A 56,924-nucleotide genomic window follows, 5' to 3' on the forward strand; every position below is an offset into this window, starting at 1 on the left:
GATGGGAGGGAGTTTTTGATTTGAGCGTGCAGCCTGCTCTTGCTTGAAGCGTTTAGCCTCGGCCTGCAGCGCAAACGGCATACCAAACCAGCCGCCTACGCTACGTGACTGGGCAATCATGGTCGCCCCCAGACGGTAAGAAAGTTGCTGCCTGACCCGATCAGCAGCGCCATAATATGCTTTGGATTGAGGTTTTTCGCTGGCTTTGAGCTGTCGATTCTCCAGGTAGTAGCGTTCTAGTTCTTCCTGGACTTTATGAAGCTGTGTTAGCAGTAGCTCATTTTCACTCTGCAGATCAGTAACCGATGTCTCGGCCCTATCAAGCTGCAAGTTTTTCTTCAAATATGTTTCACTTTGCTGCCACTGCTGAATTCTGCTATGGGCAGTTTGAAGTTCTGCTTTTAGTTCACCAACCAAAGCTTCTGTTTGCTCAAGCTTTATTACCTTTTCCTGCGCAGCTTTCAAATGAGTGACACCTTGCTGCAACTGCTGAATTCTGCCTTGAGATATTTGAAGCTCTGCTTTTAGCTCGCCAACCAAAGCCTCCGTTTGCGCGAGCTTGCTGACTTTTTCTTGCGCAGCTTTCAAATCAGCCTGGACTCTTGGCAACTCCACCAAGGCTTTTCCTTGCAGCTTGCTTTGCAAATAACGATTTTCCAATTCTTCCTGCACTTTGTGCAGTTGCTCCAGCAGCATGTGATTTTCCTGCGCACTGGCCTGCAATGTGCTAGCGTTATTAGCCAATTGCTGCTGCTGCTGAGCCAGCAGCAATTGCGCTGCGGTATCAGTTTGGCGCAAGGCCTCTATTTGCTGCTCCTGCTCATTCAGCGTCTTATCCTGTTGCTCCAGACGCTGAGCATGCTCCTGCATTAGCACTTGCTGCGCCACAAAGCTGTACCAAGCTTGGTAACGACGACTAGCCTGTACATCAGTAGCCAGAAGTTGCCTGCCCGCCTCTCCATGGGCATGCTGTGGCAACGATGCAGCTGCCTGCAGTTGCTCATACAACTCGGTAGCCTGCGGATATTCCTCCAATAACTGCCGCGCCAGCCATTGGGCTAGGACATTGCTCTCAAGGCCTTGCCTTGACTGGCCATTTTGCGGCACTGGTTGCGGGTTCTCGCTAGCTTCCTGCAATTCTGCTTCGCCGGGCAACTGAAGCTGGGTATTGATGCGCGAGCTGACTTGCTGTAAATAGCTCTTCGCCGATGTCTGCACCTGCGCTGCATGAACAAGCAGGCTGCGGTCAGGATTGCACAGATGAAAATGAAGCACAGCAGAGTTGTATGCCATCCAGGCATTGACTTTGGCTTCAAGTTCTTCTGGCCCAGCATCCACCTGCTCTAGTGTCTGACGGGTTAAAACGCTCAGCGGCTCGTCAAAAACTAGCACAAATACTATTTGCGGGTCTTGAGATTTCCAGTAATCCAGCAAATATACTGCCTGGGTATCGGCCCATCCCCACAGCGGCAATTCCATATTAGCTAGCATCAAGTCCAACGCCAGCCCCTGCCAAACAGGAGCCACATTGATTTGCTCAAGCTGTTCTGCCACGCGCACATACTGCACAGGTACGGCGCCATGCACTTTGGCTAAGGTTTCGCTTATCTGCACGGGCGTAAAGCCCTCACGCCGCGAAGGCTGGGCCTCAGCCATTCCACAGGCAAGCAGTAGCTCCTCCACACCTTCGTATCCCGATTGGGGGTGCCCCACCACAATGATTTTTTTCATGACTTTTGACTTTAGAGAGCGTTACAGACCAAGAACGACCTTCGCACTAATGGCAATTTGGTACATGATTTGCGTCATGTCCTTCCAGAATTGACGCTTTTTCTCATCCACCTTGGGCAACACCAGTACCTGGTCGCCGGCTTTGATACGAGCATCGGCAAACATCTTGCTGGTATCAACCTGCTCAAATGCCCCATCGCGGTGGGCTACCACCACGCGCGCGTTATCAGCAGACTGTGTAAAGCCACCGGCGCGATCGATATAGTCCTTGAGGCTCAAAGAGCCATCGAATGCCACTGCATTAGGAAATAGCACCTCGCCGCTAACCAGCACCAAAGCATCCTTACGCGGTATACGAATGACGTCACCGTTTTCCAGCAACATATTGTCGCGCTGTGCCGCCTGTGCAATCTGCACCTGGCCCGTTGGTTCGACTTTCTTGGCGCGCTCCACCCACTGCAATGTCAGGTTTGCTTCTTCTTGGCGAAGGCGAGCTTCGTCAGCACTGCCGCTGCGGGCTGTAAGCAACGCCGTTTCGAGGCTACGCAAGCTGGTAGCCAGCATCTCCTTCTGGCGCTGCTTCACGCTCTGGCGGAAGAGCTGGATGCTTTCAGGCTCGGCATCAGGCAGGGTCTGAATGCTCTGCATCAGCGCGCCCAAACGGGTGCCATAGGGCAGAACATATTCCTGCGAATTCATATGCTCGCCTTCGACGCGCACACTAATAGTCCCGGGCTTTTTGTCTGCAGTGAATTCCAGCTCATCGCCGTTTTGCAGCACCAAAGCATTGGCCTCTTGCAGCGGGTAATACTCCGTGTTCTTGACCGTTCCAGTATTGCGAGCAATACGCACATGGGTGGCCTGGGCCTGCGGCTTGGCCAGCTGCATCAACTGAGCCACGGTTTCCGAGCCCTGGGCAAACTCAAAACGCTTGGCATTGTTCACAAGACCCGATACGCGCACCCGGTTGGCAATGGGGGGGACAAAAATCACGTCCCCATCATTGAGTTGCAGCAACGGTAACTGGCCTTTGAGCAAAAAATCATAGAGATTGAAAGTGGCACGCACGGAGCTGCCGCGCTTGACCTGCACAGTCAAAAAGCTGCCGCGCTCAGGGTCAATGCCACCCGCCTGATCCAGATAATTAAGCAGGCTGTCCATGCTGGTGCCGTTGTACAGGCCCGGACGCATGACATTGCCACCCACAAAGATGCGCACCGGCTGGGCTGCAGCCAGGCTGGCATAGCTATAGACATTGGCGCGGAATACACGGCGTACTGCGGCCTCTACTTGTTGCTGAAGATTTTTGTTGGCAATGCCCAGCACCTTGATCGGCCCGACCTGGGGCAGAAAGATATTGCCTTGCGGGTCAACAGCGGCCACGCTGTCAAAGGTAAAGCCACCCCACAACCGCAAATGAATACGGTCGCCTACCGTAACCAGATAATCGGGGTTGAACTGCGTCGCACCGGCACGCGCAAAGTTGCCAGTAAACAGGTTGGCGCCAAATACATCGCTATTGAGATTGGCCGTGTAATCGGCTGTCTGGGGGGCTTGCGGCAATACGGGAGCCTGCATGGGGACAGCAGCGCCAGAACGGCTTGCCGAAGCGTCGCTGGAAGCTCCGCTAGAAGGGGTCAATCCCAGCGCCTGATTGATCTGAAAAGGATCAGTACCGGATGCTGATGCATCCTTGCTTGAGCCAACTTTAGAGACCTGTGCCTGAGCCGGTACCAAACCAGTCAGCAGCACCGCGACTGCCGAACTGATACAGGTACGCGCGATAAAACGTTGCATGATAAAACTCGAAAAATTCAAAAATCAATCGCGGTGGTCGCGCACGATAGAAGCCAGCAATTGCACCAACCCGGCCAGCAGCAAGGCACCAAGAATAAAGGTGGCAATGTTGTAGAGTCGGCGGGGACGTAGAGGGTATTCAGGCATCGATGGGCTTTGCAGTACCAGCACTTTTTTCAAGGTACGTGTTGCTTCCACGCGGCCTTTTTCCAGTGCCACTAACGCGCTCTTATAGGCATCCTGCTGAAACTGAGCCTCCAGTTCCAGGCGCTGATACTCTTCCACCGTCTTGTTCAGCGACTGCCCCTTAGCGCTGGTCAACCGGGCCTTTTCCGTCTTGATCTGCTTTTCCACGGCCTGAATCTGAAGATCAACTTCCACAACCGCAGGGGCTGTAGGAGCAAGATAGCCCAGCAACGCTGTCTTGCGCGCGCTAAGCTCGGTCAACTGCTCATCCAGTTTGTTGACTACGCCGGCCAGATTTTCGGCCGCGGACTGGGGAGAAATTAGCCCCTTGGCATTCTGAAAGGCCAGCACACGTTGGCGCGCGTTCAGCGCATGCTCACCGCGCTCCTTGACCTGCTTTTCCAGAAAGTTCACCTGCTCCTGCGCCAGTTGGTGGCCCAACGTATTCATATAACGCTCGCCCTCATGCACCAGTGCGCTGGTGATCTTCCGGGCCATTTCAGCGTCATAAGCCTGAGCCTGAATGACCAGTACACCTGCATATTCGTCATATTCCACACTGATGCGCGAGAGAAAATGCCTATGAAAAAATTCCAGAGACGCATCATGGAAAAACATGCGCGAAAGCACGTCGTGATCGTGGCTGCTGTAGTGTTCGCGCAGATTCAGGTCTTTATCCAGTTGCAGCAACATATCGACGGACAGTAATCTGTCGCGCAGCAACATCTGGTCCGCACGCGAGATTCCATCGCCGCCAGCCAAGAGCGAGCTGAAATCCATAGCCTGCGAAGCCGCCATGTCGGTTCGTTGAATCAGCACACGGGCCTCTGAAACATAGCGATCAGAGGCAATTACCCCCCAGTAAAATGCCGCCAATAAAGATGCGCATAGCGCAATAGCCAAGGCCTTCATACGCCAAATGACTCGAAGCATTCCCGTAAAACGTTCTTTTTTCAATAACTCAGTCATTTTGTAATACTATCTTTATAATTTTTCAGGGCATCTTCAATATCATCAAACCAATGCGCTTGACCTTCGTGTAGCCAAATCCCAGCCTGACAAAACTGGCGTAAAGTGCCATCGCTATGCGAGACCATAATTAAACCCGATCGATCGGCAATTCTCTGAAATGCATCGGAGGCTTTCTTTTTGAATGAAGCATCCCCGGCTGATGTTGCCTCATCCGATATATACACATCAAAATCAAATGCCAGCGACAATCCAAACTGCAGGCGTGACTTCATACCGGAAGAATAAGTGCGAACGGGCTCATCAAAGGATGAGCCCAATTCGGCAAAATCTTGTATATAGGCAATTTTCTCAGCCATGGCATGCGGTGAATCAAATCCATGCAGACGTGAAACAAACTTGGCGTTCTGGCGGCCTGTCAAAGAGCCTTGTAGGCCGCCACCATACCCCATGGGCCATGAAACCCGACAGCGCCTCTCCACTGTCCCTTGCGTGGGTGTATCAATACCGCCAATCAGATTCAGCAAGGTAGATTTACCTGCACCATTACGTCCAACCAAACCCACACTGACCTTATTTGGAATGGTAAGATTTACTCCCTTGAGAATCCAGCGCCCCGCGCCATGAGGTGTCTGGTAGCGTTTCTGAACATTATCGACAATAATCATTGTGCTCTCAAGCTCCGAGCAAACCGAACCTGTAATGCCAGGCCAAAGAAAATGGAAACCACCGCAAACCAGAAAATATACTTAAAATTTGCTTCTTGGGCTGCGTGATAAACAGGAAAGAAACTTGCTCTCAGTAGCTCTAGCCCATGCGCAAATGGATTATAAAAGGCCCATCCCCTATATTGAACTGGAATTGCAGACAATGGAAATATAGCACCCGATAAGAAATACAATGGTCGAAATAGGAAAACCATCAAATTCCCTGCCTCGGGAATCAGATCACTGAGAACGGATAGAGTAAGTCCGACACCCAAAGCACAAAGCATCAGCCCAATAAAGGCAAGCACAGCCTCCATTGGCGAATCCGGAATAACGGAGTGTCCCAAAAAAGCCAAAATACCGAGAAGCACGATCAATATCAGTAAGCCCAAAAGTGCTTCAAGTCCCGCTCGAACAATCACGGTATCAATGGGACGAACCTGACGATAGGCAAACAAGGCTTTGTTAGCATCAACCGCCCCCATTGCACGCTGAAAGACGTTCTGCACTGTGAAGTAGCCAGTTAAACCCAAGACCAGCCAGACGGCAACATCCGCGCCAGCAACAGAACGCGTACGCAGAACGGTGTACAGCAGCAACATGAAGCAGGTATGCAACACCGGCTCCAGCACGATGAGCACCCAGGCTCCGCGCGTAGCGCTCAGGCGCGCAACGGCTTCGCGCAGGAAAAGTGCGTTCCAGACCGCAAAAGTAACGGAAAGTGAACTACGTGGTGCTGTAATTCCACCAGAAGACGGGGTTGAGTCCAAAATAAATCCTCGTTCCTTTGGACTCAAGACGCACTGAAATCCAATCGACTGATTGTAAATGAAAACATAAGCAAAACCTTATTACAGCTTACAACCACGTCCATAACACACTCAATTACATTATAAATAATCTATCGATATCATGAAGTCAATTAATTTTATCTAATTTATTATTTTAATGCAAAAGATAGTCAACTGAAATTTTTTCAATCTGCGGAGTACGTTAGCGCATGAATATGCTATTCATCTCTCGCACCGATTTCCAAAAATATCAGTCTAGAATAAAAAACCTAGCTTCCTGGCATTTGACCATTAAAAACTTTATTTATTGAATTATCAAAAATAATATTCCACAGCACCAGGTACACCGCGGAGCCATCTTGATGCCTCTCCAAGCACTCCCCCAAGAGAATCGACAATAGACTGCAGGCCAACACCCCAGACAGTCAATAATGAGAGCCTACCGTGCAATCAGGATGAACTTCCGGCAGAGCACAAGCATCGCTATCGTCACCGCAGCAACATCAGAGCTGCTTGCCGTCTGGATTGATATGAACACTACTCAACAAACTGCCTCCCCCACGCCCCCCCGCCTGACCTCTCTGTCGCACGGCGGCGGCTGCGGCTGCAAGATTGCACCCGGCGTGCTGTCGGAGTTGCTGGCCAAAAGCAATCTGCCCAAGCAGTTTTTTCCCGACCTGCTGGTAGGCACAGAGACCGCGGACGACGCGGCCGTCTACAAGATCAATGACGAGCAGGCCATCGTGGCGACGACGGACTTTTTCATGCCCATCGTTGACGATCCCTATGACTTTGGCCGCATTGCCGCCACCAACGCACTGTCCGATATCTACGCCATGGGCGGCACGCCGCTGATGGCGCTGGCCATTGTGGGCATGCCCATCAATGTGCTGCCGCACGATGTGATTGCCAAGATTCTGGAAGGCGGTGAATCGGTCTGCCGCGATGCAGGCATTCCACTGGCGGGTGGGCACTCGATTGATTCGGTGGAGCCCATCTACGGCCTGGTCGGCATCGGCATCGTCAACCCCAAGCAGATGAAGCGCAATGCCGATGCCAAGGACGGCGATGTGCTGATTCTGGGCAAGCCCCTGGGCGTGGGTGTTCTCTCGGCGGCGCTCAAGAAGAATCTGCTGGACGATGCAGGCTACCGTGCCATGGTGGATGCAACCACCAAGCTCAACCGCCCCGGCGCCGAGCTTGCCAAGCTTGACGGCGTGCACGCGCTGACCGACGTGACCGGTTTTGGCCTGCTGGGCCACGGCCTGGAGCTGGCCCGTGGCGCCCAGCTCAGCGCACGCATTGAAAGCGCCAAGCTGCCCGTGCTGCCCGGTGTCCAGGCGCTTGCAGAGCAAGGCATTTTCACGGGCGCATCGGGGCGCAACTGGGCATCCTATGGCGAGCACATGCAGTTGGCATCGACCGTGACAGACGCCCAGAAAGCGCTGCTGACCGACCCTCAGACCTCTGGCGGCCTGCTTGTTTCCTGTGCGGCGGATGCTGTCCAGCAGGTGCTCAAGGTCTTTGCCGACAGCGGCTTTGGCGATGCTGCAGTGATTGGCCGCATGGAGGCAGGTGCATCCAAGGTCTTTGTGGACTGAGTGCACCAGGCAGTCGAGAAGGAGCGCGGCCCTGCTCTCCTTTCACCACAGAATGCAAAACGCCCGGCTCAAACCGGGCGTTTTGCATATGAGCGTCAGACTGTGACTTGCGTCTAAGCCTCTCCCACAACCTCGGCCGTGGTGCGGCGGTCGATCTTGCGGCTCAGCACCACCGAGGTATAGGTCTGCTGGATGCCGTCGATCAGGCCGATACGGTCGAGCAGCGCATCCAGTTTCTCATTGCTCTCGCAGCGCACAAACACCATGTAGTCGTACTGTCCGCTGACGGCCGACACCTCTTCCACCTCGGTGAAGCGGTTGAGCGCCTGCATCACCGAAGTTGCTGTCTTGGGCTGAACACGGATACCGCAATAGGCGCGCACGGCAGACTGCTCCATGCGCGAGCCAAGGCGAACGCCATAGCCGGCGATCACGCCCTCCTGCTCCAACTTGGCAATGCGAGCAACCACCGTGGTCCGAGCCAGATTCATCTGCCGAGCCAAATGCGCGGTCGAGGCACGCGCGTTGGTCTGCAGCAGGCGCAGCAGCTGGCGGTCCGTTTCATCCAGTCGATATTCCATACCTTGTCTATCCAAATCTTGCCGTGCACTTACGCAAACGCTGCGTGAAACACAAACCCCAAGAACTCTCTGCCACCACCTGCAGCCATGCCTTGCGCCGAGCGGCTTCTGTTGCTGTTCGCCCTCAGCCAAACGCGTGGAGCGAACCTCAGCGACACCCAACAGCCAATCATTGTGTCAGCTAACCCAGCCTGGTAGTGAGCTTGTCTTTTCAGATGGCAAATCTGTATACATTTGTTTCAATCAGGCAAGATATATCAACATATCTGCACTTGCCTGCGCTTGTGACCATGGCAAGGGCGCACTGCGGTACGTCAGAGTGACTCCGGCCGAAACCAGGCCTCTGTCGTGGGCGAGCGGTCAAACTCGCTCACAAGGACCCAAGTGCGCTCACCGAGTAACAGCGACACAAAAGAGCGAAGAGTCTAATGGTTGTTTTCCCGCACTCATCAATGCCACTGACGATACGGCGAAAACACTCGGTAAGTTTGGCTGGTTTGCCACAAATATCTGCAAAATGTAAGTACTTACCCTATGCCACCCCTTGGCCTGGTGCGTCGCTTTCGGCAATGCCTGAGCCCACCAGACTGCAAACAGCCTCCAATCACCGACAGCTGCGCCTTGTGCTGCCCAGCAAGACTGAATGCGCGACAGTGCAACCTGAGTGCCCCAACCGCGCATGACTGAAAGCTTTGGGCTCGCTTGCATGCGCCCCAAGCTCATAAACAAAAAACCCTGCTCATTGCAATGAGCAGGGTTTGGGATTTTGGCAGGGGAGGAAGGATTCGAACCTTCGCATGCTGGAATCAAAATCCAGTGCCTTAACCAGCTTGGCGACTCCCCTACGATGGAACGAATTCTACAACGACTTTTCGCTATAAATTTCGAAGTAGTCCAAAAATGTGCAATTGCACATGGAATAGGTTTGCAGCCTTCCTTGCGTCAAGCCAGCTCAGTCGCTGGCTGCCTATTCCACGACGACAGCCGTGCCGCTGGCCGAGACCATGAGCATGCCATTGCCCTGACCCAACACCTCGAAATCAAGGTCCACGCCAACCACCGCATTGGCTCCCGCTTCGGCAGCGCGCTGCTCCAGTTCCTTGAGGGCAATTTCACGCGCTTTTTGCAGCTCGCGCTCATAGGTTCCAGAACGCCCGCCCACGATGTCGCGAATTCCGGCAAAGAAGTCCTTGAACACATTGGCGCCCAGAATGGCCTCGCCCGCCACCACGCCGCAATAACGGGTGATGCGCTTGCCTTCGATGGAGGGAGTGGTTGTGACGATCATGCTTTGCTTTCTTAAAAATCAGCGCAAGGAGACTGGCAGCCATACGCTCTGATCATAGCGCTGCGCGTGGCAAAGGCAGAGGCAAAGGCAGATACAGGCCTGGCCTTGCCGCAGGCGCCGAGTCATCCGGTCGGATCAGTATATGCGTGCAATCCGCGCTGTTATCAAGGCGATGGCGGCGGCATCCATCGGCGCTCAGGGCTTCTCATGACTAACTCCCAACGACTTACTCCCAACTGCTCTGGCAGCGCAGACCAGCCTCCATGCAGCGCAGGATGCAGGGTCAAATCAGAAGTCAGGCCGCCCCATCAAGGGCAAGACGCCATCAAAAATCATGCATCCGGCAATAGCAGCTTCTGCATGCCTTGCACGGCATCGCGCAGAAAGCTCCAGGTCGTGGCTATGCGCGGAATCTGGCGCGACTCCACGGGCATGCTCATCCAGAAGGTGCGTGTGAAACAAGCCTGCTCGGGTAGCACGCGGCTCAGTATCGGGTCCTTGTCGGCCACAAATGCCGGCAGCACGGCCAGACCGGCACCGGCACGCACGGCCTCGTATTGAGCGGTGATGCTGGTGCTGCGCAGCGCAAAACGCTCGGGCCGGTGCAAGGTATCCAGCAATTGCAGCTCGCGCGTGAACAGCAGATCGTCCACATAGTGCACAAAGCTGTGATGGCGCAGATCCTCAGTTCTGGCCACCAATGGCTTGCGCGCCAGATATTCACGCTGGCCGTAAAGATAGAGCCGGTAATCGGTCAGCTTGGTGACCACGACCGAGCCGCGCTTGGGCCGCTCCAGCGAGATGACGATATCGGCCTCGCGGCTGGACAGATGCAGCATGCGCGGCAGTGCCAGCAGGTCAACGCTGAGCAGCGGATAGCGCAACGTGAGCCTGGCGAGCTCGGAGGCCAGCATCTGCGTGCCAAAGCCTTCGGTGGCCCCCACTCGCACCAGCCCCGCCAGCCCCTCGGCGGTCGCTGCATGCGCCAGGGGGCCTCGCTCCAGCCCGTCGACCGCGCTTTGCATGGTGTTGGTCACTTCCTGCAACTGCCGTCCGGCCTCGGTCAGCCGCCACTGCCCGCCTTCGCGCGCGAACAGTACGGCACCGAGCTGCTTTTCCAGCGCTTGAATGCGCCGCGACACCGTGGTGTGCTCGACTCCCATGCGCCGCGCAGCCGCCGCCATGCTGCCGCTGCGCGCCAGTTCGCCAAAAAAACGCAGATGGTCCCAGTCCAATGTCTTTCCTTGCGATCCGTGGTTCAGTCGTTCACGCTGCCCTGCATCTTGCCCGTAAGGCCCTTGACCGCCTTGACGGCAGCACTGCGCTTGCGCTCGGCACTGCGCTGGGCCACCGCGCTCGGGGCGCGCGCGAACTCGTCGTTCTCGTGAATCAGCAGCGACAGCATTTCCATGAACTGCGCCCGTTTGTCGTCAGGAAGAGGCTCCAGCATGCGACGCTGAGCGCGCAGCACCGAAGGCTCGGCGGCCACCAGCAGGCCGCGCCCCTCTTCGGTCAGGCTCAGCAAACGCACACGCCGATCTGCAGGGCTGGCGTTGCGCGCCATCAGGCCGCGTGCTTCCAGGCGGTCGATCACGCTGCCTATGGTGGAGGTGTCGAAGCCGATATTGCGTGCCAGCGTGCGCTGGTCGATGCCCGGCTGACGCAGCACGGCCGACAGGGCCGCGTATTGCACGGGCGTCACGCCGAATTCCTCGGTTTCTTCCATGAACACGGCTACGGCGATCTGCTGCAGCCTGCGGATGTGGTAGCCGGGATAGTTTTCTAATTCTGCGGGTTGGTATTGCATGTCTTGAGGGCCGAAGCCGAGCCCGCCCTGCCGTGCGGCAGTTGAAGGGCCATGACTGAAAGACCCCGATATTCGCACGACTGCCGCCCCGATTCGAGCCAGGCCTGCTACCGGGTTTAACCCAATCATCGCTGACGCAGATCAACATTATGCTAATCATCAGTGTGCTGTTTATTTGATTAACAGCCTCTCTTTGACCCCATTTCAGGCCACAAGCCACCAGACCAGGCAGCAACGCACTGCCAAGCAGATACCAAAGAAAGAGACAAACCATGAGCCTTGCGCAAGCCCAGCCCTCACCGGTCAAGCTCACGGCCCGCGACGCCCCCGGCCAACCCGAGCCCACAGCTGCGCTTGCGCAGCTGTACCGAGGTTTCGAGCAGGAAATGCTGGTGCCGCTGTGGACGGAAATCGGCGGCCTGATGCCTGCCCACCCCAAAAGCCAGGCAGCCGCCCATTTGTGGCGTTGGGAGAATCTGCTCAAGCTGGCTGATGAAGCCGGTCGCATCGTCCCCGTGGGCCGGGGCGGCGAGCGCCGCGCGATTGCCCTGGCCAATCCGGCGCTGGGCGGCCGCCCGTTTGCCACGCCCACGCTGTGGGCTGCCATCCAGTACCTGATGCCCGGCGAAGATGCGCCCGAGCACCGCCACACCCAGCATGCCTTCCGCTTTGTGGTCGAAGGCGAAGGCGTGTGGACCGTGGTCAACGGCGACTCGATCCGCATGTCGCGCGGCGACTTTCTGCCCCAGGGCGGCTGGAACTGGCACGCCCACCACAATGCGGCCAGCCAGCCCATGGCCTGGATAGACGGGCTGGATATTCCGTTTGCCTATTACACCGAGTCCCAGTTCTTCGAGCATGGCCGCCTGCATCTGGACCCCGAGGAGCGTGCCACGCCCGAGTTCTCGCGCTCCGAGCGCCTCTGGGGCCACCCTGGGCTGAGCCCTGTGGCCCATCTGCAGAACAGCCCGAGCACGCCTTTGCTGGCCTACCGCTGGGTGGATACCGACCGCGCGCTGAGCGAGCAACTGGCACTCGAAGCCGAAGGTCATGCTGCCACCGTCAGCCCAGGCCATGCCGCCGTGCGCTACACCAACCCTAGCAATGGCCGCGACGTGCTACCCACCATTCGCTGCGAAATGCACCGCGTGGCTTGCGGCGCCAGCACCCGGCAAAAGCGTGAAGTGGGCTCTGCCGTCTTCCAGGTCTTTGACGGCCAGGGCACGGTGACCGTGGGCGAGCGCCAATGGCAGGTGCGGCGCGGCGACATGTTTGTCGTGCCCTCCTGGCAGTTGTTCAGCGCGCAATGCGATGCCGACCAGGCGCAGCTGGATCTGTTCCGTTTTGCCGATACGCCGATTTTCGAGGCCGTCCACGCGTACAGGGCAGATACCCCCTGAGCCGCTTCGCGTCTTCCCCCTCAAGGGGGAGACAGCCTTTGCTGCGGGGCCGCCCAGGCCCTTGCTGGCTGTCTCACACATGGAACGCGTTTTTTTCAAGTACCTAGTCGCCGATACCCATCAGGAATCACACATGACCCAAGCCAACTACAACGACAACTATCTCTGGGCGCCATCCCCCGTGCAATCCCTGCCCGTGCGCGGCAGCGAGCAGCGCCTGCCCGTCAACCGCCTGTTCTTTGTGGGCCGCAACTACCACGCCCATGCGCTGGAGATGGGCCGCCCCGTGGACAAAAGCACAGAGCGCCCCTTCTACTTCACCAAGGCCCCGCAGACGCTGACCGAATCGGGCGCCACCGTGGCCTATCCACCCGAGACCCAGAACTACCACTTCGAGATGGAGCTGGTCGTGGCCATCGGCAAAGCGGGCTTTCGCATTCCTGCCGACCAGGCCCATGAGTACATCTACGGCTATGCCTGCGGCCTCGATATGACGCGCCGCGATCTGCAGCTGGTCGCACGCGACAAGGGTCGCCCCTGGGATCTGGGCAAGGATGTGGAGCAGTCCTCCATCGCCAGCGAAATCGTGCCCATGGCCGGCAAGGTGATCGAGTCCGGCCTCATCGAGCTGAGCGTCAACGGTCAGGTCAAGCAGCAGTCCGATGTGAACAAGCTGATCTGGAACATCCGCGAAATCATTGCCGATCTGTCGCTGTTCTATCACCTGCAAGCCGGTGATCTGATCTACACGGGCACGCCCGAAGGCGTGGGTGCCGTGCTGCCCGGCGACCGGATCACAGGCCGTGTGGAAGGCGTGGGCGAGATTGCCCTGAACGTGGGCCAGCCCGAGTAAGGCGCGCAGACCATGAAGCTCTACAGCTTTTTTCGCAGCGGCACCTCGCACCGCCTGCGCATCGCCCTCAATCTCAAGGGCCTCACGCACGACTACCTCCCTGTCGATCTGCGTGTGGACGAGCAGGCCGAAGCGCCGTTCAAGCGCATCAACCCTCAAGGCCTGGTGCCCGCGCTGACGCTGGACAACGGCGAGACGCTGATCCAGTCGCCCGCCATCATCGAATGGCTGGAAGAACGCTACCCCACGCCAGCGCTGCTGCCTGCCGACCCCGAGGCCCGCGCCCATGTGCGCGCCCTGGCGGCCATCGTGGGCTGTGATGTGCACCCCATCAACAACCGCCGCATCCTGCAGACCCTGCGCCAGCAGTTCGGTGCCGACGAGTCCTCCATCAACGCCTGGTGCGCCACCTGGATCACGGCCGGCTTTGACGCCATCGAAGCCTTGCTGGCAAAGGACGACACACGCGGCAGCTTCTGCTTCGGCAAGGCTCCCGGCCTGGCCGATGTCTACCTGATTCCGCAGGTCGAGAGCGCACGCCGCTTTGGCGTGAATCTGGCCCGCTGGCCGCTGATCAGCGCTGTCGATGCGGCTTGCAGCGCCCTGCCCGCCTTTGCCCAGGCAGCGCCTCTGGCCCAGCCCGACGCTCCGCAATAGACCCGTCCCCTGCGGCCGCGCCCGGACGCGGCTGCCCAGCAACGCTTTGCAGTCCCTAAAAACACCCACCGGAGACAAACTGTGAAATACGAGAAAAATCAGCACCAAAGCCAATCCACACATACGCCAGAAGCTATCAAAACAATAGTTTCCGCAGCGGCGCTGCTGGTCGCAGCCGGCCAGGCTCTGGCCCAGGGTGATGCCTCCAGCTATCCCAACCGCCCGGTAACCGTGGTCACGGCCTTTGCCGTGGGCAGCGGCCCCGATGCCGTGCTACGCATCGTTGGCGAAAAGCTGGCCCAGCGCTGGAAGCAAGGCGTGACCGTGGACAACCGCCCCGGTGGCGGCGGCTTTGTCGCCATCGAGTACGCGCGCCGCGCCAAGCCCGACGGCTATACCCTGCTGCAACTGGACAGCGAACATATCTCGGCCCTGCCCTATCTCTACAAGAACAAGAACTTCAACACGCTGAGCCACTTCGACCCCGTGGCCCCGCTGTTCCTGACCCCTTTCTTTGTGGCCGTCCCCACGAATTCGCCGTGGAAGAACATGGGCGACCTGATCAAGTCCGCCAAGGCCGAGCCCGGCAAGGTCAGCTACGGCTCCTGGGGCGTGGGCAGCCCCGGCCATCTGGGCGGCGAATGGCTGGACTATCTGACGGGCAGCAAGATGACCCATGTGCCTTACCGCGAGGTCAGCCAGCTGTTCACCTCGGTCGCCAACGGCGACCCGAGCTGGAGCTTTGCCAGCCTGCCCTCCAGCCAGGGCATCTACAAAAGCGGCAAGATCCGCTATCTGGCCGTGGCCGCGCCCAAGCGCATCGCGCAAATGCCGGACGTGCCGACGGTCGCCGAAGCCGGCGGCCCAGCCGAGCTGGATGTGAACTCCTTTGTCTCCCTGCTCAGCCCCAAGGGCGTGGACGCCGCCGTGCGCGACAAGATCCGCAGCGATGTGGTGGCCGTGCTGCAGGACCCGCAGGTCAAAGAGAAGTTCTCCACCTTCGCCTTCCAGCCCATGAGCTTCACCGTGCCCGAGATGCAGCAATTTGCCAAGAAGAAGTCCGAGCAATACAAGCTGCTGATTGAAAAAGCCCAGATCAGCCTGGATTGAGAGCCGCTTGCTGCCATCAAATAGATCACGGCGCAGGCCTACGCCTGCAGCCGGCAAAGCCCCGTCAGCACAGGCTGCACGGGGCTTTTTTCATTGACGCGACGACCCGCCTCGCTCCGGATCAAGAAGGCCGCACATAGACAGCAGAGCTCCAAAGGCGTGCAGAAAACGACCTCGACCCGGGGTTACACTTGTTGCAAGGCGTTCCTCCGGACTTCCATCCCACCTCTAGAGCGCCCGTATGCCATGAGCCCCCGTTGATAAGCGTCAGGGCTGTTCGGCAGCTTCCCGCCCAAGCCGCAGCGCCGCCTGTCTGCCAGGGCCCCCATGCTGTTTTCACGTGACCCCACGTGATTCAGCCCCTTTAAATCGTTATAAAAAGATGAACAATTCCATCAAGACTGCCATCGCTTTTTTGCTGCTGCCCCTGGCCGCAGCTTCGCAGGCGGCCGAGCCGCCTTCGCCCATTGCTGCCGCCGAGCTGTATATTCGCACCCTGGTCAATCACGACGAGCAGGCCATCAGCCAGCTCAATGACTATCTGCGTCCGGACCGCCTGCGCTCGGGCCGCAGCGCGGACTACGCCAACGCCGCCGAGCTCAAGCAAGCCGACAAGGACTTCCCGCGCGAAGTCACCGACATGGCCCTGCCCCTGTTCCCCGAGGCGCAGCGCAACGCCCTGCGTGCGCCCGTGGAAAGCCTGATGAGCACGGTGCAAAAGGCGCGTCAGCAATCGCAGTGCAAGACCGTATCGGCCACCAAGCCCAAGCTCGACAAGCATGGCGTGCTCAATACCGAGGTGAAGTTCAGCTGCCAGCTGGTCAAGACCCCCGAGACCTGGGCCGAGGGCATTCAGCGCATGGTGCGCAACAAGCTCAGCCTGGACCAGGTACAGGGCGAACTCAAGAAGCTGCAAGCTGCATACTCAGTCCCCGCCAGCTACAACTACGAGGGCGTACTTTCCCTGGGCATGGTGCCCAAGGACAAGGACAAGGCCTGGCGCAACGACTTCGCTAGCGAAGCCTTTGACGAGATGTTCAGCGAGCTCTAAGAGCACCTGAGAACGGCAAAAGGGCCCGAGTGGGCCCTTTTGCATTTTGCCGCCGCAAGTACTGCAGCCATGCCCGCACGACAAGCTCCATAGCGCTGGCAGACATAGCATCCACTTGTGCACATTTGCACACCCTATGTGCAGTGTTTGCTATTGCTACGGCAAATCCGCACACATACCATGAGGAACGAATTCACCAACGGAGACACCTCATGAACGCACCGACTTCCGCCAAGGTTCTGGCGCCCACGGTCAAGCTGCTCATCAACGGGCAGATGGTCGAATCCAAAACCACCCAGTGGCGCGATGTGGTCAACCCCGCGACGCAGGAAGTGCTGGCGCGCGTACCGTTCGCCACGCCCGACGAGGTCAACGCCGCCGTGGCCAATGCCAAGCAAGCGTTCAAGACCTGGAAAAAGACGCCCATCGGCGCACGCGCCCGCATCTTTCTGAAGCTGCAGCAGCTGATCCGCGAAAACATGAAGGAGCTGGCCGCCCTGCTGACGGCCGAACAGGGCAAGACCCTGCCCGACGCCGAAGGCGATGTCTTCCGCGGCCTGGAAGTCGTGGAGCACGCGGCCAGCATCGGCAATCTGCAGCTGGGCGAGCTGGCCAACAATGTGGCCAACGGTGTCGATACCTATACGCTGAACCAGCCGCTGGGCGTGTGTGCAGGCATCACGCCCTTCAACTTCCCGGCCATGATTCCGCTGTGGATGTTCCCCATGGCGATCGCTACGGGCAATACCTTCATTCTCAAGCCTTCCGAGCAGGACCCCATTGTCACCATGCGTCTGGCCGAGCTGGCACTGGAAGCCGGCGTGCCTCCTGGCGTGCTCAACGTCATCCACGGCGGCGAGGACGTAGTCAACGCCATCTGCGACCACCCCGATATCAAGGCCATCAGCTTTGTGGGCTCGACCAAGGTCGGCACCCATGTCTACAACCGCGCCAGCCTCAACGGCAAGCGCGTGCAATGCATGATGGGCGCCAAGAATCACGCCATCGTCATGCCCGACGCCAACAAGGAGCAGTCGCTCAATGCCCTGCTGGGCGCTGCCTTCGGTGCGGCCGGCCAGCGTTGCATGGCGGTCTCCGTGGCCGTTCTGGTGGGAGAGGCACGCAACTGGATTCCCGATCTGGTGGCCAAGTCCAAGACCCTCAAGGTCAATGGCGGCACCGAGCCCGGCACCGATGTCGGTCCTCTGGTGAGCTGCGCGGCCCTGTCGCGTGTCGAAGGCCTGATCGAACGCGGTCTGGCCGACGGCGCCACGCTGGAGCTGGATGGCCGTAAACCCGAGGTGGCCGCCTATGCCAAGGGCAATTTTGTCGGCCCCACCATCTTCAGCGGCGTCAAGCCCGGCATGAGCATCTACGAGCAGGAAATCTTCGGCCCCGTGCTGTGTCTGGTCGCTGCCGAGGACATCGATCAGGCCATCGAGTTCATCAACGCCAACCCCAATGGCAACGGCACAGCCATCTTCACCCAATCGGGTGCGGCCGCGCGCAAGTTCCAGGAAGAGATCGATGTGGGCCAGGTCGGCATCAATGTGCCCATCCCCGTGCCCGTGCCGCTGTTCTCGTTCACGGGCAGCCGTGCATCCAAGCTGGGCGACCTGGGCCCTTACGGCAAGCAGGTGGTCATGTTCTACACCCAGACCAAGACCATCACGGCGCGCTGGTTCGACGACAGCACCACCAGCCACGGCGTGAACACCACCATCAGCCTGAAGTAAGCCGGCCATGAAACCCGACAGTGCAGCCCTGCCTCTTGCCAGGCCCGGGCTGCGCTGTGTGGCTTTGCCGATGATGGCTGGCATGTACGTTCAAGAATTGTCACGCTCCTCCCCCCTGCGCCCAGCCGCAAACACATCTCACAGCCCCGCACGGCGGCTGGCCCGTCTGTGCGCCCTGGCAGCCGGCAGCCTGCTGATTGCCCATCTGCCTGTGGCATCGGCCCAGGACAGCGAGCCGGCCCCGCTGCACTGCCCCTCAGATCAGCCACTGTCTCTTGCCTGCCTTGAGCAACAGGCCCAGATTCTGGAACGGAGCATGCAGGTGCTCTACCTGTACCTGCAGCGCCAGCTGCCGCAGGCCAACGCCCAGGCCCTGCAAACCGAACAGGACGACTGGACGCAGGAGCGCGACCGGCGCTGCCAGCCCAATGGCTATGTCCATGAGGCTGAGGACATGGCTGCTTGCCGCATCGGCATGGCCCTGAGCCGGGTCAAGGCCTTCAAGAACCAGTGGTATCCGCTGGCAAAGAACGCACAGGGTGAAAAGCAGCCATGAACCGGGCAAACTCATATCACTTGCGCCAGCAGGCCAGCCCGGGCTGCGATGATGCGGGCATGACGATCCGCATTCAGAAATTCAGGCAACCGCGGCCTGCAACCATTGACACCAAATCGCTTGCCGCTCTTCTTATTGCAGCAAGCTTGAGCCAGCACGCCCTGGCCCAGGCCGGAGCCGACTGCGTGCCCGGCGGCACCACGGCCCAGACCAATGCCTGTGCCATCAAGGACTTCCAGCAAGCCGACACCGACCACCAGATTCTCTATGGCGATGTGATGCGCGCGCTATCGGCCCATGAGCGCCCCGCCCTGCGCAAGGAGCAAGGCGAATGGAGCCGCCATCGCATCACCCATTGCAAGCAGGCCACAAAGGCCTTTGAAGCGCAGCCCGATTGGCCCAGCCGTTACCACGGCTGTCTGGTGCAGCAGATCACGGCCCGAGATGCGGTGCTCAAACGCTGGCTGCACCAGGGGCCGCCGGACTGAGCTGCAAAGCCGTCAGGGGCCAGAAGACGAGTAGAACAAAAAAGGAGACATGAAATGGACTTTGAACTCAGCGAAGATCAACGCGCTTTTGCCGATACTGCCCGTGCTTTTGCGCAGGCCGAGCTGGCACCGCATGCGGCCGAGTGGGACCGCGAGCACATCTTCCCGCGCGAGGCGATTGCCAAGGCCGGCGAGCTGGGCTTCTGCGGCCTCTATGCACCGGAAAGCATTGGCGGCCTGGCCCTGCCACGACTTGATGCAACGCTGGTATTCGAAGAAATGGCGGCCGTCGATCCATCGACCACGGCCTTCATCACCATCCACAATATGGCGACCTGGATGCTGGGCACCTGGGCCACCGATGCCGTGCGCGCCCAGTGGGGCGAGCAGCTCACCAGCGGCAGCAAGCTGGCCAGCTACTGCCTGACCGAACCCGGCGCAGGCTCGGATGCGGCCTCGCTCAAGACCCGGGCCGAACTGGTCGGCAACGAGTACATCGTCAACGGCAGCAAGGCCTTCATCAGCGGCGCTGGCAGCACCGATGTGCTGGTGCTGATGGCAAGAACCGGCGATGCCGGCTCCGGGGCTTCGGGCATCTCGGCCTTTGCCGTGCCTGCCGATGCGGCCGGCGTGAGCTATGGCAAAAAGGAAGAAAAGATGGGCTGGAACAGCCAGCCCACGCGCGTCATCAGCTTCGACAATGTGCGCATTCCCGCTCACAACCTGCTGGGCCGCGAGGGCGAAGGCTTCAAGATCGCCATGAAGGGCCTGGACGGCGGCCGCATCAATATCGCCACCTGCTCGGTAGGTGCAGCCCAGGGGGCACTGACCCAGGCACAAAGCTATATGCAGGAGCGCAAGCAGTTCGGCAAGGCCATTGCGAGCTTTCAGGCCCTGCAGTTCAAGCTGGCCGATATGGCGACCGAGCTGGTCGCAGCGCGGCAGATGGTGCGCCTGGCTGCATCCAAGCTGGATGCCGGCGCGCGCGACGCATCGACCTACTGCGCCATGGCCAAGCGCTTTGCCACCGATGCCGGCTTCATGGTCTGCAACGAGGCTCTGCAGCTGCATGGCGGCTATGGCTATATCCGCGAGTACCCGCTGGAGCGCCTGATGCGCGATGCCCGCGTGCACCAGATTCTGGAAGGCACGAACGAAATCATGCGCGTCATCATTGCCAGGCGCATGCTGGAGGGCGATGCTCCGGAGGTCATTCGCTAAGCTGCTGCCATCACGCAACGCAAGGATCGTCATGCCCGCCAAGCCCATCGCCCCTGAAACCCTGCAGCTCATAGATGCCGTGCGCGATGCGCTGCAGGATTGCACAGCCGTGGAAGAGAAGACCATGTTCGGCTGCCATGTTTTCATGGTCGACGGCAAGATGTGCCTGGGCGTGGAAAACGACGAGTTGCTGGTGCGCCTGCCCCCCGCCAGTCATGCGCAGATTGCGGAGATGCCGGGCGTGCGCCCGCTGTCCTCGCGCGGACTGATGGACGGCTACTTTCTCGTCGGCCCCACGGCCTACGCCAGGCGTGAACAGTGGCAGCACTGGATCAGCGAAGCCCTGGCTTTCAACCCGTTGGCAAAGGCCACGCCAAAACGCAAGACCGGCAGCAAGGCCAGCAGCGAGACCGATAGCAAGAAGCCGGGCGGTGGAAAAAGCCCTGCCGGTCAGGGCACCAGCAGCGGGCGCAAGCGCACCAGGGCTGCCCCGAAACCGGCTGATGCCGACGCCCCCAGAAAACATCCTATTTTCGACAGCGAATAAGCACAAAGGACGGACCTCATGGCCATACGCATAGTCCAGCTAGGCAGCGAACGCGCCCCCGACGAGGGCCTGCGCATAGGTACGGTGCGCAGACCGCCGCGCGGCGTGCCCAAGGCCGAGTTCGCAAGCCGCAACTACTACGACTGCTGGTATCCCGAACTCTCGCCCGAGGTGGAGCTGATGCAGCAGGCCCTGGAGGCCATCAGGCTGCGCACAGCCGGCCAGGAGGCACAGGCCGACAAGCTCTGGAAGCAGTTTGAAAAGCAGTTCCGCAAGCAACTGGCCGAGCCCGCAGCCGATCGCACCCTGGGCCTGCTCGCAGCCTTGTCGCACAGCTCCGCCTTTTCTCTGGGCTGCTACTGCGACGACGAGGCGCATTGCCACCGCAGCATCTTGCGCAGCCTGCTCGCTGACAAGGGTGCCATTCTCAAGAATTAAGCGAAAAACCAATCAATCGCTTATGGATAAAGCGCTAGACGCTATCAATTCAATAACAGCAAGGAGACAGACATGCAAATCGCTTTTATCGGTCTGGGCAATATGGGTGCCCCCATGGCCGTCAATCTGGCCAAGGCCGGCCACAGTGTCAAAGCCTTCGACCTGAGCCAGGAGGCCATCGCCAAGGTCGTGGCCGCCGGGGCACAGGCGGCCTCCAGTGCCCAGGAAGCCGTGCAAGGCGCCGAAGCCGTCATCACCATGCTGCCCGCCAGCCAGCATGTAGAGAGCCTGTTCCTGGGCCGCGACGGCGCGGCCGGTCTGCTCGCGCACATCGCCAAGGGCACGCTGGTGATCGACAGCTCCACCATCGCCGCGGCCACCAGCCAGAAGGTGGCCAAGGCGGCCCAGGCAGCGGGCATAGACTTTATCGACGCCCCGGTCTCGGGCGGCACCGGCGGTGCCATTGCCGGCACGCTGACCTTCATGGTGGGCGGCAGCGACGCACAGCTGGCACGCGCCCAGCCATTGCTCGAAAAAATGGGCGCCAATATCTTCCACGCGGGCGGTGTCGGCGCGGGCCAGACGGCCAAGATCTGCAACAACATGCTGCTGGGCATTCTGATGGTGGGCACCAGCGAAGCAATCGCCCTGGGCGTGGCCAACGGTCTGGACCCCAAGGTGTTGTCCGAAATCATGCGCCGCAGCTCGGGCGGCAACTGGGCCCTTGAAAAATACAACCCCTTCCCCGGCGTGCATGAGAACGCGCCGGCCAGCAAGGGCTATGCAGGCGGCTTCGGCACGGACCTGATGCTCAAGGATCTGGGCCTGGCGCAGGACAACGCCACGGCCAACCGCGCCAGCACGCCGCTGGGCGGCATGGCGCGCTCCATCTATGCGGCGCACAGCCTGTCCGGCCATGGCGGCGAAGACTTTTCCAGCATCATCAAGATGCTGCAGAAAAAGGCCTGAGACCATGGCCCTGCCCCACGCCCAACCCGGGGTTCCCGTCGAAGTGCAGCCCCACGGCACTTCGCTGGGAAACCAGAAGACCGCTGCACTCTTCAAGTCCGACACCCTGGAAGTAATCCGTCTGGTGTTGATGGCAGGCAAACGCCTGCCTGCGCATCAGGTGCCGGGCGAACTGACGATTCAATGTCTGGAGGGGCAGCTCGCCGTCATCCAGGGCGCAAGCCGCCAGACATTGAACGCGGGGCAGCTGCTGTTTCTGCCCGCCCAAACCATGCATGAGGTCGAGGCCGAACACGACTCCTCGGCCCTGATCACCATCGTGCTGCACAAGCACTAACCACCAGACCCGGTCACCGGCCAGCTGACCCCGCTCTGCTGCAGCGGGTATCACGGCAGGCCTCCGGGCTTGAAGCCTGTCAAGCTGTCAGCTCTGACTCCGCAAGTGCTGACAGCTATTCTTTCCGAAGCGGACTGCTCCTGCTGAAGACTCCTTGTCTGCCCACGCAAATCGACTCCTGCTGACGCTTTTCTCAGTGGTGCAAATCTCTGCCCTGTGTTTAAGATGGCCCCAGAGGAAGTGATCGCTGCGTTGCTCTCAAGGAGTTCTCCATGATGAAGCTGACTGGACAGAACATTCTCATCCTCGGCGCCGGCAAGATCGGCTCAACGATCGCCGACATGGCTGCCGAGCTGCATGAAGCCACCGTCACGCTGGCCGATATGCAACCCCCGCCCGGCAACGACCCGCAGATCCGCCCGCTGCAGCTGGACATCGACGACGATGCGGCGCTGACCCACGCGCTGCAGCAGCACTCGCTGGTCATCAATGCACTACCCTTCTTCTGTGCCGAGCGCGTGGCCCGGGCAGCGGCGCAGCAGGGCGTGCATTACTTCGATCTGACCGAGGATGTGGCGGCCATGCGCGCCATACAGGACATGGCGGCGCAGACGCGCTCGGTGCTGATGCCGCAGTGCGGACTGGCACCGGGCCTGATCGGCATGCTGGGCGGCCATCTGGCCCAGCAGTTCGACGAGCTGTTCGATCTGCAGCTGCGCGTGGGCGCGCTCACGCGCCATGCGACGAATGCGCTGCGCTACCACTTCACCTGGAGCGTGGACGGCGTCATCAACGAGTACTGCAAGCCCTGCAACACCATCGTCAATGGACAGCCCATGCTGGTGCCGCCGCTGGAGGGGGTCGAGCCGCTGATCCTGGACGGCGAGAACTTCGAGGCTTTCAACACCTCAGGCGGTCTGGGCACGCTGTGCGAGACGCTGCAGGGCCGGGTGCGCAACCTCAACTACAAGACCATACGCCACCCCGGCCACCGCGATGCCATGCATTTGCTGCTGCATGGACTGCGCCTGATCGAGCGACGCGATCTGCTGCGCCAGGTGCTCGAAGGCGCGGTGCCCCACAGCCGTGAAGACATGGTGGTGGTTGCCGCCATGGCCAGCGGCAAGCTCGCGGGCCGGCTGGAGCAGCTGACGCGCGGCGCCCGCATCTTCGGTGCGGCGCTGCGCGGCAGACAGCGCACGGCCATAGAGCTGACGACCTCGGCCGGCATGCTGGCCGCCGTGGAGCTGTTCGCCACGGGCCAGCTGCCGCAGCAGGGCTTTGTGCGCCAGGAGCAATGCACGCTGGCCGCACTCTCGAACACCCGCGTGGCCCCCTACTTCGAAGGCCTGCTCGGCTGAAGCCTGTATCTCACACCAATCAGGAGGGACTGCCATGACCGCCATCTCCGCAACCGACTTCCAGACCGTGCTGAGCCGCTGCGGCATAGAGCTGCAGGCCCTGGCGGGCAAGGACATCAGCGTGCACTCGCCCATCGACGGCACGGAACTGGCCAGTCTGGCCGCCCTGCCCGGAGCCCAGGTGCCTCAGGTCATAGACCATGCAGTGCAGGCTTTCAAGCAGTGGCGCCTCGTGCCCGCCCCGGTGCGCGGCGAGCTGGTGCGGCTCTGGGGCGAGGAGCTGCGCCGCGCCAAGGCCGATATAGGCCATGTGATTTCCTGTGAGGTCGGCAAGATAGCTCAGGAGGGCCTGGGCGAGGTGCAGGAAGGCGTGGACATCTGCGAATTCGCGCTGGGCCTGTCGCGTCAGCTGCATGGCAAGACCATTGTTTCCGAGCGTCCCGGCCACCGCATCATGGAGCAATACCACCCGCTGGGGCCGGTGGCCGTCATCACGGCCTTCAACTTTCCGAGTGCCGTGTTTGCCTGGAACGCGGCGATTGCCTTGGTCTGCGGCAACCCGGTGATCTTCAAGCCCTCCGACAAGGCACCGCTATCGGGCCTCGCCACCTTCAAGGCACTGGAGCGCGCCGTTGCCCGGTTTGGCGACCGTGCACCGGCAGGTCTGGCGCAGATCGTGCTGGGCGGCGCGGCTGCCGCCGACGCCCTGGTGGACAGCCCCCGGATTGCGCTGGTATCGGCCACGGGATCGAGCCGCATGGGCCGCGCCGTGGGTCCCAAGGTGGCGGCGCGCTTTGGCAAGCGCATTCTGGAGCTGGGCGGCAACAATGCCATGGTGGTCACGCCGGCAGCCGATCTGGATCTGGCCGTGCGCGCCATCGTCTTCAGCGCCGTGGGCACGGCTGGCCAGCGCTGCACCTCGCTGCGCCGTCTGATCGTGCACCGCGATGTCAAACAGCCGCTGCTGGACAGGCTGCTGCCGGCCTATCGCAGCCTGCGCATCGGCAACCCGCTGCAGCCGGATACCCTGGTCGGCCCCTTGATCAACCAGGCATCATTCGAAGCGCTGCAGCACTCGCTGAGTCAGGCACTGAAAGACGGAGGTCATTTGCTGACGGGCGGCCAGCGCCAGCTGGAGCAGCAGTTTCCGCAGGGCTTCTATGTGGCTCCGGCCATTGTGGACATGCCGGCCCAGACCAGCATCGTTCGGCACGAGACCTTTGCCCCGCTGCTCTATGTGCTCAGCTATGAGGATCTGGAGCAGGCCATTGCGCTCAACAACGATGTGCCTCAGGGCCTGTCCTCCTGCATCTTCTCCAACGATTTGCGCGAGGTGGAAGTCTTTCTGAGCGCGGCCGGCTCGGACTGCGGCATGGCCAATGTCAACATCGGGCCCAGCGGTGCCGAGATCGGCGGCGCCTTTGGCGGCGAAAAAGAGACTGGCGGCGACCGCGAGAGCGGCTCGGACGCCTGGAAGCAATACATGCGCCGCACGACCAACACCATCAACTACTCGCGCGAGCTGCCGCTGGCCCAGGGCATTCAGTTCGGCTGAGCCACAGGCATTGCCATTCTTGATGACCAGGAGCGCCGGCCCTCAAGGAACAGGTTTTCTCGCTCAGCAGCCGAAGAGGCGCCACAGTTGCGGGCTTAGCTGCCTGCGGCTGGAAGTGTTGGCTGCCCGGCTTCCACCAGGTTCTGCACGCTGGCCACAAAGGCTTCGAGTACGGCCGGCATGCCCCGTGGCCGCCAGGCCAGCACGGCCGGAGTGGTCACCCGGCTGCCGCGCAGCGCCGCAAAGCACACACCGTTCATGCCCACGGTCTGCATGCAGGCCGGCACCAGGGCCACGCCCTGACCGGCAGAGACCAAGGCCATGACGGTCAGCCACTGGCGCGCGGCATGCCGTGTATGGGGATGGATGCCGGCCTGCTGCAGGCAGGCGATGACGTTGTCGTAGTTGGCCGGCGCCACCTCGCGCGCAAACATGACAAAGGTATCCTGGGCCAGTTCGCGCAGGTCGATTTCGGCACGCCGGGCCAGCGCATGCTCACTGGGCAGACAGCAGACAAAAGCCTCCTCGCCTATGGACAGCGTGCGTATATCGTCCTGGGGCGTGCCGATGTTGAGAAAGCCGCAATCGATCTGCCCCCTGGCAATGGCCTGCAGCTGATCGCGAGTGGACATCTCGTGCAGGCATAGCTCGACCAGCGGGCGCTCGGCGCGAAAGGCCCGGCAGAACCCCGGCACCTGGCGGTAGACCATGGACCCCGTGATGCCTATGTCCAGCTGCCCCTGCAGCCCTTGGGCCACGCCACGCACCACCTCGGCCGCATGCTGGAGCTGAGCCAGCACCTTGCGCGCCTCATGCAAAAAGGCCTCGCCTGCCGGCGTGAGCTTCACGTTCTTGGCGTCGCGCTCCATGAGTACCGTGCCCAGTTCCTGCTCCAGCGCCTTGAGCGCCATGCTCAGCGGCGGCTGGGTGATGCACAGGCGCTGGGCGGCCCGACCGAAGTGCAGCTCCTCGGCCAGAACCACAAAATAGCGCAACAGATGAGTCTTCATAACCTGATCTTGCCATGCAGGCACGGCGGCAGGCATCGTTCCTTTCGCCAGGGACGCCGAGCAAGAGCCGCCTCGCGGCGAGGGCGTCGTCCCCCTTCCAGGGGGAAGCCGCGCAGCGGCTCAGGGGGTCATCAATATGACTTCGGCAAGCCCAGCACCTTCTCGGCGATAAAGCACATGATGAGTTGCGGGCTTACGGGCGCCAGGCGCGGAATCCAGGACTCGCGCATATAGCGCTCCACATGGAACTCCTTGGCATAGCCCATGCCGCCATGCGTGAAGATGGCGGTCTCGCAGGCCTTGGCGCAGGCTTCGGCGGCCAGGTACTTGGCGGCATTGGCCTCGGCGCCGCAGGGCAGGCCCTTGTCATAGAGGAAGGCGGCCTTCTGCACCATCAGGTGTGCGGCCTCCAGGCCCATCCAGGCCTGGGCCAGCGGGTGCTGCACGCCCTGGTTCTGGCCTATGGGCCGGTCGAAGACCACGCGTTCGTTCGCATACTGTGTGGCACGCGCCAGGGCCGCACGGCCCAGGCCCACGGCTTCGGCCGCGATCAGGATGCGCTCGGGGTTGAGGCCGTGCAAGATGTACGAAAAGCCCTTGCCCTCCTCGCCAATGCGGTCCTGCACCGGGATGCGCAGACCGTCGATGAAGAGCTGGTTGGTGTCCACGCATTTGCGACCCATCTTCTCGATCTCGGTCACGGCGATGCGACTGCGGTCCAGGTCGGTGTAGAACAGCGACAGGCCCTCGGTGCCCTTGCACTCCTCCACGGGCCTGGTACGAGCCAGCAGCAATATCTTGTTGGCCACCTGGGCCGTGGAGATGAAGACCTTCTGCCCGTGCACCACATAGACATCGCCTTCGCGCACGGCACGGGTCTGCAGCTTGAGGGTGTTGAGCCCGGCATTGGGTTCGGTCACGCCGAAGCAGGCCTTGTCCCGGCCCGCGATCAGCGGCGGCAGCCAGCGCTGTCTTTGCTCGTCGGTGCCGAAGACCACGGCCGGGTGCAAGCCGAAGATATTCATGTGCACGGCCGAGGCGCCCGACAGGCCCGCACCCGTGGCCGAGATGGTGTGCATCATCAGCGCGGCCTCGGTGATGCCAAGACCCGCACCGCCAAATTCCTCGGGCATGGCAATGCCCAGCCAGCCGGCTTCGGCCAGGGCCTGGTGGAAGTCGTGCGGAAAGCCGCCGTCCCTGTCCTTCTTCAGCCAGTAGTCATCATCGAAAGGCGCACAGGCGCGCTGCACGGCGTCCCGGATCTGTTCCTGCTCGGCGCTCCATAAAAAATCCATGGCGACTTCTCTCTATCGGTTGAATCTCAATAAAATCCGCCTCAAACGCCCGCCTGACAGGCGCTATCAGCTATTGTTTTTAATCAATCAGGCCGGCGCACGCGCGCCGGGTTCTCGCCATAGGGCGGGCTGTAGATGACCAGCAGACGCACGGGCTCGTCGCTGGTGACGCGAAACACATGCATGCAGTCCTCGGGGAAAAAGCAGGTGTCGCCCGCCTGCATGGCAAAGCGCTCGGTCTGGCCCTGGCTTTGCACCTCCACCTCGGCCGTGCCGTCCAGCAGATAGCAGGCCTGCTCCATGCCGGGGTGGGCATGTGGTAGCGCACCGCCGCCTTTTTCCAGCGTTCCGAGCACCACCTCCATGTGCTGGGCGCCTACATTGGCCTGGCTGACCAGGCGGCGGTTCACCGTGCCGTGGTGGTTGGCGGGGCTGTATCCCTGTACGTCCTGCTCGCGGATCAGATAGCGGGGCATATGTCTGTCTCTCTTTTATCGTTGGATGATGAAGCCTGCATGCAGGCACCGCTGGCCTGCAGCGCGGCGATCTGCGCCTCGCCAAGACCCGCCTCGCGCAGCACCTGCAGCGTGTGCTGGCCCAGCTGCGGCGCAGCGCTGGCCTCGCGGCCCGGGGGCGTTGCGCTCCACTGCGTTGGATTGGCCGTGGTGCGCAGCCGCCCCTCGCTGGGATGCTCGATCTCGCGCACAAAACCCGTGGCCGCATGGTGGGGGTCGGCCAGCAGGTCCTCGGGCGAAGCCATGGGCATATTCGGCACATCGGCCGCATCGAGCAGCGCGCGCCACTCGGCCGTGCTGCGCTCGCGCATCAGGCTCGCCACCTCGGCATAGACGGCATCGATATTCGCTGCGCGCTGGCCGTGGCTGGCAAACATGGGCTCGCGCATGCGCTCGCCCTGCCCAATGGCGTTGAAGAAGCTGTGCCAGTGCTTGTCGTTGTAGATCAGCACGCAAAGATGGCCGTCGCTGGTGCGGTAGGGCTTGCGATGGCGCGTCAGCAGCCGCGCATAGCCGGCATCGCCCAGCGGCGGCTCGAAGCTCAGCCCGGCCATGTGATCGCCCAGGATGAACTGCGTCATGGCCTCGAACATGGGCACGACCACCGCCTGGCCCTGGCCGCTCTTCTCGCGCGCATACAGTGCGGCGGTAACCGCATAGACCGCATGCAGGCCCGTGACCCGGTCTCCCAGCGTCATGGGCGCATAGGACGGCTCGCCCCCGCCGTACTGCTGGGTCAGCCAGGGCACGCCGGTCGCCCCCTGTATCAGGTCGTCATAAGCCGGCTTGGTCGCATAGGGGCCGGCCTGATCGAAGCCGCAGCAGCTCACATGGATCAGGCGCGGATGGCTCTGCTCCAGCGTCTGCCAGTCCAGTCCCAGCCGGGCCATGGCCTGGGGGCGTACATTGCTGATGAAGACATCGGCATCGGCCAGAAGCTGCAGCAGCGCCTGACGCGCGGCGGCCTGCTTGAGATCGAGCACCACGGAGCGCTTGCCCTGGTTGGCCTGCAGAAAAATGGGGCCCATGCCGGGGTTGCGCATGGGGCCTACATGGCGCATGTTGTCGCCCTCGGGCGATTCCACCTTGATCACATCGGCCCCCAGGGCGGCCAGAATCTGCGTGGCAAACGGCCCCATGATCACCGAGGTCATGTCCACTATCCTGACACCGGCCAATGGACCGGCCGAGGCACCCGCTGATGGGCCCGCTGTGTGGCCCGCAGCCTGACTGCTATTGCTGTACATGCTCGTCATCTCACTGCGCCTCGATGCCGGCCTGCTTGACCAGTTGCCCCCATTTGGCGAGCTGCTCCTTCACATAGAGCGCGAACTCGTCGGGCGTGGCCGTGGGCCAGACTTCAAAACCGACCTGGGCCAGTTGCTCCTGCACGGCCTTGTCCTTGAGAATGAGCTGCAGCTCGCTGTTGATGCGCTCGGCAATGGCCTTAGACATGCCTGCCGGGCCGAAGATGCCGTTCCACGAGGTGATGTCGAAGCCCGGCAGCGTCTTGCCGATGGCGGGCACATTGGGCAGCAGCTGCGACCCCTTGGCCGCCGTCACGCCCAGCGTGCGCACGCGCTCAGTCTTGAGCGTGCCCCAGGCCGAACCCAGGTCGGCCACATACATCTGGATCTGGTTGCCCATCACATCGGTCAATGCCTGCGGGCTGGACTTGTAGGGCACGCCGGTGATCTGCGTACCCGTGATGTATTTGAAGGTTTCCGAAGCCACCAGCGAGGTGCTGTTGGGCGTGCCGTAGGAGAGCTTGTCCGGATGCGACCTGGCATAAGCAATCAGCTCGGCCACAGTCTTGGCCGGCACCGAGGGATGGACCACCAGCGCGAACGGCAACTCGCCCACGCGAGCCACGGGCGTGAAGTCCTTGACTGGGTCGTACTTGAGCCCCTTGACCAGCCAGGGATTGGCCGAATGCGAGGTGTTGGTGGTCATGAACAGCGTATAGCCGTCCGGCTTGGCCTTGACCACATGCGCGGCTGCAATCTGGGCATTGGCCCCGGCCCGGTTGTCCACCACCACGGGCTGCTTGAGTCGCTCGCCCAGCTTGTTGGCCACCACGCGCGCCACCGCATCGGTGCCGCTGCCAGCAGCAAACGGCACCACCAGCGTAATGGGGGCTGCGGGATAGCTCTCCTGAGCCAGCACCGTCCCGCCAAAGCCCATGCTCATGGTGGCTGCCAGGCCTGCGCTCGCACAGGCGCGCAGTAAGAATCGCTTGTTCATGCTTGTCTCCTTGTTCAGGCTGCGGCACCTGTATCCGGTGCCTGCACTGCATGCTGAAGCGTTCAATCATTCAAGTCCAATTGTTTAAACCGCATGAATGATTCGATTTACGAATCATTAAATCCAGCTAGACATTCCCAGCCACTGCGCACGACGCCTCGCCTTCCCTCTGCACGGAGAAATGAGCCGGATTCGTACCTGCGTCCCCAGCCCTTATGCCCTTGAGGTGGCGACAGCGGCCCGTTCTGGCCAGGTCCAGAGGCGTCGAGGTCAGCGGAGCTTTTTGGCTGCGGCGGCGGTGGCAGCAGCGACAGCGAGAGCAAGAGCGGCTCCGACGCCTGGCGGCAATACATGCGCCGCAGCAGGCTTCAGCCCCATGCCTGCCGAGAATCTGCGGCACCTGGCATAACAGCTGCCAGTCGCGCCCAAGCCTCAGTGATGCGCACCAAACAGCGCTGATGAGCAACGAAACGAGGCGATAAGGCCTGATGCCCTACAGCGCTGTCACAAAACGGTGATTGAACTTGGGCCCCACTCGGGGGAGAATGCCTTATTACCGCTTTCGCTCAGGTGCTGTCATGGACCATATCCACTCCACGCCCACCCACCAAGCTCTGGATGTCGCTCCTTACGGAGCCAGGCTTCCTGCCGCTCACTCGAGCGTGCTCTTCAAGGCGGAAGATCTGGAAGTCATTCGCGTCGTGCTGCGCTCGGGCCAGTCGCTGCCGCCGCATCGCGTGCCTGGCAGCGTCAGCCTTCAATGCCTGGAAGGTCGACTCGAGGTTCTCATCGGCCAGTCCGTGCATGAACTGGGCCCCAAGCAACTCATGCATCTGCCAGCCAATATGCCCCACGCCGTGCGTGCCATGGAAGACTCGTCCGCGATTGCCACCATCGTGCTCTGTGAGGCCTGAAGAACTTCTATCGAACGGGCAAAAACTGCATGAACGGGCCGGCAAGCAACCCCTGCGCATAGCCGATGACGGAGCGCCGATAGCGCTCGGTGGTGTAATCCGCAACCAGATCCAGCCGGCCGATGATCTTTCCCATCTCGCGCTCGAAGCTCAGATTGCGCCCCTCTTCCGCTATCTGATTCGATAGCAGCAAGGGCTTTCCTCCGGGTGCTTTGCGTGAGTTGAGAATCCAGTTGGCAATTTCCAGATTGCGCGCCGCATTGAAGACATGCTGCGGGTCCAGCCCGTCGATCAGCGTGAAGCTGGTTCGCCCGCCATGCGCGGTGATCAGCATATCGGCTGCAGCATGGACGAAGGCTGCGACCCGGTCTCCGGCGAACTCGGGCTGCAAGGCCAGGGACAGCGCCGCCACGTCACGCTTGTCCTGCAGCTCATGCCAGGGCTGGCGCTCCATGACGGCAATACGCACATAGGTCATGGCCGCTTCACGGCTGGAAGCCGTCTTTTTCCATTCGGCGGGGTTGCGGCGATAGAGCTTGTCCATGATGAGAAACAGGCTCTCCAAATTCTCCTTCATGGCCAGCGTTGCCATGCGGTTGCTGTCGGACTGCAGCAGCTCGAGCGAGTGAAAGTTCTCGCCCTTCACTTCGCCGTGATTCGTGGGGGCGCTGGAACAAGCGGCCAGACCGCAAAGCACAAGCCCTGACAGCAGCCACCGCCCCATGCGCGGGCGAGCACGCAGGAAATCGCGCCTGCAGTGGCCTGCGGCGGCATGGGGCAAAGCTCGTGCTGCTGTCATGCTACAAACATAACAGCAGATGCGATGCGCTCAATCACGCTAGAGGCGCGCGATTGTTATCAATCGTGAACGACGCCCTGCCCAGGCACCGGTTTCGGCGCTATTTGCGCAGCTGCCTGAGGATCTGCTCCAGCACCTTCCATGGCTCGGCCTGGTCGGCCATCGCCACGGGCACACGCAGCTTGCTGCTCGTTGCCTGCTGCGGTGAAAACAGCAGGCCCGGAGCCAGCAGCAGATTGCTCAGCGCCGCCTGACGCGCCAGCACCTCGGTGTCCACGCCGCAATCGACCCAGGCAAAAGTACCGGCCACGGGTTCGTACTCCGCATGGCAGCCCAGCGCTTCGAGCTTGCGCAGGCAGCGCCCGCGCGCGCGGTCCACGCGCTCGCGCAGCCGGTCCACATGCTTGCGAAAGGAACCGTCGGCCAGAATATGGTGCACGATCTGCTCCGCCGGCAGCGACGAAGTCAGCCCCGCCAGCAGCTTCATGTCGGTCAGGCGGTGCACATACTCGGGTTTGGCCGCGATATAGCCCACGCGCAGGCCGCCCGACAAGGTCTTGGAATAGCCCCCCACCAGAATCACGCGCTGCAATCTGTCCATGGCCGCCAGCCTCAGCGGCGTGGCGCCCAGGAATTCGGCATAGGTGTCGTCCTCGACCAGCAGGAAATCATGGCGCTCGGCAATGCGCAGCACCTCGTGGGCCACGCCGGCAGACAGGCTCAGTCCCGTGGGATTGTGTACCGCCGTGTTGAGGATGAAGAGCTTGGGCTTGTGGCTCTGGGCCAGCGATGCCAGGGCCGCCACATCGGGCCCGCCGGGCAGGCGCGGCACGCCGACGACATTCACGCCCATGTATTTGAGCCGCCCGAAGATCAGGAACCAGGCCGGGTCTTCGACCAGCACGGTATCGCCGGGCTTGAGAAAACAGCGCACCACCAGGTCCAGACCATGGGTCACGCCGCCCACCGTCATGAGGTTGGCCTCGGGATGAGCCGGCACCTCCTGGGCCTGCAGATTCGAGGCGATCTGCTGGCGCAATGGCAGAAAGCCCTGTGGATGGCCATAGCTGAGAAAGCTCTGCTCGGCCCGCGCATTGTTACGGGTGATGGCGCGCATGGCGCCCGTGATCAGGCCCTGGTCCATCCAGCTCGAAGGCAGGCAGCCTGCGCCCCCGGTGCCCGCGCTGTCGTCGCGAAAAATGCCGCGCAGCAGATAAGCGGTGTCGAAGTCCGCCGGCTGCGCCGAGGCGGCAGCCACGGCAGCAGGCTCCATCACGCGGCGCTGGGCCGCCACATAAAAACCGCTGCCGCGCCGCGATTGCACCAGGCCCTGGGCAGCCAGCTTGTCGTAGGCCTGGACCACGGTGTCTCGGCTGACACCTGCGCTTTCCGCCAACGCCCGCACCGAAGGCAGGCGCACGCCCACACGCAGGCCGTGGTTGCGGATCAGCCCGCCGAAATGCTCGACCAGCTGATCCACCAGGCCTGCTGCACTGGAGCGCATGGGCTGCCAGCCCAGGGATGCCGTAGCGGCCACAGGCAAGGCTGCCGGGGTCGCTGCCCTGCCGCCGATATGAGCATCCAGCATGAAGTGCTTCCTCAAAGTGTCAGGTCAATTAGAGCAGGCCAGCCCATAAACTGGCCTGCACAAGTGTACTGATAGTGTACTGACTACAGATCTTAGTATAGAGGCACAACGCTTATGCAGCTCCAAGGTTCACCATGCCATTTCTGCCTGAATCCTCTGCCTTCATCCTGCCACTGGCCATGTTTGCCTTTGTCAGCTCCGTGACGCCCGGCCCCAACAATGTGATGCTGACGGCCTCGGGGGCCACATTCGGCTACCGCCGCAGCGTGCCGCATATGCTGGGCATCTGTCTGGGCGTGGTCATCATGGTGCTGCTGATCGGCGCGGGCCTGGGCAAGCTGTTCGAGGCCGAGCCACGCATCTACACCCTGCTCAAATATGTGGGCGCGGCCTATCTGATCTGGCTGGCATGGAAAATCGCCCGTGCCGGCGGCGTGGACCAGGGTCAGTCGGGCAGCCGCCCGTTCAGCTTCTGGCAGGCCGCTGCCTTCCAGTGGGTCAACCCCAAGGCCTGGATCATGGCCGTGGGCGTGGTTGCGACTTACACACCGCGCGAAGGCTTTTTCGTCAATCTGATATTGTCGGCCCTTGTTCTGGGCCTGGTCAACTATCCCAGCATCAGCGTCTGGACCCTGTTCGGCAGCACCGTGGGGCGCGCACTGCGCACTCCACAGGCCCTGCGCATGTTCAACGGCGTGATGGCCGGTCTGCTGCTGCTGTCGCTGGTGCCCATTTTTGCCGGGCATGTCTAAACTCGGTCCATGCAATATGACATACACCAACTGACCGAGTCCGACCTTTGCAGTTATCGCGCCCTGCGCCTGCAGGCTCTGACAGAATGCCCCACCGCCTTCGGAGCCACGCCTGCCAGCGAACGGGCACTCGGCGATGCGCAGATACTGAGTCGTTTCGGCAGCACGCCAGGTCAAGCCATGTGGGGAGGCTTTGACGCCGACGGCAGACTCTGCGCCACCCTGGGCATGTATCGCGAGCAGGGAGAAAAGACTGCGCACAAGGGCAATCTCTTTGCCATGTACGTGGCTGCGCCGGCCCGGGGCCAAGGCCTGGCCCGCCGCCTGCTGGAGATGGCTGTTGAGCACGGCAGAGCGCTGAACTTGCGACAGCTGATGCTGGGCTGCAATGCCGGCAACGGCAACGCACTACGCTTGTATGAGCAAGCAGGTTTTAGCGAATATGGGCTGGAGCCTGCGGCCCTGTATGTGGACGGCGAGTATTTCGACGAGGTGCTGATGGTGATGAAGCTGGACTAGTCCGCACCGCACCGGCCCATTTCAGCTGGCAGGCTTGAACAAGCGGCTTGGCTCAGCGCGCCTGCATCGCAATGATCTGCTGCGCCAGACCGGCGATGGCCTCGTCCGAAAGCTGGTCTGTCTCCAGAACCTGGCGCCGAGGCCATTGCTCGAAGTGATTCGACTGAGAGCGCTCGTAGTGCGGGTCGTAGTGGCGCAGCATCAGCTCTTCGAACAGCGAAGGCAGCTCCCCGGCCCGAGCCCATTGCTGCCAGCGGCCCACGGTCTCCTTGCCCTGCAGCTCCTTGAGCCAGCCCAGCTTGGTGGCCAGCACTTCGGGATCGTCCCCCAGGTAGGCATAGTCGCGCAGCAGATAGGAAAGACGTGCGGCGGTCGTCGCACGCACCTCGATGACCGGAGCCTTGTGCAGATGCTGCACCAGCACCAGCGGCAGGCCGACGCGGCCGATCTTGGCGCTCTCGCCTTCCAGATAGACGGGACGCGAGAGATCGAAGGTCTCAAGCTGCTCGGCAATCAGGGTCTCGAAACGCTTCTGGCTGGGCTGCTCGATACCGGGCAGACCGCCCAGCAATGAGCCCTTGTGGCTGGCATAGCCCTCCAGGTCCAGCACCTGCTCTCCGCTTTGGGCCAGCGCATGCAGCACACGGGTCTTGGCCGAGCCGGTGGCGCCGCAGAGCACGCGCATCTGCAGCTTAGGCACCAGGCTTTCGAGCTGCGCAATCACATGGCCGCGAAACGCCTTGTAGCCGCCGGCCAGCTGCTGGGCATTCCAGCCGACCAGACGCAGCCAGGTCACCATGGAGCCGCTGCGCAGGCCGCCGCGCCAGCAATAGACCAGGGGCTTCCAGTTGGCAGGCTTGTCGGCAAAGGTTTCGCGCAGATGGCGTGCCAGATTCGCCGACACATAGGCCGCCCCCAGACGCTTGGCCTCAAAAGGGCTGACCTGCTTGTAGATGGTGCCGATCTCGGCACGCTCGGCATTGCTCAGTACCGGACAGTTGATGGAGCCGGGGATATGGTCCTGCTCAAACTCGGCGGGCGAGCGGGCATCGATCAGGGCATCAAACTGGTGACGTTCGGGAACGCGAACGGGCTGGCGGTGGGACACGGCGGACTATCCATGGCTGCGCCTGACGGCCTGCATGGCTGCCGGGCAATGGCGTGTGGTCGGGCGCAAAGCGGGAATCGCGACAATGCGGCGATTCGACCTGAGGCTCGGCAACATGAAAAACCTGCAGTCTCATCTCAAGATGAAGCCCGGCAGGCCACGAAGCAAGGGTGTGGATCGAGCCTCGATACGCACAACGGCTGCGGCAAGATTTTCCGCAACAGTCATTCCCTGTATAGGGGGTATTTTCGCAGATATGCGGGGCAGCTTCAGCCACGGCCCCAAAACTGCACAGGGCGCAGCTGCTTGCACAACTGCGCCCTGTGTGAGGTCAAGTCAAGCTCCAGCACTTGTGCGTCAAGTGCCTAAAGCTGCCGAAATGATCAGGCCTGATTATCCTGGCGCGCAAAGTATTCGCGCGTGAGCTGCACGATCACGGGTGAGAGTAGCAGCAGCGAGATCAGATTGGGAATCGCCATCAGCGCGTTCAGCGTATCGGCGACCAGCCAGGCAAAGTCCAGCGTGGCCACGGCACCCACAAAGGCGCTGATGGTCCAGAGGATGCGGAAGGGCTTTTCACAGATGGTGCCGACCAGATAGGTCCAGCATTTTTCACCGTAATAGGCCCAGCCCAGAATCGTGGTGAAGGCAAATACCGACAGCGAAACGGCCAGCACATATTTGCCTACGCCGGGCATGGCGGCCTCGAAGCTCTGGGTGGACAGCACGGCCCCGGTAGCGCCGGAATTCCAGACGCCGCTGACCACGATGGCCAGCCCGGTCATGGTGCAGACGATGATGGTGTCGATGAAGGTACCCATCATGCCTACCAGCCCCGAGAAAACGGGGTCACGCGTGGCACCAGCAGCCTGGGCGATGCCGGCCGTGCCCAGGCCCGCTTCGTTGGAAAAAATGCCGCGCGCCACGCCCATGCGGATGGCCATCAGCACCGTCGAGCCCAGAAAGCCGCCCGTGGCCGCCGTGGGGCTGAAGGCCTGCTCGAAGATCAGTGCAAACGCAGCCGGAATGCGGTCGAAGTACACGCCCAGCACATAGAGCACGCAGATCACATAGGCCACGCACATGGCAGGCACCAGCTTTTCGGCCACCGCGCCGATGCGGGTGATGCCTCCCAGCACCACGGCACCGGTAAGCACGGCCAGGCCCAGGCCTGTGATCCAGCTCTCCAGACCGAAAGCCGTGTGCATGGCCGATGCAATACCGTTGGACTGCACCATGGAGCCGATGCCGAAACCGGCCAGACCGCCAAAGATGGCAAACAGCGTACCCAGCCATTTCCACTTGCTGCCCAGACCGTTTTTGATGGCGTACATCGGGCCGCCCACCCACTGGCCGTGGTCGTTTTTCTCACGGTACTTCACCGCCAGCACCACCTCGCCATACTTGGTAGCCATGCCCAGCAGCGCCGTCATCCACATCCAGAACAGTGCGCCCGGGCCGCCCACGGCAATGGCCGTGGCCACGCCGGCAATATTGCCCGTGCCCACGGTGGCGGACAGTGCCGTCATCAGCGCTGCATAGGGAGTGATGTCGCCATCGGCCTTGTCGCCGGGACGGCGGCTGCGCCAGATCATGCGGAAGCCGCGCACGATGTTGCGCAGCGGCATGAAGCCCAGGCGGACCTGCAGATAAAAACCCGTGCCGAGAATCAGCACGATCATGGGAACGCCCCAGACAATATCGTTGAGGGCTTTGAAGAGTTGGGTTAACCAGTCCATTGAGTGTCGTCTGCCGCAGCCAGCTTTCGCCTGCGGTCCATTGAATGGCAACAGTCCCGGAACATGTCTTTCACCCATGAGCGGCGAGTGCGGCAACCGCAAGAGGCCCGTGTGAGGCCCACGCACAGCGCACTATTCCTGTTTGCCGGTTGGCAAAGCGCCCTACTTTAATCCAGTCTGCGATCGCTTTTGGGCTGCCGCGGCCTATGACTCGCACAAGTGCGAAAAATCACGGCCAGTGTCTTCACGGCACTCACTTGCGCGGGCGCAGCAGCATTTCATCGCCGCTCATCTGCACATCGAAGAAGCGCAGAAAGTTCTGGCCCAGCAAGGCGTCGTCGCTATCGTCGCCCGTATAGCCCGTGCCCACGCGCACGTCGCGCACACGCAGGCTGGCGATACGGACCTCGTCGGCGGTGACGATGCGGCCGTCACGTTCGCCGTTGGCCGTGCGAAAACGCACTTTCTCGCCCCCCTCCAGGCCGGCACGCTCGGCCAGCGCATCGGTCACGCTGACCGAGGTGGCACCGGTATCGACCATAAAGGTGACGGGCTGATCGTTAACATAGCCCTTGACACGGAAATGCCCGTCCATGCCGCGCTCTATGCGCACCGTGCCGTCGGCCATGACCTTGGCCTGGGCCGGCTTGAGGAAATGCTGCATGGCCAGATACATCGCAGCCATGACCACCAGCCAGAACAGCAGAAACAGCATGGTGCTGCGCCGTGCCACGGATTGCGGGGAAGGCTCGGACTCTGGCGAGGACTGGGGCGGCGGCGTGACATTCAGGCGCATGGGCAGGCAAACAAGCTGAGGACAATGCAGCCATTTTGCCAAGACCGGCGCCAAGGTCATACCCGGCCATTACGGCGCCAGCGCCGCTACCGCGCTTACATTGAAGCTTGTTTGCAAATCTACCGGCCTGCAAGGTCGCCCAATATGAACACATCCAAGCTGCCCGCCCTGGTGCTGCACTATATTTTCGATCCTCTGTGCGGCTGGTGCTATGCCGCTGCCCCGCTGGTCAAGGCCGCGCGCGAGGTGTCCGGCATCGAGGTTCAATGGCATGCCGGCGGTATGCTGACCGGAGCCCACACGCGCACCATCACCGCGGACTGGCGTGACAAAGTCATGCCCAGCGACCAGCGCATTGCCGAGATGACGGGCCAGCCTTTTGGCGATGCCTATCTCAACGGCCTGCTCAATGACATTGGCGCGCCGCTGGACTCCGAGCCCCCGACCACGGCCCTGCTGGCCGCCGAAGCGCTGGCCGGCAAGGGCCTGGAGATGCTGGCTGCCGAGCAAAAAGCCCATTATGTGGAGGGCCGCCGCATCAGCGAGCCCGCCGTGCTGCGCGAGCTGGCAGCCGGCATCGGTCTGGACAGCGCGGCCTATGACGCGGCCTACGCCGAGCAAAGCGGCGCGGCCACGCAAAAGCATATTGCCGAAAGCCGCGAATGGCTGGGCATGGTGCAGGGCCAGGGCTTCCCCACCCTGGCGCTGGAATTCGACCACCCCGAGCAGGCTGGCCAACGCGCCGTGCAGCGCATCGAGATCGGCGAATGGCTGGGCGATGTCGACGGCTGGAAACAGCAGCTGGCCGCCTGGGCCGAGCAGATTGCCGAGCTCAACCAGCAGCAGGCCGGCAACACCGACACCAGTGGCGACCCCAGTTGCGGCCCCGACGGCTGCGAGCTGCCAGCGCGCTGAGTGGCATAGTCTGCGCAGCAGACACTCTTTTATTCATAGCTTGCAGCGCTTGATATTTAAAGAGTTCAGGCATTATTCAATCTGAATTCATTATTCATCAAGCGCAAGCAGCTATCTTTTATGCATCATTCTGCCGGCGACTCCACACCCTGTCGCTATTGCCTTCGCTACTGCGGCAGGGCATAGGCGATCACATAGTCACCGCGCTTGGGCGACTGGCGTGCGCCACCGGCGGTGATCACCACATACTGCCTGCCGGTTCTGGGCGAGACATAGCTCATGGGCCCGCCCTGGCTGCCCACAGGCAGGCGCGAGCGCCAGATCTCCTTGCCGTTGGCACTGTCGAAGGCGCGCAGATAGAAATCCTGCGTGCCCGCGAAGAACACCAGCCCCGACTTGGTGACCATGGATGGCCCCAGCGTGGGCATGCCGATGGGAATGGTCAGCCACATGGGAATGCCCAGAGGACCGGTGTCACGCACTGTGCCCACGGGTACTTGCCATTTGATCTGCCGCGATTTCAGATCCACGGCCGTCATGGTGCCGAAGGGCGGCTTCTGACAGGGAATGCCCAGCGGCGACAGAAAGCGCTGGCGCATGGCGCCGAACGGCGTGCCCTCCTGGGGCACGGCCCCCATCTCGATGCCGCTGGCGCCCGGCTTCATATCGGCGCGCGCAATCATGTAGTTCGCCAGACCCAGGCGCATATCGTTGACGAACATGGTCTGACTGATCGGGTCTATGGAGACACTGCCCCAGTTCATGCCGCCCAGCGAGCCCGGAAACTGCAGCGTCGGCCCCATTCCCGGCGGCGTGAACACGCCCTGATGATCCATGTCCTTGAAGGCAATGCGGCACAGCAGCTGATCGAAAGGCGTGGCCCCCCACATATCGGACTCCTTGAGGGTCTGGTTGCCGATATTGGGCATGCCCGTGGAATGCGGCTGGGTCGGCGCATAGCGCTCACCGGGCACATGGCCTTGCGGCACGGGCAGCTCCTGCACCTCTGCCAGAGGCTCGCCGGTCTCGCGGTTGAGCATGAAGATCATGCCCTGCTTGGTCACCTGCAGCAGCGCGGGGTCCACCCCGCCCTGGGCATTGCTCACATCGACCAGAGCGGGCTGGGACGGAATGTCGAAGTCCCACAGATCGTGGTGCACGGTCTGGTAGAGCCAGCGCGGCTTGCCCGTGCGGATATCCATAGCCACGATGGCGGAGCTGTTCTTCTCCATCTCCGGCGTGCGCTGGGCCGCATAGAAGTCCGGCGTCGCATTGCCCGTGCCCAGATAGGCCAGCCCCAGTCTGGCGTCATAGGACATGCCGCCCCAGACATTGGGCGAGTTGCGCGTATAGGTCTGCCCCTGGGGCAGCTGTCCGGTGATGTCTGCATTGCCCGGGTCCCAGGCCCAGACCAGCCTGCCGCTGTGCACATCAAAGGCGCGCACCACGCCCGATGGCTCGTCGATCGAAAAATTGTCGGCCACGCGGCCGCCCACGATCACCAGGTTCTCGGCCACCAGCGGCGCCGAGGTCTGCTGATACCAGCCCTGCTTGACCTCTCCCATGCCTTCGGTCAGATCCACCACACCGTCCTTGCCGAAGTCGGTGCATGGCTTGCCGGAGTCGGGGTCCAGCGCGATCAGGCGCGCATCGATGGTGGGCAGAAACAGACGACGCCTGCAGCCTGGCACACCATCTCCGGGCTTGCCGAGTGCGCCCGAGGCCTTGATTGCGGCCTCATTGCCATCGAAGTAACCCAGGCCTCGGCAGCGCTGCCAGTTGGGCGACCTGGCTTCGGGGTCGAATTTCCACTTCTCCTCGCCCGTGTCCACATCCAGCGCCAGCACCTTGCCGTAGGCCGTGCAGACATACAGGCGGTCACCGATCTGCTGCGGCGTGTTCTGGTCTTCGGCACCCGAGCCCGTGCTCTGCGGCACATCGCCGGTGCGCGCAGTCCAGGCCACGGCCAACTTGTCGACATTGTCCCGGCTGATCTGCTCGACAGCCGCAAAGCGCTGTCCTGCGGGGCCCTGCCCCCAGTCCGTCCAGTCCGAGGCCTTGATCTCCATGGAGCCTACCGAAGGCACTTCGGTGACCTCGGGGGCAATCACGCCCTTGGGCGAGAAGGCACTGACGGCCGTCGCGACTATGCCCAGGCCCAGCACCACCACCGACACTGCGGCTCCCAGGCGTCCGTAGTCGTTCATGACCAGCTTGCCCGCCTCAAGCTGTGCATAGCCCAGGGCCACCAGCAGGCCCAGCACGGCAAACACCATCAGGCGCGACACCAGCGGCCAGAACTCCCAGCCCGCATCCCACCAGGCCCAGACCATGCTCAGCACAAAGGCCAGCGCATAGAGATGGGCGCCAGCCCTGCGCCGCGCCAGCAGCAGTGTGGCCGACGCCAGCATCGCCAACCCCATCAGCACAAAGTACCAGCTGCCTCCCTTGCCGAGCAGAATGCCGCCGCCTATGGTCAGGTACAGACCCATGAGCAGCATCAGCAACGCCACTGCAAGCCAGTACCAGCGCCCGTCATTGGATGAAGGAGCCATAGCCTCACCTGAAATTAATTGCCATTTGTGTATTGCACGCCTTAACGCCGATACACATCGACATACTTTCGAGGCTTTGCACGCCAGCCTCAGGACTACAAGCCCCAGGTAAGAAGGCATAAAAAAACCGCACCGTGGAGACGGTGCGGCCGCTGAGATGGCAGTGCCGGCAGATCTTCAAAGCTGCCAGGCAGGCGGCGCAGCTCAGTCCATCATCGAGATCACCACATCCCCGAAGCCCGAGCAGGACACCTGGGTCGCACCGTCCATCAGGCGGGCGAAGTCATAGGTCACATGCTTGCTCTGGATGGCTTTTTCCAGCGACTCGACGATCAGATCCGCAGCCTCGCGCCAGCCCATGTGGCGCAGCATCATCTCGGCGCACAGAATCATGGAGCCGGGGTTCACATAATCCTTGCCCGCATAGCGCGGCGCCGTGCCGTGGGTGGCTTCGAAGCAGGCAATGCTCTCCGACAGATTGGCACCGGGCGCAATGCCGATGCCGCCCACCTGCGCGGCCAGCGCATCCGAGATGTAGTCGCCGTTGAGGTTGAGCGTGGCCACCACCGAATATTCGGCCGGACGCATCAGAATCTGCTGCAAAAAGGCGTCGGTGATCGAGTCCTTGATGATGATGTCCTTGCCCGTCTTCGGGTGCTTGATGCGGCACCAGGGGCCGCCGTCGATCAGCTCGGCACCGAACTCGCGCTGCGCCAGCGCATAGCCCCAGTCACGGAAAGCGCCTTCCGTGTACTTCATGATGTTGCCCTTGTGAACCAGGGTCACGCTGGGCTTGTTGTTGTCGATGGCGTACTGGATGGCCTTGCGCACCAGGCGCTCCGTACCCTCGCGCGAGACGGGCTTGATGCCGATGCCCGAGGTTTCGGGAAAGCGGATCTTGTTGGCTCCCATTTCCTTGGCCAGGAAGTCGATGAGCTTTTTCGCCTTCTCGCTGCCGGCCGCGTATTCGATGCCCGCGTAGATGTCCTCCGAGTTCTCGCGGAAGATCACCATATTCGTCTTCTCGGGCTCCTTGAGCGGCGAAGGCACGCCCTTGAAGTACTGCACGGGGCGCAGGCAGACATACAGGTCCAGCTCCTGGCGCAGCGCCACGTTCAGCGAGCGGATGCCGCCGCCCACGGGCGTGGTCAGCGGGCCCTTGATGGACACGGCATAGTCGCGCACAGCGGCGACGGTTTCCTCGGGCAGCCAGACATCGGGGCCGTAGACGCGCGTGGCCTTCTCACCCGCATACACCTCCATCCAGGCAATCTTGCGCTGGCTGCCGTAGACCTTGGCGACGGCAGCGTCAGCCACCTTGCGCATCACCGGCGTCACATCGACACCGACACCATCGCCCTCGATGAAGGGAATGATGGGTTGACTCGGAACATTCAGTGTCTTGTCCGCGTTGACGCTGATCTTCTCCCCCTGCGGCGGAACCTGGATGTGCTGGGACGTGCTCATGTTGTGGAATCTCCTAGTCTTGAATATTGCGCGGCGGCGCACCTTTTTGGTGCTCTTTTGTTGCCCCCGATTTTGGCACCTTGCTCTAAGCAAATTTTAAGAAATACAGCATAAAAACCTGTCAACGGCGGCACAGAGCTGCTGTTGAGAGGGTGTGAGGGACAGATGGGCTGCTCCTCACTTCAATCTGAAACCTGGCATTGCCGCATCTTTAGGAAATTGGCAACTATGAAAAAACTACTCGCTGTCCTGATTGCTGGTTCGTTCGCTGCTGGCGCTTTTGCTCAAGCCGCCGCGCCGGCGCAGCCTGCCACACCTTCCGCAGCAGCAGCGGCGCCCACCGTCAAGCATATGAAGGCAAAACCTGCCAAAAAGCATCATATGCAGCACAGCAGCAAAAAGATGCACAAGCCAGCCTGATCGCGCGCTGAAAACCGGTCTGGCGGTACCGGCACTCCAAGCCTCTGTACGCCGGATCTGACTCACACCAAAGCCTGCCGGACGGAAAGTTCTGCAGGCTTTGCATTTTGCAGACCGGCTCCGGCCGTCTATTTGCGACAGCGATTTGCACCGCAACCCACGCGGATTGCTATAGGCTTGTGACTTCCGACTTCCTGTTTGGCATGCAAGGCTCATGAAGAACCTCCCCACCAAGACAATCCCCAAATCCGGCTGGCGCGCCCCGCTGCTGGCCCTGGCCTGCACCGCCCTGCTGGGCCTGTTCGGCAACCCGGCCATGGCCCGCGACGAAGGTCAGCCGCAGACGAATCTGCGCCGCATCGATCTGACGGCCGGCATGTACCGCATCGACACCCAACTGGCCATCACGCCGCAGCAGCGCGAGATCGGTCTCATGTTCCGCAAGGAGATGCCGCAGCAGGAAGGCATGCTCTTTGTCTTCGAAGTACCCGGCGTGCAGTGCTTCTGGATGCGCAACACCATCCTGCCGCTGACGGCGGCCTTTGTGGCCGATGACGGCACCATCGTCAATCTGGCCGACATGAAACCCATGAGCGAGGACTCCCACTGTTCGGCCAAGCCCGTGCGCTATGTGCTGGAGATGAACCAGGGCTGGTTTGCCAAGCGCGGCATCAAGGCCGGCACCAAACTGGGTGGCGCGCCCTTCAATCGCTAAACACCGCCAGAATCAGCATCCTTCATGCTCTACCAGCCGCGGTTTCCACAGGCACTGAGCGATATCGCCGTTGCATTGCTGCGGAGATTGGAAAAATCGCAAGCGCTTGAGTCCTACCCCGGCTTCACGGTAAGGATCAATGGCGAATTGCTGCATGCACCCTACCGCGTCTACTATGACGAACGTGAGCTGCAGCAATGCATTCAAAAAAAGCAGCGGCCCCACACATCAACTGGCCCTGTGCCTGGGCAGCCGCCACGCCAACGGCCATGTGCGCGAAATCTGTCTGCGCCAGTTGCTGGCGCATGACTGCGACTGGGTGCGGCCGTTTGTGGTCCGCGCGGCTGGCGAGTATGTACTGGAAATTGCCGAGCATCTGACAGCCCAGACCCATAGGCTATCGCCACACAGCTACGGGCGTTTTGCTGCCGAAAACCCCGATTTTGTGACTACCTGCAAGCAGCAGGCCGTCAGTTACTGGGACTGCTACCACCGCCAACGCTATCCGCTGCTGCACCAGCATCCCGGCATACGATTTGTGCGCTGGGTTGACGAGGCACGGCAATCACTGCCCCACGCGGATTGATGCCACTTTACTCAGAGCGCGCGGTTCATGCCGATAGCGGTTGCGCGCTGCCGGTGGGAGCACGCTCTTGAGCATTCGGTAATCGCAGGCCCCAAAGTACTGAAAGTTGCGCCGACCTTCGCGCAGAGTCATATGGTTGGGGCCGGAGTATTCATCCGGGCAGTCCACATCCCAGCCACTGTCTTCCCAGAAGCAGACGCTGCAGATGCTGTACTCACCACGCTCATCCAGCGAGAAATAGTCGCAGCAAGGACACTGATACAGCGGCATGGAGCGCCTTTCATAAATTCGGATCAAATCAAGCTACAGCGCTTATACATCAGGCACAGGAAGCTTCTATTTATATAGCAACTACTGAGACCGGACACAAAAAAAGCCGGCGACCTTTTCAGGTCCACCGGCTTTTTATGGAGCACTGCCTGCACGCAGGCGGGGCAACCCGCGCTGCGAGGCAAGCTGGCTTACACCGACGCGATGGCGGCGTTGAAGGTGGCGCTGGGGCGCATCACGGCGTCCAGCTTGGCCACGTCGGGCATGTAGTAGCCGCCGATATCGGCAGCCTTGCCTTGCACTTCCTTCATCTCGGCCACGATCTTGGCTTCGTTCTCGGTCAGGCTCTTGGCCAGAGGTGCGAACTTGGCCGCCAGTGCTGCATCTTCGGTCTGAGCAGCCAGAGCCTGGGCCCAGTACAGAGCGATATAGAACTGCGAACCGCGGTTGTCCAGCTCGCCGGTGCGGCGCGAAGGCGACTTGTCTTCGTCCAACAGCTTGCCGGTGGCTTCGTCCAGAGTCTTGGCCAGCAGCTTGGCGCGGGCATTGTTCTCCTTGATGCCCAGGTCTTCAAACGAGACAGCCAGAGCCAGGAATTCACCCAGCGAGTCCCAGCGCAGGTGGTTTTCTTCCACCAGTTGCTGCACATGCTTGGGAGCGGAGCCGCCAGCACCGGTTTCGTACATGCCGCCACCGGCCATCAGAGGCACGATGGACAGCATCTTGGCCGAGGTGCCCAGTTCCAGAATCGGGAACAGGTCGGTCAGATAGTCACGCAAAATGTTGCCGGTCACCGAGATGGTGTCCAGACCGCGGGCCACGCGCTCCAGCGTGTAGCGCATGGCGCGCACTTGCGAGAGGATGTGGATTTCCAGGCCGTTGGTGTCATATTCCTTCAAGTAGGTCTGCACCTTCTTGATCAGCTCGGCTTCGTGCGGACGATAGGGGTCCAGCCAGAACACGGCAGGCATGCCGGAGTTACGGGCACGGGTCACAGCCAGCTTCACCCAGTCACGGATAGGAGCATCCTTGACCTGGCACATGCGCCAGATGTCGCCAGCTTCCACGTTCTGGCTCAGCAGCACTTCGCCGGTGGCGATGTCCACGATGTTGGCCACGCCGTCTTCGGCGATCTCAAACGTCTTGTCGTGCGAGCCGTACTCTTCGGCCTTTTGCGCCATCAGACCCACGTTGGGCACGGTGCCCATGGTCTTGGGGTCGAAGTTGCCGTGCCACTTGCAGAAGTTGATCACTTCCTGGTAGATACGGGCAAAGGTGGACTCAGGCATCACGGCCTTGCAGTCGTAAGGCTTGCCGTCAGCGGCCCACATCTTGCCGCCCACACGGATCATGGCGGGCATGGAAGCATCCACGATCACGTCGTTGGGCGAATGGAAGTTGGTGATGCCCTTGGCGGAATCGACCATGGCCAGACGCGGACGGTGCTCCTGGCACTTGTGCAGGTCACGGATGATTTCTTCGCGCTGCGAAGCAGGCAGGGTCTCAATCTTCTCGTACAGATTGGCCATGCCGTTGTTCACGTTCACGCCCAGTTGATCAAACAGCTTGCCGTGCTTTTCGAAGGCTTCCTTGTAGAAGATCTTCACGCAGTGACCGAACACGATGGGGTGGGATACCTTCATCATGGTGGCCTTCACGTGCAGCGAGAACAGGATGCCCGACTCGCGGCAGTCTTCGATTTCCTTTTCATAGAAGGCGCACAAGGCCTTCTTGCTCATGAACATGGAATCGATCACTTCTGCTGCCTGCAGCTTGACCTTGTCCTTCAGAACGATGCTGTTGCCGGACTTGGTCTCCAGCACCATCTTCACTTCGCGGGCCTTGTCCAGCGTCATGGACTTTTCGCCGTGGTAGAAGTCGCCCTCTTCCATGTGCGACACATGAGTTTGCGACCACTGCTTCCACTCACCCATGGAATGGGGGTGCTTCTTGGCGTAGTTCTTGACCGCTGCAGGCGCGCGGCGATCCGAGTTGCCTTCGCGCAGCACGGGGTTCACGGCAGAGCCGATGCACTTGTTGTAGCGTGCCTTGATGTCCTTTTCGGCATCGGTCGTGGCGGTTTCAGGATAGTCGGGGATGGCGTAGCCCTTGCCCTGCAACTCCTTGATCGCTTCTTGCAGCTGGCCCACGGATGCGGAGATATTGGGCAGCTTGATGATGTTGGCTTCAGGCGTCAGCGTCAGCTTGCCCAGTTCAGCCAGGTTGTTCGGAGCGCGTTGGGCTTCGGTCAAAAAGTCGGGGAACTCGCCCAAGATGCGGCCTGCCAGCGAGATATCGCTGGTCTCCACATTGATGCCGGCCGGTGCTGCGAAAGCACGGATCACGGGCAGGAATGCGCTGGTAGCCAGGCGGGGAGCCTCGTCAGTCAAGGTGTAGATGATGGTGGGTTGCTGCGTACTCATCTCTTGTCTCAGGTTGTGAAAAAAGGGGGAAAGGTGCCTTGGGCCTGCATCCCGGGCTTGCGCAATGGGGCCTGACACAGCGGGACGACACTTTCTTGATGCAATGCGTTCCCACAATACAAAATTCTACGCGCAACCGGGCCGATTTTTTTAAGTCTTGTACAAGACTCAAGGATTTAGCTCAACTTTCAAAAGGCGTTTTCATTGGGAAACAGGCTTTTTTTCCCGGTTTTCTGCCATGTAAAAAAGTCGCACTGCCGCATCCATTTAGCGGCCATCACAGCCGTGCAAGTTGCGTTGAAGAGTTGCGTTGCGCGGCCTTTGGCACAAAGTAGCACAGGCTTTGGCACCAAGGCTGACAAATTGGCAAGCGATCACGTCCTCGAATGTGTTGTTTTATCACCCATCGACCAGTCTCCGTTGACGATGGGGGCGTTGGATGGATGCGTTGACCAGTTGACCTCCAACCGGGAGCACTGGCAAGAACAGGCCTTTAGCTGCCCTGTAGGTTTCTGCTGAAAAGGAGTCCTGCAAAACCATATGGGTCACTTCTGACTGAGCGGCTCAAGTCGGCTTACCGCGAGCGCCGAACGAATGCTTTGTGGGCACTCAATAGGATGGCTTCTGGTCACACCTAGCCAATCGCTCCATACCTTTGAATAAGACGTCGTGCAGTACGAGACGCTTCAGTACCTGCTTGTCTCTAAACCTGCTTGTCTCTAAAGCTCATCTTATTTTTTTGTGTGCGCCTGAGCTTTTGGAGTTGACGTACCTCAAACCAAGACACAATGTACGCGGTCACTTTCGATTGAAAGTGAACCAACTGCATAAACGACGTATCTCATGTATGGGTGCATCCCTTTAGTGCTGGTTCATAACTTTACATAGGACCTCTTTTAGATGAGTACACATTCTTATAAGGATTTGTTGGCACAACGCGAGGCTCTTGAGCAGCAGATTGCTGCCGCCCGCAAGACTGAAGTCGCAGACGCGGTGCAAAAAATCAAAGGCTTGATCGAGGCTTTCGGACTGACACAGGATGATGTCTTCCCTTCCGCCAAGCAAAAACAAAAACGCGAGGCTGGCTCTGTGGCTCCAAAATATCGTGACCCAACCACAGGCCAGACTTGGTCCGGTCGAGGAAAGCCTCCGAACTGGATCAAAGATCAAGATCGTTCTCAGTTTGAGATTTGAAAGTGGCCCTAGCGGCCACTTTTTATTTCTCCCGACTGCCGCAGCGACCGTTCTTGCTCGCCCATTGGCGATTCTTTCAACACTGCCTCGGCAGGCTCCTCGCTCTTGGCCCGGTTTTAAATCGCCAATTCGCCACATTCGCGCTGATTCGCATCGCCGCCAACCGCGCACTCCCGCCGCCGGGCTTCCATCTCAAAGTCCTTGAAGCATCCCCGGATTGCAGAATCCGGTCGTTGATGCTGATGGCGGCCTTGCCTTTGATTTTCCAGAGCTTTTCAGCCCTCAGCTCGTACTGCCCCTACTCGAACGACACACCATGTGTCTTCAGTCTCCCTGCGGATGTGCCGTGCCGTACCGTATCGATCCATCTGTGCCCAAGCAAGCTGCTCAATGTAAGCGTCGCCTGTCATTCACAGATATGCCGCTGATAGGTTCACAGCCACGCCGTGAGCGAAGCCACATTCAGCGGGCTGCGACAAGGGACTTGCTCACCTGTCCAAGCAGGACTTTCGGCCCAAGTCCAGAAACTTCAAGCCATTTGGCCAGCCCGAGAAGATCAAGTCGCTCAGGAGGAAGCCGGATGCGGCGATAGCCTCGCCACCTCGCTCGCTTTCGTGTGCCGAACCCTCGTCGAACACCACTCCTGAAAACTGCTCAGTCTTCATTCAAAGCTGGGCGTTTTTATAACGTTCTCCAAATTGATATGGCTCAAGAATTCAAAAGAAAAAAGCGAGCTCTTCTAGAGGCTCCACCGTAAAAATGCGCGGCAAATTGAATTCAGCATTTGTGTAATGCGTCTTGATCGTATCAAAAAACGCTGAAAAAGAATGCTATTTATCTGCTGACTACTGAATATCACATTGCTCTGCCGAACTAGCAAAGAGACGCGTCAAGAGCAACCGACACACAGAATTTCGCAAATTTCAACTCCCCGGCAATGTGAACCAATGACAACAAATGAAACAAATCGCATATTGTTTGTATATTTGAGCTTGTATCCCTCAGTTTGCATGTTGATGGGACCCTGCACATTCCTCCTACCTGGAGTGTCTGGATCCCTTGCATGGATGGTGAGTCAGCCTAGGCCCGCGGCAAGTGAAAATGGCTTGTAGCGGCCTGCATCTAGCGTAGGAGCGCGTACTATGGTGCGGAGGTCTAGTTTCGAGTCTAAGGTTGTCACAGCATTTGGAACAGCCGCGCTGGTAGTGATCGCGATGGCACTGTCGACGTGGGAAGTCGCAAATGATGCAGCCAAAGCCGCCCAAATGGTGACACATGCACACCAGTTGCTCAACAATATAGATCGCGTCAGAGGCTATTCTCTCCAATCTGAACTAACCACTCAAAATTTCCGCCTGACAGGTAATGCCGAGCATATTGCCGAGCGAAATGCAGCGATGGCTGAGCGAGAGCTTTCGCTGGAAAAAATACGGCAACTAACGATCGATAATCCAGATCAACAACGTCGCTGGACAGAGCTGCGTAAAGTCATTGACCAGCGCATGGCAGCTGCACGCCAAATTGAAAAATTGCGCAATACCCAGGGTCAGAAGGCAGCAAATGCATTTGCTGCCGCAACTACGCTTGCATCCACGCGTTTGCGCACCTATGAATTGCTGAGCGAGATGGATACCGAGGCGCGCCTGCGACTCGCTCTGGAAGAGGCCGAGCACAAGCAAGCGCGTCATAAGCTGGTGATGGCTGGAGCATTGGTCGCTGTGGCACTTATCTTGCTGTTGGGTTCCTCCTATCTTCTGATAAGACGTCAATTGCGCGAAACAGAAGCGAGTCAGCGTGCTCTGGCTGACAATGAAGAAAGCCTTGTGACTACCTTGCACTCGATCGGCGATGCAGTACTCGCAACAGACACTGAAGGGCGAGTCACTCGCATGAATTCAGTGGCCGAACAGCTCACAGGCTGGAGTATTAATGAGGCTCAAGGCCGTTCTATCGAGGAAGTATTCAATATCATTCATGAGCAGACCCGCGAACCTGCTCATATTCCTGTAGCAACGGTGTTAGCCACCGGGGAAGTGCAGGTACTTGCCGACTACACCTCAATCATTGCCAGAGATGGCACCGAACGTCCAATCTCTGATAGCGCCGCCCCCATCCGCGATTCCAAAGGCCAACTACGAGGTGCTGTACTAGTCTTTCGGGACGTTACTTTGGAGCGAAAGGCACAACGGATCATCCGCGAGCAAAACGCGTCACTTGAAGCTGACGTGCACCAACGCACTTTGCAATGGCATGAGATTCAAAGCCATTTGCACAACGTCATCAGCGCCGTTCCGGCGCTGATTGCCTACGTTAATGCACAACAGCACTACGAGTACGTCAACACTCAGTACCGGGAGTGCTTTGCACCTGACCGCGAAGACATCACGGGTGAGTCGGTAAGAAAAATCCTCGGAGAGGAACGCTATGTTGTTGCCAATGACTTGATCGGCAAGGTCCTCGCAGGAGAGCCGCAAACATATGATTGGCAGCCCTTTCCAGGAGTTTGGCAGACTATTCAGTATGTTCCCAAACACCAAGCCGATGGAACGGTTGCTGGCTATTACGTATTGGGCACCGATATTACTGAGCGCAAGCACTATGAAGAACGTATCCAGACGCTCAATGGGGAACTTGAACAACGAGTGCATGAGTTAGAGCATATTGGCCGCGGACTGCGAACCTTGAGCGCCGGTAATCGCACCATGCTACGTGCCAGCGAAGAACAGAGTCTGCTTGAAAACATGTGCAGAGCCATCGTGGCTGCAGGAGGCTATGGCATGGCTGCCGTCTGGTATTCGGGTAACGAGCCAGATCAACAACTACGTCCGATGGCCGAGTGCAATTATCCAGGCGGTATAGAAGCACTTCGCAGCCTAGGACTCATAGCAGCCGATACGGAGCTAGGCCAAAGCCTGACATCTAGCGCAATTCGCAGCGGCAAGGTTCAATTTGTCCGAGACATGCGCGTAGATTCCAACCATGTTCGATGGAGCGACAAGCTTGGTGAACTTAAATCAGGTGTATCTTGCCCTTTATTAGTTGAGGGCGAAGTCATTGGTGCACTATCCATTTATGACACCGAACCAGACGCGTTCGGCGAAGATGAAATCGCATTGCTGACCGAGTCAGCGGACGATCTAGCCTTTGGCATTTCCATTCTGCGTACACGCTCAGAGCAACTACGTGTACAAGCAGAGATGAATCATATGCTGCGCCATGATCCCTTGACTGGACTACCCAATTCGATTGAATTCAGGGAAGTTCTGACTGCGAAAATTGAAGAAAGCTCTTCACATCCAGAACCAATCGCGGCTTTGCAATTCAATATTGAACGCCTTCGAGAAATCAACGAGGTGCTAGGTTTCTCTAATGGGGACCAGATTCTTAGAGACTTCGGAGAGCGCCTAAGGCAAAGCATTCCTGATTCTGCACATATTGCGCGTTTACGCGGAGACGAATTCGCAGTATTAGCACCCACTCTGGATAGAGGTTCCGCCGTAGCCTTGGCCGAAGAATTGGAAAAAACCATCTCCCGCCCTTTCCCGATCGCAGATATTGAATTGGATGTCAGCGCAAGAGCTGGCATAGCTTTGTTTCCCGAACACGGCACAACTGCCGATGAACTATTGCGTCAAATGGGAAAGGCCACCCATCAAGCCAAGGCCCGCGGATTGAGCCAGTGCGTATTCGACCCGTCGCATCAGAAAAATCAAGCGGGACGCTTGACCATGGCAGGGGAACTTCGGCGAGCCATTGCAGGCAACCAGCTGCGACTATTTTTACAGCCAAAAGTTGATTTTTCCTCCGGGCAAATCTGTGGAGCAGAGGCCTTGGTACGCTGGATGCATCCGCTTAAAGGCCTAATTCCTCCCGGATTGTTTATCGACCTGGCTGAGCAAACAGGCCTGATCAAGCCTTTGACGGAATGGGTCATTGTCGCAGCCCTTGATCTGCTGCAGAGCTGGCAGGCAAAAGGTTGTGCTGTTCCTATAGCAATCAATCTCTCCGCGCGAAACTTCAGAGATGAGCAGCTTTTCGCCAAATATCGCCAATGGCATTCAGAGCGCTCTGTGTCAACCGGACTATTGGAAATCGAGATTACGGAAAGCACCGTAATGGAGCATGCTGAATATGCTCTACGAGCACTGAGTGAGATGAGCGATGCTGGGATTCCTCTTTATGTGGACGATTTTGGAACAGGGTACTCCTCATTGAGCTATCTACAAAAACTACCAGTAGACTACATCAAGATCGACCAATCATTCGTTTCTGCAATGCATCGCGATCGGGATTCTGCCACGATTGTGCGCTCCACCATTGATCTCATACATGATCTTGGACGGAAGACAGTTGCCGAAGGTGTGGAGACCAAAGAGCACTGGGATCTTCTCAAGGATCTTGGCTGTGATATTGCACAAGGCTACTACATCGCTAAACCTATGCCTTCCAGCGATTTCCAGCAATGGGCCGAGGATTTCACAAAATGCCAATTACGGAATAAATCATCCTTCTCGGGATAGCCAATTACATGAAATCACGCATCTACCAACAAAAAAATACTCATAAATCTCATAGATAGGCCTGAAATTTCATGCCAACAAATTCAATAAATTCAGCCGACAACCAATTAACCTATAGCGAGAAATAATCCCACGGTTGCAAGGCTCGCTCCTTTTCCCCGAGCTTCGCACATTCATAGCTCAATACATTCTCACTGCCAACTTCATACGAGCTTGCATTTTTTCAAACTTATAATCGTCAGGCATCTATTTGCTTTAAATGATATTCAAAGGTCGAAACCAAAAGCAACTGCCGACCTTATTGCTTCCGGCCTCAGACTGAATTCCAAGCACACAAGAAGCGCTTCAAATGCGCACCACGCAAAAAAGTAAGTACGCCAGTGGCGCTATGCTGATCACTATCGTCTGTGGATTCAACTGGACAATGCAACACAATGACTGCCTCTGGCGCAAGGAGTGCTGGCATGAAGCAAAGACCGCGGATTTACTACACTGGAAATCCAAAGAGCCGCACTTTGTACCCAAGCAGTCATTCCCCAACAACCGCGGCCAGTCCGACCTCGCTGTCCAATTCACTTACCTCGGACTACTACGCCTGCCACCATGACACCTGACCAATATCTTGCGCATTTGCAGGCTGTGTATGCTGCATTCCAGCTACGCTTTCACCCCTTGCCGCCGGCCAGCGAACAGGATCTGGCCGCTTTGGCCGCCGTGCTGGGGCCTCTGGATACCGATCTTGCCGCATTCTGGCACCTGACTGCGGGCAGCAGCACCGACAGCACCCAGCCCCTGTTTCAGCGGCCAGGCTTTGTGGATGCACTGGACCTTCTCACGCCGCCGCAGGCCATGGCCCAGGCACTCCGCATGGAAAAGCGGGCCCAGCGCATGTGGGATCTGGCCGGCCCCGCGTCCCAGGACCCTCGCCTGAGCGGGCGCTGGTGGCACGCCGGCTGGCAGCCGTTTGCCAGCTTCTATGGCGACATCGTGCTAATGGCCGATCATCATCCCGGTCCTGAAGGACAGCGCGGCCAGATCATTGCCTATGTGCACGACCCCGACCAGATCTGCTGGATTGCCCCCAGCTTCTCAGCCTATCTTCAAGCGTCCGCCGACTCGATTGACGATGACAGAGAAGAATTTTTGAATGGACCACTGGACGAGCAGGAATGAGCGGAGCTCTGAGCTACGCCCCGGCCTGAAAGCAGTAACTGGACAGCGTGGCCGAGTCCATGAAGGCCTCTTCAAAGTAAACGCGGCGGGCCAGGTCCTGCTCGGCCGCCCCCACCACCACCATCAGCGGCAGCAGATGTTCCTCCCGCGGATGGGCCATACGCGCGCCGGGGGCCCGATCCCAATCGGCCAGCCGTCGGCTGCGCGCGGCAGGTGCCATCTGCATCAGCGTCTCGGCCAACCAATCGTCAAACAGCTTGGAAGGCGCCCGCCCCACGGGGCCGAAGCTACGCATATTGTGATAGCTGGAGCCGCTGCCAATGATGAGAGCGCCCTCATCACGTAACGGGGCCAGCGCACGGCCCACGGCCAGGTGTTCTGCAGCATTCAGATTGCTGCGCAGGCTGAGCTGAAGCACGGGCACATCGGCCTGCGGATAGATCACAGCCATGGGCACAAACATGCCATGGTCGTAGCCGCGCTGGTCGTCAGCCCGCACGTCCTCTCCAGCCTGCGCCAGCAACTGCTGCACCCTGCCTGCCAGCTCAGACGAGCCGGGCGCACGGTAATGCAGGTTATAGGTTTGCGGCGGAAAGCCGCCATAGTCATACAGCATGCCAGGATGGGCGGCACTCTGCACGGTGAAAACCGGCTCCTCCCAATGGGCGGAGATCAGCAACACGGCCCTGGGCCTGCGCGCCAGTTGGCGCGGAATATTGCGCAAGCCCTCTGCCATCTGCGAATGCCAGTTGTACATCTCGGGCACCCAGGGCCAGGGGCCGGCGCCATGGCAGAGAAAGTACACGGGCATGCGAGCGCCTGCCTCCATCAACCCGGAAACCGCCTGACCGTCCAGGCCTTCACGCTCCTCCATGCCAGTCTCTCCCATGCATCAATAGGTCATCAAAAACATAGCCGCCTGCGCTTTTCCCATCAAAACTGGAGACCTAAAGCTCCTCATTCTTAGCAGACAGGCATAAAAAAACCTCCTTGCGGAGGTTTTTGCCAACGATCAGGTCCGAACCGTGCAGCCGCAGACCTGATGCCGCATTGCCGTGATCAGGCAGCGAAGTTGGCTTCGGCGAACTTCCAGTTCACCAGCTTTTCCAGGAAGGTTTCGACAAACTTGGGACGCAGGTTGCGGTAGTCGATGTAGTAAGCGTGTTCCCACACGTCCACGGTCAGCAGCGCCTTGTCGGCGGTGGTCAGGGGGGTACCGGCAGCGCCCATGTTGACGATGTCCACGGAACCGTCGGCCTTCTTCACCAGCCAGGTCCAGCCGGAACCGAAGTTGCCGACAGCGGAAGCCACGAAAGCCTTCTTGAACTCGGCGTAAGAGCCCCACTTCTTGTTGATGGCATCAGCCAGAGCGCCTGTAGGTTCTGCTCCGCCGTTGGGGGTCATGCAGTTCCAGAAGAAAGTGTGGTTCCAGATCTGGGCAGCGTTGTTGTAGATGCCGCCGGAAGACTTCTTGACGACTTCTTCCAGATCCATGTTTTCGAATTCGGTGCCCTTTTGCAGGTTGTTCAGGTTCACCACATAGGCGTTATGGTGCTTGCCATGGTGGAATTCCAGGGTTTCCTGGCTGTAACCGAACGGAGCCAGTGCATCGATAGCGTATGGCAGGGGGGGCAGAGTGCGTTCCATGATGGTTTTCCTCGTGGTTGAAA

The 56,924-nt window shown here is 60.0% G+C and carries 51 protein-coding genes and 1 tRNA gene; 26 read left to right on the forward strand and 26 right to left on the reverse strand.

Translation table 11 applies throughout. From position 1 onward, the window contains the following. The 5 genes from AAIL66_RS14860 to AAIL66_RS14880 form a co-directional block, all read right to left on the reverse strand. The coding region (locus AAIL66_RS14860) for a chromosome partitioning protein ParA (RefSeq protein WP_343497090.1) at positions 1–1,731 on the reverse strand (1,731 nt) is incomplete at its 3' end. Between the two features lie 21 nt (positions 1,732–1,752). Then, complete coding sequence (locus AAIL66_RS14865) at positions 1,753–3,528, reverse strand: polysaccharide biosynthesis/export family protein (protein ID WP_343497091.1); 1,776 nt, start codon at positions 3,526–3,528, stop codon at positions 1,753–1,755. 24 nt (positions 3,529–3,552) lie between these two features. Then, positions 3,553–4,683: a chain-length determining protein gene (locus AAIL66_RS14870; RefSeq protein WP_343497092.1), complete on the reverse strand. Its 1,131-nt coding sequence runs from the start codon at positions 4,681–4,683 to the stop codon at positions 3,553–3,555. Further along, a complete protein-coding gene (locus tag AAIL66_RS14875) occupies positions 4,680–5,351 on the reverse strand; it encodes an ABC transporter ATP-binding protein (protein WP_343497093.1) in 672 nt (223 codons plus the stop codon). The genes AAIL66_RS14870 and AAIL66_RS14875 overlap by 4 nt, the downstream gene beginning before the upstream one ends. Further along, the gene (locus AAIL66_RS14880; RefSeq protein ID WP_343497094.1) at positions 5,348–6,187 is read right to left on the reverse strand and encodes an ABC transporter permease; all 840 of its coding nucleotides are present in this window, start codon (positions 6,185–6,187) and stop codon (positions 5,348–5,350) included. The genes AAIL66_RS14875 and AAIL66_RS14880 overlap by 4 nt, the downstream gene beginning before the upstream one ends. Before the next feature lie 524 nt (positions 6,188–6,711). Here AAIL66_RS14880 and selD point away from each other — a divergent pair. Next, entirely contained in the window at positions 6,712–7,782 is a 1,071-nt protein-coding gene (gene selD / locus AAIL66_RS14885) for a selenide, water dikinase SelD (protein WP_343497095.1), read from the forward strand. A gap of 113 nt (positions 7,783–7,895) precedes the next feature. On the opposite strand, the gene AAIL66_RS14890 is transcribed toward selD, so the two are convergent. The 5 genes from AAIL66_RS14890 to AAIL66_RS14910 all read right to left on the reverse strand — a co-directional run bounded on the left by AAIL66_RS14890 (position 7,896) and on the right by AAIL66_RS14910 (position 11,458). Next, positions 7,896–8,363: an Lrp/AsnC family transcriptional regulator gene (locus AAIL66_RS14890; protein WP_003067511.1), complete on the reverse strand. Its 468-nt coding sequence runs from the start codon at positions 8,361–8,363 to the stop codon at positions 7,896–7,898. A gap of 767 nt (positions 8,364–9,130) precedes the next feature. Continuing rightward, positions 9,131–9,207 (reverse strand) — tRNA-Gln (locus AAIL66_RS14895). Positions 9,208–9,330: 123 nt separating this feature from the next. Continuing rightward, positions 9,331–9,651 (reverse strand): heavy metal-binding domain-containing protein, encoded by a 321-nt coding sequence (locus tag AAIL66_RS14900; RefSeq protein WP_003067510.1) that lies wholly within the window; start codon positions 9,649–9,651, stop codon positions 9,331–9,333. 332 nt (positions 9,652–9,983) lie between these two features. Next, complete coding sequence (locus AAIL66_RS14905) at positions 9,984–10,886, reverse strand: LysR family transcriptional regulator (RefSeq protein WP_003067507.1); 903 nt, start codon at positions 10,884–10,886, stop codon at positions 9,984–9,986. 23 nt (positions 10,887–10,909) lie between these two features. Next, complete coding sequence (locus tag AAIL66_RS14910; RefSeq protein WP_034358594.1) at positions 10,910–11,458, reverse strand: MarR family transcriptional regulator; 549 nt, start codon at positions 11,456–11,458, stop codon at positions 10,910–10,912. Positions 11,459–11,730: 272 nt separating this feature from the next. Here AAIL66_RS14910 and AAIL66_RS14915 point away from each other — a divergent pair, with 272 nt between their 5' ends. The 15 genes from AAIL66_RS14915 (at position 11,731) to AAIL66_RS14985 (ending at position 25,737) form a co-directional block, all read left to right on the forward strand. Then, positions 11,731–12,858: a cupin domain-containing protein gene (locus AAIL66_RS14915; protein WP_343497096.1), complete on the forward strand. Its 1,128-nt coding sequence runs from the start codon at positions 11,731–11,733 to the stop codon at positions 12,856–12,858. 133 nt (positions 12,859–12,991) lie between these two features. Then, positions 12,992–13,711: a fumarylacetoacetate hydrolase family protein gene (locus AAIL66_RS14920; protein ID WP_343497097.1), complete on the forward strand. Its 720-nt coding sequence runs from the start codon at positions 12,992–12,994 to the stop codon at positions 13,709–13,711. Positions 13,712–13,723: 12 nt separating this feature from the next. Further along, entirely contained in the window at positions 13,724–14,368 is a 645-nt protein-coding gene (maiA, locus tag AAIL66_RS14925) for a maleylacetoacetate isomerase (protein WP_343497098.1), read from the forward strand. Positions 14,369–14,530: 162 nt separating this feature from the next. Then, positions 14,531–15,478 (forward strand): tripartite tricarboxylate transporter substrate binding protein, encoded by a 948-nt coding sequence (locus tag AAIL66_RS14930; protein WP_343497147.1) that lies wholly within the window; start codon positions 14,531–14,533, stop codon positions 15,476–15,478. A 382-nt stretch (positions 15,479–15,860) separates the two neighbouring features. Then, a complete protein-coding gene (locus tag AAIL66_RS14935) occupies positions 15,861–16,529 on the forward strand; it encodes a hypothetical protein (RefSeq protein WP_343497099.1) in 669 nt (222 codons plus the stop codon). 212 nt (positions 16,530–16,741) lie between these two features. Beyond that, entirely contained in the window at positions 16,742–18,265 is a 1,524-nt protein-coding gene (locus AAIL66_RS14940; RefSeq protein ID WP_012838771.1) for a CoA-acylating methylmalonate-semialdehyde dehydrogenase, read from the forward strand. An 82-nt stretch (positions 18,266–18,347) separates the two neighbouring features. Then, complete coding sequence (locus AAIL66_RS14945; protein WP_233425174.1) at positions 18,348–18,821, forward strand: lysozyme inhibitor LprI family protein; 474 nt, start codon at positions 18,348–18,350, stop codon at positions 18,819–18,821. Further along, positions 18,818–19,309: a lysozyme inhibitor LprI family protein gene (locus AAIL66_RS14950; RefSeq protein ID WP_034358201.1), complete on the forward strand. Its 492-nt coding sequence runs from the start codon at positions 18,818–18,820 to the stop codon at positions 19,307–19,309. Before AAIL66_RS14945 ends, AAIL66_RS14950 begins: the two co-directional genes overlap by 4 nt. A 54-nt stretch (positions 19,310–19,363) precedes the next feature. Beyond that, on the forward strand, positions 19,364–20,530 hold the full coding sequence (locus AAIL66_RS14955) for an acyl-CoA dehydrogenase family protein (protein ID WP_034358203.1): 1,167 nt from the start codon (positions 19,364–19,366) through the stop codon (positions 20,528–20,530). Positions 20,531–20,561: 31 nt separating this feature from the next. Then, positions 20,562–21,077 carry a TfoX/Sxy family protein gene (locus tag AAIL66_RS14960; protein ID WP_034358205.1) on the forward strand — a complete coding sequence of 172 codons (516 nt, stop codon included), beginning with the start codon at positions 20,562–20,564 and terminating at the stop codon, positions 21,075–21,077. An 18-nt stretch (positions 21,078–21,095) separates the two neighbouring features. Continuing rightward, positions 21,096–21,515 (forward strand): DUF488 family protein, encoded by a 420-nt coding sequence (locus AAIL66_RS14965; protein WP_034358206.1) that lies wholly within the window; start codon positions 21,096–21,098, stop codon positions 21,513–21,515. 72 nt (positions 21,516–21,587) lie between these two features. After that, positions 21,588–22,484, forward strand: a complete 897-nt coding sequence (gene mmsB, locus AAIL66_RS14970) for a 3-hydroxyisobutyrate dehydrogenase (RefSeq protein WP_003067480.1) — start codon at positions 21,588–21,590, stop codon at positions 22,482–22,484. 4 nt (positions 22,485–22,488) lie between these two features. Beyond that, positions 22,489–22,821 (forward strand): cupin domain-containing protein, encoded by a 333-nt coding sequence (locus AAIL66_RS14975; protein WP_045839500.1) that lies wholly within the window; start codon positions 22,489–22,491, stop codon positions 22,819–22,821. Positions 22,822–23,093: 272 nt separating this feature from the next. Then, positions 23,094–24,182 (forward strand): saccharopine dehydrogenase C-terminal domain-containing protein, encoded by a 1,089-nt coding sequence (locus AAIL66_RS14980; RefSeq protein WP_343497100.1) that lies wholly within the window; start codon positions 23,094–23,096, stop codon positions 24,180–24,182. 34 nt (positions 24,183–24,216) lie between these two features. Beyond that, entirely contained in the window at positions 24,217–25,737 is a 1,521-nt protein-coding gene (locus AAIL66_RS14985; RefSeq protein ID WP_343497101.1) for an aldehyde dehydrogenase family protein, read from the forward strand. Between the two features lie 95 nt (positions 25,738–25,832). Here the strand turns inward: AAIL66_RS14985 and AAIL66_RS14990 are convergent, their stop codons facing one another. From AAIL66_RS14990 to AAIL66_RS15010, 5 genes are all read right to left on the reverse strand, one after another. Beyond that, entirely contained in the window at positions 25,833–26,783 is a 951-nt protein-coding gene (locus AAIL66_RS14990; protein ID WP_343497102.1) for a LysR family transcriptional regulator, read from the reverse strand. 95 nt (positions 26,784–26,878) lie between these two features. Beyond that, positions 26,879–28,042, reverse strand: coding sequence for an acyl-CoA dehydrogenase family protein (locus tag AAIL66_RS14995; protein WP_019042041.1), 1,164 nt, complete (start codon positions 28,040–28,042; stop codon positions 26,879–26,881). Between the two features lie 83 nt (positions 28,043–28,125). After that, positions 28,126–28,518 (reverse strand): cupin domain-containing protein, encoded by a 393-nt coding sequence (locus tag AAIL66_RS15000; RefSeq protein WP_343497103.1) that lies wholly within the window; start codon positions 28,516–28,518, stop codon positions 28,126–28,128. Further along, on the reverse strand, positions 28,503–29,813 hold the full coding sequence (locus AAIL66_RS15005; protein WP_343497104.1) for a CoA transferase: 1,311 nt from the start codon (positions 29,811–29,813) through the stop codon (positions 28,503–28,505). Before AAIL66_RS15005 ends, AAIL66_RS15000 begins: the two co-directional genes overlap by 16 nt. A gap of 1 nt (position 29,814) precedes the next feature. After that, positions 29,815–30,801 (reverse strand): tripartite tricarboxylate transporter substrate-binding protein, encoded by a 987-nt coding sequence (locus AAIL66_RS15010; RefSeq protein ID WP_343497105.1) that lies wholly within the window; start codon positions 30,799–30,801, stop codon positions 29,815–29,817. A 578-nt stretch (positions 30,802–31,379) separates the two neighbouring features. Here AAIL66_RS15010 and AAIL66_RS15015 point away from each other — a divergent pair. Then, a complete protein-coding gene (locus AAIL66_RS15015; RefSeq protein ID WP_238585663.1) occupies positions 31,380–31,715 on the forward strand; it encodes a cupin domain-containing protein in 336 nt (111 codons plus the stop codon). A gap of 7 nt (positions 31,716–31,722) precedes the next feature. On the opposite strand, the gene AAIL66_RS15020 is transcribed toward AAIL66_RS15015, so the two are convergent. Further along, positions 31,723–32,514, reverse strand: coding sequence for a hypothetical protein (locus AAIL66_RS15020; protein WP_034358223.1), 792 nt, complete (start codon positions 32,512–32,514; stop codon positions 31,723–31,725). A 100-nt stretch (positions 32,515–32,614) separates the two neighbouring features. Continuing rightward, the gene (locus AAIL66_RS15025) at positions 32,615–34,102 is read right to left on the reverse strand and encodes a PLP-dependent aminotransferase family protein (RefSeq protein ID WP_343497106.1); all 1,488 of its coding nucleotides are present in this window, start codon (positions 34,100–34,102) and stop codon (positions 32,615–32,617) included. A gap of 134 nt (positions 34,103–34,236) precedes the next feature. On the opposite strand from AAIL66_RS15025, the gene AAIL66_RS15030 reads away from it, so the two are divergent. Next, positions 34,237–34,854 (forward strand): LysE family translocator, encoded by a 618-nt coding sequence (locus AAIL66_RS15030; protein ID WP_343497107.1) that lies wholly within the window; start codon positions 34,237–34,239, stop codon positions 34,852–34,854. A gap of 9 nt (positions 34,855–34,863) precedes the next feature. After that, a complete protein-coding gene (locus AAIL66_RS15035) occupies positions 34,864–35,373 on the forward strand; it encodes a GNAT family N-acetyltransferase (protein ID WP_343497108.1) in 510 nt (169 codons plus the stop codon). Positions 35,374–35,425: 52 nt separating this feature from the next. Here AAIL66_RS15035 and mnmH read toward each other — a convergent pair whose 3' ends face one another. The 3 genes from mnmH to AAIL66_RS15050 form a co-directional block, all read right to left on the reverse strand. Beyond that, the gene (gene mnmH / locus AAIL66_RS15040; RefSeq protein ID WP_343497109.1) at positions 35,426–36,481 is read right to left on the reverse strand and encodes a tRNA 2-selenouridine(34) synthase MnmH; all 1,056 of its coding nucleotides are present in this window, start codon (positions 36,479–36,481) and stop codon (positions 35,426–35,428) included. A gap of 383 nt (positions 36,482–36,864) precedes the next feature. Next, complete coding sequence (locus tag AAIL66_RS15045; RefSeq protein ID WP_034358234.1) at positions 36,865–38,220, reverse strand: sodium:alanine symporter family protein; 1,356 nt, start codon at positions 38,218–38,220, stop codon at positions 36,865–36,867. Positions 38,221–38,473: 253 nt separating this feature from the next. Further along, entirely contained in the window at positions 38,474–39,016 is a 543-nt protein-coding gene (locus tag AAIL66_RS15050) for a TIGR02281 family clan AA aspartic protease (protein ID WP_012838794.1), read from the reverse strand. A 144-nt stretch (positions 39,017–39,160) separates the two neighbouring features. Here AAIL66_RS15050 and AAIL66_RS15055 point away from each other — a divergent pair, with 144 nt between their 5' ends. Beyond that, the gene (locus tag AAIL66_RS15055; protein WP_343497110.1) at positions 39,161–39,931 is read left to right on the forward strand and encodes a DsbA family protein; all 771 of its coding nucleotides are present in this window, start codon (positions 39,161–39,163) and stop codon (positions 39,929–39,931) included. Positions 39,932–40,098: 167 nt separating this feature from the next. Here the strand turns inward: AAIL66_RS15055 and AAIL66_RS15060 are convergent, their stop codons facing one another. After that, entirely contained in the window at positions 40,099–42,486 is a 2,388-nt protein-coding gene (locus tag AAIL66_RS15060) for a membrane-bound PQQ-dependent dehydrogenase, glucose/quinate/shikimate family (protein ID WP_343497111.1), read from the reverse strand. Between the two features lie 204 nt (positions 42,487–42,690). Then, positions 42,691–43,953: an NADP-dependent isocitrate dehydrogenase gene (gene icd, locus AAIL66_RS15065; RefSeq protein ID WP_034358243.1), complete on the reverse strand. Its 1,263-nt coding sequence runs from the start codon at positions 43,951–43,953 to the stop codon at positions 42,691–42,693. A 228-nt stretch (positions 43,954–44,181) separates the two neighbouring features. On the opposite strand from icd, the gene AAIL66_RS15070 reads away from it, so the two are divergent. The 3 genes from AAIL66_RS15070 to AAIL66_RS15080 all read left to right on the forward strand — a co-directional run bounded on the left by AAIL66_RS15070 (position 44,182) and on the right by AAIL66_RS15080 (position 45,674). Further along, positions 44,182–44,373, forward strand: a complete 192-nt coding sequence (locus AAIL66_RS15070) for a hypothetical protein (protein ID WP_034409773.1) — start codon at positions 44,182–44,184, stop codon at positions 44,371–44,373. Positions 44,374–44,587: 214 nt separating this feature from the next. Continuing rightward, positions 44,588–45,088 (forward strand): DUF192 domain-containing protein, encoded by a 501-nt coding sequence (locus AAIL66_RS15075; protein ID WP_063663111.1) that lies wholly within the window; start codon positions 44,588–44,590, stop codon positions 45,086–45,088. A gap of 175 nt (positions 45,089–45,263) precedes the next feature. Further along, entirely contained in the window at positions 45,264–45,674 is a 411-nt protein-coding gene (locus tag AAIL66_RS15080) for a hypothetical protein (protein ID WP_343497112.1), read from the forward strand. Here AAIL66_RS15080 and AAIL66_RS15085 read toward each other — a convergent pair. Together AAIL66_RS15085 and AAIL66_RS15090 are read right to left on the reverse strand one after the other, a co-directional pair. Beyond that, positions 45,654–45,944 carry a CPCC family cysteine-rich protein gene (locus AAIL66_RS15085; RefSeq protein WP_034358251.1) on the reverse strand — a complete coding sequence of 97 codons (291 nt, stop codon included), beginning with the start codon at positions 45,942–45,944 and terminating at the stop codon, positions 45,654–45,656. The genes AAIL66_RS15080 and AAIL66_RS15085 overlap by 21 nt on opposite strands. A gap of 191 nt (positions 45,945–46,135) precedes the next feature. Next, on the reverse strand, positions 46,136–48,367 hold the full coding sequence (locus tag AAIL66_RS15090; protein ID WP_003067431.1) for an NADP-dependent isocitrate dehydrogenase: 2,232 nt from the start codon (positions 48,365–48,367) through the stop codon (positions 46,136–46,138). A gap of 900 nt (positions 48,368–49,267) precedes the next feature. Here AAIL66_RS15090 and AAIL66_RS15095 point away from each other — a divergent pair. The 3 genes from AAIL66_RS15095 to AAIL66_RS15105 all read left to right on the forward strand — a co-directional run bounded on the left by AAIL66_RS15095 (position 49,268) and on the right by AAIL66_RS15105 (position 55,254). Beyond that, entirely contained in the window at positions 49,268–49,561 is a 294-nt protein-coding gene (locus tag AAIL66_RS15095; protein WP_080746236.1) for an H-NS histone family protein, read from the forward strand. A 1,142-nt stretch (positions 49,562–50,703) separates the two neighbouring features. Then, a complete protein-coding gene (locus AAIL66_RS15100) occupies positions 50,704–54,081 on the forward strand; it encodes an EAL domain-containing protein (protein ID WP_343497113.1) in 3,378 nt (1,125 codons plus the stop codon). Between the two features lie 603 nt (positions 54,082–54,684). Then, entirely contained in the window at positions 54,685–55,254 is a 570-nt protein-coding gene (locus AAIL66_RS15105; protein WP_052057657.1) for an SMI1/KNR4 family protein, read from the forward strand. A 13-nt stretch (positions 55,255–55,267) separates the two neighbouring features. On the opposite strand, the gene AAIL66_RS15110 is transcribed toward AAIL66_RS15105, so the two are convergent. Together AAIL66_RS15110 and AAIL66_RS15115 are read right to left on the reverse strand one after the other, a co-directional pair. Next, positions 55,268–56,128 (reverse strand): class III extradiol ring-cleavage dioxygenase, encoded by an 861-nt coding sequence (locus AAIL66_RS15110; RefSeq protein WP_343497114.1) that lies wholly within the window; start codon positions 56,126–56,128, stop codon positions 55,268–55,270. A gap of 185 nt (positions 56,129–56,313) precedes the next feature. Further along, a complete protein-coding gene (locus tag AAIL66_RS15115) occupies positions 56,314–56,901 on the reverse strand; it encodes a Fe-Mn family superoxide dismutase (protein ID WP_034358261.1) in 588 nt (195 codons plus the stop codon). Positions 56,902–56,924: the final 23 nt, after the last annotated feature.

This window comes from Comamonas sp. F1-6, from assembly GCF_039581415.1.
GTDB lineage: Bacteria > Pseudomonadota > Gammaproteobacteria > Burkholderiales > Burkholderiaceae_C > Comamonas > Comamonas thiooxydans.

Excerpts from the sequence above, each read along its gene's own strand:
- AAIL66_RS14865 (WP_343497091.1), bottom strand. The coding sequence starts at position 3,528 with ATGCAACGTTTTATCGCGCGTACCTGTATCAGTTCGGCAGTCGCGGTG.
- AAIL66_RS14870 (WP_343497092.1), bottom strand. The coding sequence starts at position 4,683 with ATGACTGAGTTATTGAAAAAAGAACGTTTTACGGGAATGCTTCGAGTC.
- AAIL66_RS14875 (WP_343497093.1), bottom strand. The coding sequence starts at position 5,351 with ATGATTATTGTCGATAATGTTCAGAAACGCTACCAGACACCTCATGGC.
- selD (WP_343497095.1), top strand. The coding sequence starts at position 6,712 with ATGAACACTACTCAACAAACTGCCTCCCCCACGCCCCCCCGCCTGACC.
- AAIL66_RS14890 (WP_003067511.1), bottom strand. The coding sequence starts at position 8,363 with ATGGAATATCGACTGGATGAAACGGACCGCCAGCTGCTGCGCCTGCTG.
- AAIL66_RS14900 (WP_003067510.1), bottom strand. The coding sequence starts at position 9,651 with ATGATCGTCACAACCACTCCCTCCATCGAAGGCAAGCGCATCACCCGT.
- AAIL66_RS14910 (WP_034358594.1), bottom strand. The coding sequence starts at position 11,458 with ATGCAATACCAACCCGCAGAATTAGAAAACTATCCCGGCTACCACATC.
- AAIL66_RS14915 (WP_343497096.1), top strand. The coding sequence starts at position 11,731 with ATGAGCCTTGCGCAAGCCCAGCCCTCACCGGTCAAGCTCACGGCCCGC.
- AAIL66_RS14920 (WP_343497097.1), top strand. The coding sequence starts at position 12,992 with ATGACCCAAGCCAACTACAACGACAACTATCTCTGGGCGCCATCCCCC.
- maiA (WP_343497098.1), top strand. The coding sequence starts at position 13,724 with ATGAAGCTCTACAGCTTTTTTCGCAGCGGCACCTCGCACCGCCTGCGC.
- AAIL66_RS14935 (WP_343497099.1), top strand. The coding sequence starts at position 15,861 with ATGAACAATTCCATCAAGACTGCCATCGCTTTTTTGCTGCTGCCCCTG.
- AAIL66_RS14940 (WP_012838771.1), top strand. The coding sequence starts at position 16,742 with ATGAACGCACCGACTTCCGCCAAGGTTCTGGCGCCCACGGTCAAGCTG.
- AAIL66_RS14945 (WP_233425174.1), top strand. The coding sequence starts at position 18,348 with ATGTACGTTCAAGAATTGTCACGCTCCTCCCCCCTGCGCCCAGCCGCA.
- AAIL66_RS14950 (WP_034358201.1), top strand. The coding sequence starts at position 18,818 with ATGAACCGGGCAAACTCATATCACTTGCGCCAGCAGGCCAGCCCGGGC.
- AAIL66_RS14955 (WP_034358203.1), top strand. The coding sequence starts at position 19,364 with ATGGACTTTGAACTCAGCGAAGATCAACGCGCTTTTGCCGATACTGCC.
- AAIL66_RS14960 (WP_034358205.1), top strand. The coding sequence starts at position 20,562 with ATGCCCGCCAAGCCCATCGCCCCTGAAACCCTGCAGCTCATAGATGCC.
- AAIL66_RS14965 (WP_034358206.1), top strand. The coding sequence starts at position 21,096 with ATGGCCATACGCATAGTCCAGCTAGGCAGCGAACGCGCCCCCGACGAG.
- mmsB (WP_003067480.1), top strand. The coding sequence starts at position 21,588 with ATGCAAATCGCTTTTATCGGTCTGGGCAATATGGGTGCCCCCATGGCC.
- AAIL66_RS14975 (WP_045839500.1), top strand. The coding sequence starts at position 22,489 with ATGGCCCTGCCCCACGCCCAACCCGGGGTTCCCGTCGAAGTGCAGCCC.
- AAIL66_RS14980 (WP_343497100.1), top strand. The coding sequence starts at position 23,094 with ATGATGAAGCTGACTGGACAGAACATTCTCATCCTCGGCGCCGGCAAG.
- AAIL66_RS14985 (WP_343497101.1), top strand. The coding sequence starts at position 24,217 with ATGACCGCCATCTCCGCAACCGACTTCCAGACCGTGCTGAGCCGCTGC.
- AAIL66_RS14990 (WP_343497102.1), bottom strand. The coding sequence starts at position 26,783 with ATGCCTGCCGCCGTGCCTGCATGGCAAGATCAGGTTATGAAGACTCAT.
- AAIL66_RS14995 (WP_019042041.1), bottom strand. The coding sequence starts at position 28,042 with ATGGATTTTTTATGGAGCGCCGAGCAGGAACAGATCCGGGACGCCGTG.
- AAIL66_RS15000 (WP_343497103.1), bottom strand. The coding sequence starts at position 28,518 with ATGCCCCGCTATCTGATCCGCGAGCAGGACGTACAGGGATACAGCCCC.
- AAIL66_RS15005 (WP_343497104.1), bottom strand. The coding sequence starts at position 29,813 with ATGACGAGCATGTACAGCAATAGCAGTCAGGCTGCGGGCCACACAGCG.
- AAIL66_RS15010 (WP_343497105.1), bottom strand. The coding sequence starts at position 30,801 with ATGAACAAGCGATTCTTACTGCGCGCCTGTGCGAGCGCAGGCCTGGCA.
- AAIL66_RS15015 (WP_238585663.1), top strand. The coding sequence starts at position 31,380 with ATGGACCATATCCACTCCACGCCCACCCACCAAGCTCTGGATGTCGCT.
- AAIL66_RS15020 (WP_034358223.1), bottom strand. The coding sequence starts at position 32,514 with ATGACAGCAGCACGAGCTTTGCCCCATGCCGCCGCAGGCCACTGCAGG.
- AAIL66_RS15025 (WP_343497106.1), bottom strand. The coding sequence starts at position 34,102 with ATGCTGGATGCTCATATCGGCGGCAGGGCAGCGACCCCGGCAGCCTTG.
- AAIL66_RS15030 (WP_343497107.1), top strand. The coding sequence starts at position 34,237 with ATGCCATTTCTGCCTGAATCCTCTGCCTTCATCCTGCCACTGGCCATG.
- AAIL66_RS15035 (WP_343497108.1), top strand. The coding sequence starts at position 34,864 with ATGCAATATGACATACACCAACTGACCGAGTCCGACCTTTGCAGTTAT.
- AAIL66_RS15045 (WP_034358234.1), bottom strand. The coding sequence starts at position 38,220 with ATGGACTGGTTAACCCAACTCTTCAAAGCCCTCAACGATATTGTCTGG.
- AAIL66_RS15050 (WP_012838794.1), bottom strand. The coding sequence starts at position 39,016 with ATGCGCCTGAATGTCACGCCGCCGCCCCAGTCCTCGCCAGAGTCCGAG.
- AAIL66_RS15055 (WP_343497110.1), top strand. The coding sequence starts at position 39,161 with ATGAACACATCCAAGCTGCCCGCCCTGGTGCTGCACTATATTTTCGAT.
- AAIL66_RS15060 (WP_343497111.1), bottom strand. The coding sequence starts at position 42,486 with ATGGCTCCTTCATCCAATGACGGGCGCTGGTACTGGCTTGCAGTGGCG.
- icd (WP_034358243.1), bottom strand. The coding sequence starts at position 43,953 with ATGAGCACGTCCCAGCACATCCAGGTTCCGCCGCAGGGGGAGAAGATC.
- AAIL66_RS15070 (WP_034409773.1), top strand. The coding sequence starts at position 44,182 with ATGAAAAAACTACTCGCTGTCCTGATTGCTGGTTCGTTCGCTGCTGGC.
- AAIL66_RS15075 (WP_063663111.1), top strand. The coding sequence starts at position 44,588 with ATGAAGAACCTCCCCACCAAGACAATCCCCAAATCCGGCTGGCGCGCC.
- AAIL66_RS15080 (WP_343497112.1), top strand. The coding sequence starts at position 45,264 with ATGACGAACGTGAGCTGCAGCAATGCATTCAAAAAAAGCAGCGGCCCC.
- AAIL66_RS15085 (WP_034358251.1), bottom strand. The coding sequence starts at position 45,944 with ATGCCGCTGTATCAGTGTCCTTGCTGCGACTATTTCTCGCTGGATGAG.
- AAIL66_RS15090 (WP_003067431.1), bottom strand. The coding sequence starts at position 48,367 with ATGAGTACGCAGCAACCCACCATCATCTACACCTTGACTGACGAGGCT.
- AAIL66_RS15095 (WP_080746236.1), top strand. The coding sequence starts at position 49,268 with ATGAGTACACATTCTTATAAGGATTTGTTGGCACAACGCGAGGCTCTT.
- AAIL66_RS15100 (WP_343497113.1), top strand. The coding sequence starts at position 50,704 with ATGGTGCGGAGGTCTAGTTTCGAGTCTAAGGTTGTCACAGCATTTGGA.
- AAIL66_RS15105 (WP_052057657.1), top strand. The coding sequence starts at position 54,685 with ATGACACCTGACCAATATCTTGCGCATTTGCAGGCTGTGTATGCTGCA.
- AAIL66_RS15110 (WP_343497114.1), bottom strand. The coding sequence starts at position 56,128 with ATGGAGGAGCGTGAAGGCCTGGACGGTCAGGCGGTTTCCGGGTTGATG.
- AAIL66_RS15115 (WP_034358261.1), bottom strand. The coding sequence starts at position 56,901 with ATGGAACGCACTCTGCCCCCCCTGCCATACGCTATCGATGCACTGGCT.